Below are 55,005 nucleotides of genomic sequence, written 5' to 3'. Positions count from 1 at the left end.
GGCGCATCGGCTCCGGGCGGCGCTGCGCGCGCTGATCGAGCGGCCGCGCGAGCGCGGAGCGGCGGCAGAGGACGCGCTCGACGTGCTCAACCGGGCCCTGCGCCTCGACGCGGGGACCACGGAGGTCGTGCGGGCGCGCGCCGGGTTCGCGCGCCGGGGCCATGCGCGGATCGACGCGCCGGCGCAGCTCCTCGGCCCCATCGCCGAGGCGGCTGCGGGGCTCCTTTGCGATGTGGATCCGGAGCTCGTGAAGCGCTGCGGGAACCCGGATTGCGTCCTCTATTTTCACGACACGTCGAGGAACCACGCCCGGCGCTGGTGCAGCATGGAGCTGTGCGGCAACCGGATGAAGGTGGCCGCTCACTACCACCGCCATCGGGGCGGTTAGCGCGGCGGAGCGCCCACGAAGCGCGGCGTGCCAACGACCCGATCTGCCGACGAGCGTCCGTGTTGCCCGAATGCGCGATCAGCTGAGCTGGTGGGCAGGGGAACCCTCCGTTGCGGATCGCGCCGGCGCGGCCTGCGAGCGCCGCGCGCGCGCGGCGGCGCGTACGGTGAGCGCGGCCGCGACCAGCAGCGCTCCGGCGGCGGCCGCCCAGCCGTACGGATAGCCGGCCAACGCCGCCACCCGGGCCACCGCGACGCTGCCGACCAGACAGCCGAGCTGGAGCGCGAGCGATCCGACGGAGATCAGCGTGGCGCGCCGGGCCGCGTCGACCCGCTCGTGCAGCGCCTCGGTGGTCAGCGGGCCGGGCACCCCACCGCTCACATAGGACAGCACGTATCCGGCGGCGGCCAGCGCGAGCCCGCCCGGGCCGGCGGCGGCCAGCCCGATCAGCGCGACCCCCAGCCCGAAGAGGGCGGTGCCGGCGGCGGCCGTGGACAGCGGCGACGCCAGCCCAACCCGGGTGCCGGCCCGGCAGAGCGCGGGGGCGGCCGCCGAGCCCGCGGCGCTGCCCAACCATGCGGCGGTGGCGAGCACTCCGAACGCCAGGCCGGCCCGGTCGGCGCCGCCCAGCATCTCTGCCAGCTGCAGCGGGGTGAGCAGCTCCAGCGCGGCGACGGCGAAGCCGACCGCGGCCATGCGCAGCATCAGCAGCCGGACCACCGGGTCGCTGGACGAGAGCCGCACCCCGGAAGCGATCTGGGCCGGCACGTCGCGCAGCATCGCCGCGGCGCCGGTGGCCCGCGGCCGCCGGATGTCCCCCGGCTCGACCACGAGCGCCGCGTGCGCGATCAGGCTGGCGGCGGCCACCGCGGCGGCGGCCAGCGCCGGCACCGAGAACGGCGACAGCACCCCGCCCGAACGCAGGCCGTCGGCGAGGCCCGGCAGCCAGCCGCCGAGGGTCGCGGCCAGGCCGAGGCCGAGGGCCTCCACGGCCCAGCCGCGCGAGATGCCGGTGCGCAGCACGGTGTCGGGGGCGGCGGCGCGCGCGGTGTCGACGTACCAGGCCTCCAGCGGGCCGGAGCCGAGCGCGCGGGCGGCGGCCGACACAAGCGCGACGGCGGCGAACTGCCACCAGGTCCGGGCGAAGGCCAACCCGGTCAGGCCGACCACGGACAGCGCGCCGGACAGCAGCAGGGTGCCGCGGCGGCCGAGCTGATCGGCCAGGCCGCCGGTGGGCAGCTCCAGCGCGATGACGGCGCCCGAGTAGAGCGCGACGAGCAGACCCGCCGCGGGCAGGTCGAGGCCGCGGTCGGTGTACAGCAGCACCATCACCGGAAAGACCAGGCCGGTGGCGAACCAGCGCAGCCCGCTCAGCGCGAGGTAGCGCCGTTCGGCCTGGCGTGCGCTGAGCGGCCTCACAGGGGCACCTCCGCGAACGCGAGGAGCTGCTGGTAGACCCGCACGTGGCCGACCGGCTCGTCGCCGGCGTCGGGCGGCGACGACCGGTAGCGGGCGAAGACCTCGCCCAGCTCCTCGGTCAGCCGGGTGAGCTGGGACGGGGTGAGCCGCAGCAGGTCGTCGAAGACGCCGCCGGCGTCGGCCCACCGGGCGTCGAGGGCGTCGCGCTCGGCCGACCAGCGCTGGAACGCGTCGACGGCGGAGGCGAGCTGGCGGCGCTCCAGCGCGTCGCTGATCTGGCGGCCCTCGGGATCGCCGGCGAGCTCGGCCCGGCTCCAGCTGGTGAAGCGGTGGGTCGCGCGCCAGCGCTTGTCGCGCCGGTTCGGCTGCTGGGAGACCTCCTCCACGAAGCCGTACCGGGCGAGCTGGCGCAGGTGGTAGCTGGTCGAGCCGCTCGACTCGTCGAGGCGCCGGCCGAGCTCGGAGGCGGTGGCCGGGCCCTCGTAGCGCAGCAGCGCGAGCAGCTTCGAGCGGATCGGGTGGGCGACCGCCTTGAGCGTCTCGACGTCGGGCACGGTGCGCTGGGCCATCCCTCGATGGTACGATTGCAAAGAAAACTTTGCAAATATTTGTTTGCAATCCGGCTCCTTCCGTCCTCCTCGGTCGTCCGAGAGACGCGGTACCCGCATCACCTGCGGGCCACGGTGACCTCGGCGCTGTGATCGCTGACCAGGCTCTCGCGCGCGACGCGGAGGCGGTACCTCACGTGGACGCCCTGCGCGACCTGCCCCACGGCGTGCTGGTAACTGGCGCGCGCGCCGCACGGCGGCCGCGATACAGAGCCTGTTTCGAAACGCTCTTGTGAACGGCGCTCGAATGCGTGGAGTCGCCTTGGCGGCGGAGCGAGCTTGACCCTCGCGCCGGCGTCCGGCAGAGTGACCATGTGCGCTTCTTCCGTTTCTCCTGAGCGACACGCCGTGTGAGCTGCTCCTCGCCCCCCTGGCGAGCGAGGCCTCGCGCGGCGTGCGTGTGCGTGCTGAACGGGCGCCGGTGCGCGGCGAGCGGCCCAATGCAGGGCCCTCGGCGTTCGGCGCCTCCCCATCCGCACGGCGTGGCCGAGGTCTCGGTCCACGCAAGGAGAACGGCTCGTGTCGAACACCACCTGCTTCCATCGCCATGCCCGGCGCGAGGTCGATCGCGCCGTCAGTGACGCCTTTTCGGACCTCGCGGGCGACCTCGCGGCGCGCTCCGCCTTCGCCTCTTTGCTCGGTCACGCCCGCGAGCGCTCGACGCTGCTGTGCGCCGGCCGCGACCACGCGTCGCGCGCCGCGGCCGTCCGGGCGCTCAGGAACCTCGCGCGCCACAACGCGGCGCACGTCGCCTCGGCGGCCACCTGGGCGGGCGGCGATGCCGGCGTGAACGATCTGATTCACTCGCTCGCGCAGCACGTCGTCGGCCGCTACGTCGTCCCGTGCGGCTTCGTCTCCGTGTGGCTCGCCGACGACCCGGAGCCGCAGCGCTGGTTCATCGAGCACGCGAACGGCCGCCCGTTCCGCGAGATCTCCGGGCTGCCGGTGCGGATGACCCGCCGCATGGAGCACATCCTTTTGACCTCGCCGCCGCACCTCCCGCTCCAGGCGGCGATGCGGCGCGCGGAGATCCTCGGCCTCGACGGCCCGCCGGAGCTCGTCGACACCATTCTGACGACGGACCTCGCCGCCGATCTCGGCCACGGGGACCTGTGGCGCCAGGCCTTGCGCTTCTTTGCTCGCTACTGGGACGCCCTCGGCCCGATCCGCGTCACGACCATCATCGACTTCCTCTATGCGCGGTGCGTCCGCCCGACCGAGATCGCGACCGACGCGGGGGTCTTGATCAAGGGGCCCCCGGATCCCGATTTCTCGCTGGCCGGGCGGACGCCTCAGTCGCTCCTGCGCATCGTCGACGCCTGGCACGCCGAGCTCGCGGTTCGCCGCGGCACCGGCCGGACCTGGCCGACGTCCAAGCTACAAGGCTTCCGCTACGTCGAGCCGCCGAGGCCGGAGGCCGCGGAGGGGCCGATCGAGTGGTGGATCGCGGAGCTCTTGAGCAGCGGGGAGCTCGTTGCCGAGGGGCGCGCGCTCAGGCACTGCGTCGCGAGCTACGAGGATCGCTGCGTGCGGGGCGTGTCGAGCATCTGGACCTTGCGCCGCCAGGCCGGGGAGGGGGCACCGGTGCGGCGCTTCACGATCGAGGTCGATCCGCGCGCGCGGGCCATCGTTCAGATTCGAGGGTTCGCGAACCGCCGCGCCGACGGGCATCCACGGCGGATCATCGGCATGTGGGCGGAGCGCGAGCGCCTCACCGTGGCCAGCCACGCCTGAGGCGCGCGGCGGGGGGGGGCTCGCCGCGCGTCGGTCGTTGCGGACCCCGGCGCCGCCGCCGCTCGCGCTCCCGCGGCTGTTCTCGCGAGGGTTGCCGAAGGACCACCCGCGGCTTCCAATTTGTCCAATACGGCGGCGCGCGCGGACGACAGGATCGGCCCATGAAGATCATCCGCAAGATCATCCTCATCCTGGTCATTTTCTCCCTCGGAGGCTGCATGTCCCAAACCACGGAACCGACCCCGGACACGGGAGTCCCCAATGCCACCTTGGCGGTCGTCCGTTACCAAGTCACGGATGTCGATCGCGCCGTTCTCTTCTACACCGAGCGGCTCGGCTTCGCGCTCGACATGCAGTCCGGCACGGAGTTCGCGGCGGTTTCGCGCGGCGACCTGCGCTTGCTCCTGAGCGGACCCGGCAGCTCCGGCGCGCGCCCGATGCCCGACGGCCGCGCTCAGGCCGCCGGCGGTTGGAACCGCGTCGTCCTCTACGTCGACGACTTCGCCGCGCTCATCGATCGGCTCCGTGCGGCCGAGACACCCTTCCGAAACGACATCGAACGCGGCGTGGGGGGCGCGCAGATCCAGATCGAAGATCCGGACGGCAACCCGGTCGAGCTCCACGAGGCATCGGCGGGTTAGCAGCGCCGACCCTTTGCGGTCATCGGGTCAGGACGCCTCGGGGGCGCGCGCGTTGCCGGTCCCTTCCGCGCGCCCCATCCGGCGCGGCCGACGCGGCGATGGCGATGTGGTGCAGCTTGACGTGCTCGCGGGAGGACCGGGCGATGAGCGCGGTCGGCGAATTGCCGGAGAGGGCCACGAACTCGCGGATCAGGTGCGACTGATCGCAGAACCCTGACTCGGCGGCGAGCCGGGCCCAGTCCGGCTCGCGCTCCCTCTCGGCGCGCGAGAGCGCCCGTCGAAAGCGTGTGATCCGAGCGAAGGCCTTCGGGGCGAGGCCGGTCTCGGCGGTGAACACGTCGATGAGCCGCCGGTGGCTGATGCCGAGCGTGGCCGCGACGTCGGCGACGCGCCTTTCGCCTCCCTCGAGCGCCGCGATCGCATGCGGCACCAGGGGATGACCGGGGCGCGCATTCGAAAGGCGGTCGAGCAGCGCGCGCTCGAGCAGCGCGAAGCGAGCGCGCGGCTCCGGCGCCGCGCACAGGCGCTCGCGGAGCTCCGCCGCCCGTCGCCCCCAGAGCTCCGCGAGGTCGGCGTGCGTGTCGGTCAGCGCGCCGGGCGGCGCGCCGAGGAACGGCCACGCGCCGCCGGGGCGGAACTGGACCCCGACCATCGACGCGTGCTCGCGTGTGTCGACGCCGAAGGAGGACTGGTACGCGCCCGACACGGCGGCACCGGAGTGGCGGCGAAGGGTGGGGCCGTCGTAGATGCGAAGCTCGTCCTCGTCGAGGTTGACGACCAGCTGGAGGGTACCGGAGGGCAGGATGCGCTCGGCCGCGTGGGGCGGCGCAGCCGAAAGGTACCAGAGCTCGGCGACGTGCGCCGAGAGCGGCGGACCCGGCACGTGGCGGACATACAACACGAGGACATGATGACCGACGATCACGCCGCCGGCCATATCGCTGCGCGGCGATCGCCTGCGTCGGTCTGTCGCTCGGCGCCGGCGACGCGTCGGGGCGCCCCTCGGCGGCCGGGGGCCGTGAGGGCACGCTTCAGGATTGTCGGCTCGCCGGTCGTGCTCTACGGCAGGGGGGCGAGCTTGACGAGATCACGAGGACCGTCTACGCGCTTCGATAGGTTCTCGACGAAGGGCGGAACGAAATGATGAAACACCTGCGCAAGATGCTCGAGTCCGAGGCGCCTGCGGCGACGCTCCTCGTGCGCCTCTCGGTCGGGGCCGTCTTCTTGTCCGAAGGGCTCCAGAAGTTCATGTATCCAGCGGAGCTCGGCGCCGGACGGTTCGTCAAGATCGGCATTCCCTGGCCGGAGGTCATGGGACCTTTCGTGGGGGTGGTCGAGATCGTCTGCGGGGCGCTCGTGCTCGCGGGGCTCCTGACCCGGTTCGCCGCCGCTCTGCTCGTCATCGACATGGTCGTGGCGCTGGTCTCGACAAAGCTCCCGATCCTGCTCGGCCGAGACATCCTCGGCTTCCACGTGCGCAAGCTGCCGCAATACGGCTTCTGGAGCATGGCCCACGAGGCGAGGACGGACTGGGCGATGCTGCTCGGCGCGCTGTTTCTCGTCATCGTCGGCGCGGGGCGCTGGTCCGTCGACGCGCGCTTGGCACGGCGCCGGAGCGCGCTGTGAACGAGAGTCCCTCGACGCACACGACGAGGACCCGAAGCCGTTCCTCTGAACCGAGACGGCGGACGAAATCCTCGCGAGCATCGGTCGGTTCGCGCAGCGGACGCCCGATATCCACGGCGAGAGGGCTTCATTCGCGCTCTTCAGGAACGGGACATTAGGTTGCCTCGTCTCCGAAGAGCGCGTCCATCTCCAGCTCCACCTCCCCGAACGGCTCTGCCCTGACGCGCTCTCCGCGCTCGGCGGCGAGGACCAGCAGATAGCCCTCGGACGTCCACCGGTGGACGGTCAGCGTCTGGTCCTCGGGATCCACGATCCAGTAGTGCGGCACCCCGCACCGCTGATAGACGCGCATCTTCTTCACGCGATGGTTGCGCGCGGTGGAGGGCGACAGCACCTCGCACACCCAGTCGGGCCGCACGGAGCTCGGCGTCGTTCTGGGCAGCTCTGGCAATCTGTCCCGCCGCCATCCGACCACGTCGGGGTGATAGACCTGATTGCAGGCCGGCCGCGGCAGGCGCCTGGCGGAGGACCGGCGAGGCCCCTGCGCGCGGGTGGCGCTGGCCGCAGCGGGCGGGCTGCCACAACTTCGCCACAACCTCTCCGCGTTCGTTCCTCGTCGCGGGCGCGGGCGCGCCTCGAGCGCGGGGTACTCCCATCGAGGCTGCGGCGGCCCAGCGCGCCGCGCAGCGCTCATCACCACGGAGGTCCTGTGCAGGCGCAAGCTCCCTGTCTCGTCGTTTCCCCCTCGCCAGAGCCCGGCTCGGAAGCCGGCGCTCTCGCGCCCGCGTCGCCGCGAAGCGACGCGCCGCCGCCGCCCGCGGCCGCCGCCGCGCCGGGCCCAGCCGCCGAGCCCGCGGCGCGCGCCGGACACCCCGGCTGGACGGCCTCTCTCCTCGCCGAGCGGCAGGCCGCGGATCCCCGCCAGGACCTCGCCAGGTTCGGCGTCGGCGTCGGCCTCGCCGCGCTGTACGGGCTCGCGCTCGGCGCCCGGCAGGGCGGCCTGTCGCTCGTCCAGCACGCCGCCGGCGTGCCGGCGGCCATGGTCGCCGTCGCCTGCCTCGGCGTCCCCGCGCTGACGATCGTCCTGACCCTCTTCGACGCGCCGCTCGACCCCGCGCGCGCCCTGTCGGCCACGGCGCGCGCCGCCGCGGCGACCGGCCTCGTGCTCGGCGGCCTCGCGCCCGCCGCCGCGCTCTTCGTCGTCACGAGCGGGGCGCCCGAGACGGCGGCCATCATGGGGCTGATCGGCCTCGCGGTAGGCGGCGTCATCGGCGTGCGCATCCTGCTGCACGATCTCGGCGCCGTGCTCCGGCCCGATCGGGGCCCCCTCACCTGGTCCGGCACCACCGCGGCGCTCCTCGGGTTCGCCGGGTTCGCCGTCGCGCTCGCCCTGCGCGTCTGGTGGGGGACGCTCCCGATCCTGAGAGGAGGTGCCCTGTGAGCGCCGCCGTCGTGAGCCGCCTGCTCCGGGCGCCCGCCGAGGTCGCCGCGAGCTGCCGTGAAGACAGGGACATCCGCGCCATCGCGCTCGCGTCGCTCGGCGCCATCGCCCTCGGCTCCGCCGTGTTCGGCGGCGTGATCGGGAGCTTCCGCGGCAAGGAGCAGATCCTCTACGCGGCCGTCAAGGTGCCGCTCGCGATGCTGATCACGCTCGCGCTCTGCGCCCCGGCGTTCCACGCGCTCGCGGCGGTCCTCGGCCGCCCCTGGCCGATGCGGTCGATCATCGCCCTCGTCCTCGCGTCGGCGGGCCGCTCCTCGCTCGTGCTGCTCGCGTTCGCGCCCGTGCTCTGGCTGCTCATCGACCTGGGGCTCGGCTACCACGCCTCCTCCGTCGCTGCCTGGCTCGCCTACGCCGGCGCGGGCCTCGCCGCGCTCGGCGTGCTCGTGCGCGGCATCGGCGCGGGCCAGGGCCGCGCCCTCACCGCGGTCGCCTTCATGGCCGTGTTCTTCGCGGTCGGCGGTCAGGCCGCGTGGATGCTCCGGCCGTACCTCGGCCGGCCGAGCCAGAAGGAAATCCCGTTCGTGCGCGCCCGCGAGGGGAGCTTCTCCGACGCGCTCGTCAGGAGCTGCCGCTCCGCGCTCGGGATCTACGACGAGGATCCGCGCTCGCTCGAGCGGCGCCACAAGCCCCGTAGCAGCCCGGATCCGCGCGGCGTGAGCCCGGCCGACGTCTCGACGCCGGTCGGCGTGGGCCCGGTCGACGTCGCGCCGCCGGCCGGCATGGCCCCGCGCGTCGCTCCGCCGCCGCAGGGCGCGTACCCGGACGGCGTCGATCCGGACGCCGCGCGCGTCGGCCCGACGGAGGCGGCGCGATGAGCCTCCGCGATCTCTCGATCCTGTACCTGCTCGCGGGCCTCGCGTGCGCCGTCGCGGTGTACCGCGCCTCGCGCGATCGCGGCGACGCGCGCCGCCGCGCCGCCCTCTCCGCGGCGCTCTGCGTGCCGCTCTGGCCCATCTGGGCCCCCGTCGCGCTCACCGCGGGCCGCGGGGCGGCCAGCGACCGGCCGGACGGCGGCGCCGGCACCGCCGCCGCCCGCGTCCAGGGCGCGCTGCGCGAGGGGGTCAGCGCCTGCGCCGGCACGTCGTTCGAGGCGCTCCTGTCGCGCGAGGCCGCCGTGCGCATCGAGGCCGAGGTGGCGCGCGCCGCCGCCCGCCACGCCGAGCTCGACGCGCTGCTCCGCCAGGGCGGCTTCGACGAGGCCGCCGCCGCCGCGCGCGTCGCCGAGATCGAGCGCGACGGCGCGGGGGGGCGCGCGCTGGCGACGGCGCACCTCCACCTCGAGAACATCCGGCGCCTCCGGGCGATGCGCGACCACGACGCCCGCGCCCTCGAGGAGCTCGCGGATCTCGTCCAGGCGCTGCGCACGCAGCTCGTCCTGGCGCGCTTCGCCGGATCCTCGGTCGAGGGCGTCGGTGGTATCGTGTCCGAGGTCTGGGCGCGCGTGGAGGGCCTCGGCGCGGCGATCGACGCGCACGGCGGCGCCGGATCAGAGGGACCGATCGCGACGTGAGCAAGCACATCCTGGTCGTCGACGATGAGGCGCGCATCCGCGAGGTCCTGCTCTACGCCCTGCAGAAGGAGGGCTACACCGTCACGGCGGTCGCCGACGGGCGCGCCGCGATCGAGGCGGCCGGGGCGGGGGACGTGGACCTCGTGGTGCTCGACGTGATGCTCCCCGAGCTCGACGGCCTGGAGGTGTGCCGGCGGCTGCGCGCCGCGAGCAGGACGCCGATCCTCTTCCTGTCGGCGCGCGGCGACGAGGTCGACCGGATCGTCGGCCTCGAGCTCGGCGGCGACGATTACCTCACCAAGCCGTTCTCGCCGCGCGAGCTCGTGGCGCGGGTGCGCGCGCTGCTCCGGCGGGCCGAGGCGCCGCCCCCCGCGCCGGCCGAGGCGCGCGCCGCGGTCCTCCGCCACGGCCCGATCGAGGTCGACATAGGCCGCCACGAGGCCCGCTACCTCGGGCAGCCCGTGTCGCTCACCGCGACCGAGCTCGGCGTGCTCGGCGCGCTGCTCGAGCGGCCGGGCGTCGTGCTCTCGCGCGGCCAGCTCATGCAGCGCGCCTACCGCTACGACAACCTCATCACGGAGCGCACCATCGACACCCACGTTCGCCGGATTCGCGCGAAGTTTCGCGTAGTTGGCGGCGATCCGATCGCGACCGTCCACGGCGTCGGCTACAAGGTGCAGGGCGCGTAGCCGGGCCGCGATGCCAGGCCGACCGATGCGCGCGATGATCGAGCGCCTGCGCCGGGAGCTCGGCCGGATCCGCGTCCGGCTGCTCGTCGTCAACCTGGTGGTGCTGCTCGTGCCGGCGGCGGGGCTCGAGTTCGCGCGGATCTACGAGCGGCAGCTGCTCGGCTCGCTGGAGCGCGACATGGCGAACCAGGCGGCCCTCGTGGCGGCGATGCTCGTGTCGGATCTCGACCGGGGGCTCGAGCTCGACGCGCCGGAGCACGGCGACGTGCTGACCCGGGCCGCGCGGCGCACGCGCACGCGCGTGCGGATCCTCGACGGGGCGGGCGCGGTGGTCGTCGACTCGCACGAGAACGGCCCGCCCGAGGGGCCGGAGCCGGCGGTGCCCGCGCTGCTCCCGGCGCGCGCCCGGGGCGGTTCGGGCGTCGGCCTCGGCGATCTTGCCGACGGGGTGCGGCCTTTCGGCAAGGACGCGCGCGAGCGCTGGCCCGAGGTCGCGGATCGCCCGGAGGTGCGCGACGCGCTCTCGGGGCGCCGCGGCGCGAGGACGCGCGTCCGGGAGCGGCAGCCTGCGGTCTTCCTGTTCCTGGCCGAGCCGATCCGCTGGGGCGGCGAGGTGCTGGGCGCCGTCTACGTGGTGCGCTCGACGCAGCCGGTGCTCGTGGAGCTGCACCGGATCCGGTCGGGCCTGATCCAGGTCCTCCTGAGCGCGAGCCTGTTCACGGGCCTCGTCACGCTGGCGCTCGCGTGGTCGATCTCGAGGCCGCTCGGCAAGCTCTCGCGCGCGGCCAAGCGCATCGCGGCCGGCGAGCGCGACATCGAGGTGCCGGTCTCGGGGAGCGGCGAGATCCGCGAGCTCGGCGCGTCGTTCGCGGCGATGAACGAGCGGCTGGGGGCGCGCCTGCGGTACACCTCGGATTTCGCGGCCGACGTGGCGCACGAGTTCAAGTCGCCGCTCACGTCGATCCGGGGGGCGGCCGAGCTGCTCGACGAGGGGGCGGCGGACGATCCCGAGGCGCGGCGGCGCTTCTTGCGGAACATCGAGCTCGACGTGGCGCGGCTCGATCGGCTCGTGTCGCGGCTGCTGGAGCTGAGCCGGATCGAGGCCTCGAGCGAGGCGATGACGGTGCTCGACCTGGAGGCGCTCGTGGCGCGGGTGGTGGAGCGGTGCAGGGCGCGCGAGAGGCCGGTGGTGCTGCGGTACGAGATGTCGAGGCGGCTGCTGCGGGCGCGGCAGACGGACCTGGAGACGGCGCTGCTGAACCTCTTGGACAACGCGGTGAGGTTCTCGCCGCCGGGGGAGGCGGTGGTGGTGACCGTGGAGGGCGAGGAGGGCGGAAGGACCGCGAGGATCTCGGTGCGCGACCGGGGGCCGGGGGTGCCGGCGCAGCATCGGGCGCGGATCTTCGACCGGTTCTTCACGACCGACGAGAGCCGGAACGGGACGGGGCTCGGGCTCGCCATCGTGAAGAGCGTGGTCGAGGCGCACGGCGGGGCGGTGAGCGTGGAGAGCGCGCCGGGGGAGGGGGCGACGTTCGTGGTGGAGCTGCCGGTGAGGCAGTAGGGCGGGGAGGGGAGGGCTGCTCGAGCGGCGCGATGTGCCGGTCAGGGCGCTCGGCGTTTTTCGTCGAGGGTCGCCTGGAGCAGAAAGAGCATCGCCCGATCCTTGGGCCTGGTCAGCTTCGCCTTGACCTCGATGAGCCGTTCCAGCGACAGAACGCGGACGAGCACGCCGGCTACCTCGAGCACCGTCGAGTCAGGCAAGAGATCGTCATAGGACGTCGATTCCTCGATCGTGGCCAGCACGTCGAGCAGACCGTGCTTCGTCTGGAGCAGCTTGTGCCCAGTCGATCGCAGGTGCGACTCGTTAGGAACGAGCCGTCGTGGGTCCGTGCGAAATACGGCTTCCAGCTCTGTCAGGGCAGCCATGAGCCGGGCGATGTTCTGCTCGGAGCGTGAGTACACGATATCGATGTCGAGCGTGTTCACAGGCGCGCCCTGCAACGCTGCAGCCATGCCTCCCACAACGATGAACTCGACGTGATGGTGTACCAGCGCGTGCAAGATATCAGCGAGCGCCATCGGAGGGCCCGCGCACGCTCATGATCAAATCGATCGAGCTCTGCAGCTGCGCCAGCCGATCCGTGGGAGATAGGCTGAGCATCCAGCGGACGAGGGAGCGGTCTACTCCGTTCTCATCGTAGGGGCTGTCGTCCCGCTCCCCAACGGGAGGCTCCAGAGGTTCGGCCATGCTCCGAGTCTAGCACAGGGGGGTCGGCAAGCCGCGGGCACGCTGTTTCGGGTCGACCCCCCGTCTTCAGCTGACCGGGATCGTCGAGGCCGGCCTGCGGAGCATTCTTCCTTTCGGAACGCCGTGGCGGTTCGGACGAGCTCGACCGGGCGGCGAAGGTGGCGACCCCGCCGTCCGGCAGGGGCCGGCTCGGGGCCGCGGGGGCATGCTCCGCGCCGCCGCACGTCGAGGACGCCCTTAAGGGCCCGATCTGGGCACATGCACAGCTCATGGGCGCGTGGCAAGCGGTTTCCGCCCATCGGCATGGGTCCGCCTGCCCGGTGGCCTCGACCTCGCACCTCGCGCGGACGCCGGGGATCGAGCGTCCCTCATTTGTGCGACCATGCTGCGACACTATCGCACCCGCATTTCTGCGCAATTCGGCAGGGCAGGCGGAACCATGCAGTGCATTGCGGAAGAAGGCTCGAGATCCCCCTGAATCCGTCTGGTCGAGCTCGTTTTTTTCGTGCCATCATCGCCCAGTGAACGTGGGGACGTCCAGCACACCGACCGACCCGGGGCATCACCTCTTGCTCGAGCTCGGGCGCGGGGGAACTGCGCAGGTCTTCCTCGCCGTGCAGAGCGGCGCGGAGGGGGTGGACAAGCTCGTCGTCCTGAAGTTTCTCAGGCCCGACCTCCTCGACAACCTCGAGATGCGGGAGATGTTCATCAACGAGGCGCGGTTCTCCGCGCGCTTGAACCACGCGAACATCGTCCAGACGAGCGCGATCGTCCAGACGACGCGGGGGGCCGCCATCGTCATGGAGTACCTCGAGGGCCAGTCGCTCTCGATCGTCCGGTCGCGGGCGCGCACGAAGCTCCCGCTGGAGATGCACCTCCGGATCATCATCGACGCGCTCCGCGGCCTTCATTATGCCCACGAGCTCACCGGCTTCGACGGCGAGCCGCTCGACGTGGTGCACCGCGACGTCTCGCCGCACAACGTCTTCGTGACCTACGATGGCCAGGTCAAGCTCATCGATTTCGGCATCGCCAAGCTCACGGGCGGGAGCGTCGAGACGGCGACGGGGGTGATCAAGGGCAAGATCGGGTACATGCCGGCCGAGCAGATCGAGGGCGGCCAGCTCGATCGGCGCGCGGATCTGTACGCGGTGGGGGTCATGCTCTGGGAGGCCGCGACGGGCGAGCGGATGTGGAAGGGGATGACCGACATCGCGATCATGCATCGCGTGCTGAACGGGGAGCTCCCGAGGCCGCGCGACGTCAAGCCCGACGTGCCCGAGGAGCTCGAGCGCATCATCCTCAAGGCCCTCTCGCTCGCGCCGGAGCAGCGCTATGCCACCGCGGCGGAGCTCGAGGCCGATCTCGAGGCGTTCGTCGCGGGCTCGACGCCCGTGACGAACCGCGACGTCGGCAGGTTCGTCTCGCGCGAGTTCGAGGACGTGCGCGCGGAGACGAAGCGCATCATCGGCCGTGAGATGATGCGCCGGGGCGCGACGGCGCGGGCGTCCATGCCGGTCGACACCCTGTCGCCGCCGCCGCTGGATCAGTCGCTCGCGCGCGCCGGCTACGGCACGATGACGGGCTCGGACTCGAAGCTCACGGACGAGCAGGAGCCGGCGCAGCGCCCGTGGCTGAAGCGGGCGTCCCGCTCGCTCCTCGCCACGGCCGTGCTGGGGATCGGCTGCGGCATCGTCCTGGCGGCCGCGACCATCCGGTCCCCGCGCTCCTCGCCTGCGTCCCTGGACGCCGCATCGTTGTCGGGGTCGCCGCAGCCGTCGCTCGCGCCGCTCGCGCCGCTCGCGCCCGCCGTCGTCCCGGCGTCCGGCGCGCCGTCGGGCTCCGGCTTCGCCGCGGCGGCCGCCGCGCCCGCTGCTGCGAGGTCGGGCGAGCCGTCGGCGAGGTCGGCGGAGCCAACCATCGAGCCGGCCGAGCTGCCCGAGGCGCTGGCCGAGTCGTCCGCAAAGCCGGCCGAGCGGTCCGCGAAGCAGCCCAGGTGGTCCGCGAAGCAGCCCAGGCCGTCGGCGAAGCAGCCCGAGCCGTCGGCAAAGGAGCCGGCAGAGCGCGGAGGCGACGCCGCGGCGCCGGCGGACAAGCCCACGCCCGCTGCGCCGGCCAGCCCGCCCAGCGCGAATTGCGACCCGCCATACACCATCGACCCCGAGGGGATCAAACGATTCAAGGTCGAGTGCATGTGAGATCGCGTGTCGACACCACGTCGGGTACGGGAGCGCTCTCCGCGCTGGCCCTGGCCGTGATGGGCGGGTGCGGGACCTGCGGCGACACCGGAGCCCAGGGCGGCGCCGGCGGTCCGGCGACGGCGAGCGTGGCGTCCGGCTCCGCGGCGGGCACCGGAGGCGCGGAAACGGGCGTAGGCACCGGAGGGGCGGGCACCGGCGGAACGAGCACCGGCGCAGGCACCGGAGGGGCGGGCGCCGGCGGAGCGGGCTCCGGGGGAGCGGACGCTGGCGGAGCGGGCGCCGGGGAAACAGGCAATGGCGGAGGCTCCGGGGCACTGAGCGCGGGAGTGGGCTCCGGGGGAGCGAGCACGGGAGTGGGCTCCGGGGGAGCGGGGGGTGGCGGCCCCGTGGAGCCGGTGCGTCCGGTCGCGCTCGACCTCAGCGGAGACGTCCAGGGAGTGCACGACCCGTCGATCATCCGGGCGGGCGATCTCTATTACATCTTCTCCACGGGCCCCGGGATCGCGATCCGGACCTCATCCGACCTCGTGCGCTGGGACTCCGCCGGCTCCGTGTTCAGCGACAACCCCGACTGGGTCGCGAGCGCGGTGGGCGACGTCGACGCGCTCTGGGCCCCGGACATCTCCTACTGGGGCGGGCTCTATCATCTGTATTACGCGGCGTCGTTCTTCGGGACGAACCGCTCCTGCATCGGCCACGCGACCAGGGGCTCGCTGAGCGCCCCGGAGACCCGCTGGCTGGATCACGGCGCCGTCATCTGCAGCGAGGGCACCAATTACAACGCCATCGACCCGAGCGTCGTGCTCGACGAGCGTGGCACGCCCTGGCTCGTGTTCGGGAGCTTCTGGTCGGGGCTCAAGCTCATGCAGCTCGACCTCGCCGGCGCTCCCGTCGACGGGACGCTCACGTCCATCGCCGCGCGGCCGAGCACCGCGATCGAGGCGCCGTTCGTCGTGCGGCGAGGCGATCATTATTACCTGTTCGCCTCGTTCGACACCTGCTGCGTCGGCTCGAGCAGCACGTACAAGATCATGGTCGGTCGGTCCCGGGCGCTCGCCGGTCCTTACGTGGACCGGCTCGGGAACCGCATGCTCGACGGCGGCGGCTCGCGCGTGCTGACCAGCAGCTCGAGGTGGCGAGGGCCTGGCAGCAACGGCTTGCTCCAGGCCGGTGAGTCCTGGTATCATGTCTACCATTCGTACGACGCCGATGCGGACGGCATGTTCGCCCTTCGCGTCGCCGAGCTGAGCTGGAGCGCCGATGGCTGGCCGGAGTCCGGCGGGCCGTGAGCCGGCGTGCAGGGGTGTCCGCTACGTCGGCTCGACGCGGGGAGCCGGGCCCTTTCTTCTCTGTTCCCGTGGGGTCGTGGTCCTCGGGCCACGGCAGCGGCATCGCAGGCGTCCGCGGGGCGTCCATCGTGGTTGGGAGGTGACATGAACATGGCAGCTCGTGGAAGGGTGCTGGCCGGCCCTGCGGCGCTTCGTCCGGCGGCACGTGCGCTCCTGGCGCTCGCTCCCTTGTGCCTCGGGGCTTGCTCGCTCGAGGACCTGTCCTATCTCCAGGACGGCGCGACGGGCGCAGGCGGCGGCTCGGCGACGCAGAGCTCCAGCCAGAGCAGCGGCGGCTCTGGAGGCCGCGACGGCACCGGGGCCACCGGTGGTGGTGGCGGCGGCGGCGACGGCGGCGCCGGGGGTGTCGGGGGCGACGGCGGCGCCGCTGGCGTCGGGGGCGCGGGCGGCGACGGGGGCGCGGGGGGCCGCGGCGGTGCCGGAGGCGGCGGGGGCGGCGGGGGCGGTCCCCTCATCGACCTCGAGACGGGGCTGTTCTTGCACTACACGTTCGACGCGATCGAGGAAGGCATCGCGGTGGACGCCACCGGCGGCATGCGCGACGGGACGCTCCTCGGGGGGACGTCGGTGGAGGGGCGCATCGGCAAGGCGCTGTCCCTCTCGGGGGACGAGGAGTACGTGGAGCTCCCGCCCGGCGTCTTGCAGACGCTCAACGAGCTCACGGTGTCGTTCTGGATCTCCCTCGGCGAGCAGCAGTGGTGGCAGCGGATCTTCGACTTCGGATCCGGAGAGGTGGCGTGGCTCTACGTGTGCCCGAAGGCGGCGAATCCGACCGGCGTCCGCCTCTCGGTGAACTCCCCTGCGGGCGTCGAGGAATACACCATGAATGGAAGCTTGCCGCTCCAGGAGTGGACGCACCTCGCGGTGACGCTGAGCTACAACCCGAGCCGCTCGTCGATGTACATCAACGGGGCCGCGGTGGCGAGCAGCGATATGATCGCCACCCGGCCCTCGGATCTGGGGAACACGACGCAGAACTTCATCGGCCGCTCTCAGTTCGCGGTCGATCCCTACCTCGTCGGGATCGTGGACGATTTCAGGATCTACGATCGTGCGCTCTCGGCGGCCGAGGTGGCGGCCCTCGCGGCGCAATGAGGGGGGTGATCCGGCCGCGGTCGGCCCGCGCGGCGGGCGGTCGGAAGTTTGCTCGACAGGCAGTCAGGTGCGAGTCTGTTGGACACGAGGAGCTCGGCGCGATGGCTGGAGAGACAGGGATGCTGCGAAGGGGGAAGCCTCTCGGAACGGGGCGTGGCGGGTGGGCGGCGCTCGCGCTGGCGGCGACCGCGCTCTGGCCGCTCTCGGCCTCGGCGGACGAGCCTGCGGCGCCGGCGGGCGGGCCTGCGGCGCCGGAGGCGGGAGCGGCCTCCGGGGTCACGCAATGTGTCGCCGCGCACGCCGAGGTGCAGCGGCTCCGGAAGGAGCACCAGCTGCTCGAGGCGGGCCGCGCGCTGAAGGGCTGCGCCCGGTCGGACTGCCCGGCTCCGGTCCTCCGCGATTGCGGGGCGTGGGTCGATGAGCTCGAGCGGGCGACGCCGTCGATCGTGTTCAACGTGACGAGCGGCGGCGAGCAGGTCACCGGATCGAGGATCCTTGTCGACGGCCAGCCGGTCGAGCTGTCGTCGAGCGGCGCGCCGCTCAAGCTCGATCCGGGGAAGCACACCTACCGTGTCGAGCACGCCGGGCACAAGCCGGTGTCCAAGGAGCTCATCCTCTTCGAGGGGCAGCGCTTCCGGCAGCTGAACGTCGCGCTCGAGCCCCTCGTGGAGGCGGAGGCCCGGGTCCCGCCGGCGCAGGCCAGCGTCACGGAGACCTACCGTCCGGTGCCGGCGCTCACCTACGTGCTGGCGGGCCTGGGGGTCGCGGGCGGGGCGAGCTTTGCGGTGTGGGGGCTCATGGGCCGGTCCGAGCGGGACCAGCTGGAGAAGACCTGCAGTCCGAAGTGCGCCGACAGCGATCTGGACGCCGTGCGCACGCGGTACCTGATCGCCGACATCTCTCTCGGTGTAGGCGCGGCGGCGCTCGCGGGCGCGGCGCTGACGTACCTGCTGCGCCCCACGAAGGAGAGGCCGATCGCCGTGTCGGTGGAGCCGAGCCGGACCGGCGTGGTTGGTACGGTGTTGCTCCGCGGTATGTGAGATGATTTCATCTCTCGACAGGATGCTTGAATCTTGACGACGGCCGTCATCGCCGTCGGGATGTGCAGAACCCCAACAACCCCGTCGAGCACGGCCGGAGCGTTCCCGGATGCTCGAGGTATTTGCCTTCTTGGAGGATGCGATGAGAGAGGCTTCGATCTTGTCGGGTGGTCTCAGGGCTGCGTTGCTCACGGCCGCGATGCTGGGAACAGCGGCCAGCGGATGCGGCTCGAGCGGCGATGACGACGCGGGGGGCGGCGGCAGCGCGACGATGTCGACGTCGACGTCGACGTCGACGTCGACGTCGGGTGGAGGCTCGGCGACGAGCGGCTCCGGGGGCGACGGTGGGGGCGCGACGGGCACGGGCGGCGCGGGCGGCGACGGCGGCAGCGGCGCCGCGGGCGGCGCGGGCGGCGGCGGTGAAGGCGGCGGCGGCGGAGCGACCGGAAGCGGCGGTGCGGGCGGCGATGGCGGCAGCGGCGGAGCGACCGGCAGCGGCGGCGCGGGTGGCGACGGCGGCAGCGGCGGAGCGACCGGCAGCGGTGGAGCGACCGGCAGCGGCGGCGCGGGCGGCGATGGCGGCAGCGGTGGAGCGACCGGCAGCGGCGGAGCGACCGGCACCGGCGGAGCTGGCGGCACCGGCGGAGCTGGCGGCGACGGCGGTGCCGGCGGCGACGGCGGCGCGGGAGGCAGCGGCGGCGCCGGGCCGGAGCCGAGGCTCGTCGTGCACTACACGTTCGACGAGGAGACCGGCCTCGTGGCCCACGACGCGTCGGGCAATGGGAACGACGCCACGCTCGTCGGGAGCGCTGGATGGCTCGCGGAGGGGCGAATCGGCGGCGCGCTCAACCTGCAGGGCGCCGACCCTTACGTCGATCTCCCCGACGGGCTCACGGACGAGCTCGACGATCTCACCATCGCGACCTGGGTCCAGCTGAAGAAGATCGATATGTGGTCTCGCATCTTCGATTTCGGCGGCAACGGGTTCATGTTCCTCACCCCGCTCGACGACACCGGGGCCCTGCGTCTCTCGGTCTACACGCAGGTCGACATGGTGGGCAACGAGGCGATCGTGAGGGTCGCGAACCCGCTGACCGTCGATGTCTGGAAGCACGTGGCGGTCACGATCTCGAGCGGCACGTACCAGCTGTGGGTCGACGGCGCCTCCGTCGCATCGACCACGCCGGCGCCTCCGCACGACGTGACGCCGTCGCGGCTGGCGCCCACGGCGAGCAACTACATCGGCAAGTCGCAGTTCCCGGACGCCTTGCTCAAGGCGTACATCGACGACTTCCGGATCTACGACGGCGCGCTCTCGGCCGAGCAGATCGCGGCCCTCGCCGCGCCGTAGGAGAGGGGGGCGCGCGCAGGCCGACCCGCCCGCCGCCCCGGCCGCCCTGTCATCCCCAGGTCCTGGGAGTTTACTGGCGAAATGAATCGCCAAGGCACCAAAGGCGCCAAGATTGGGTTCTCTTCTTTGCGCTCTCGGCGCCTTGGCGGTTCGAAGCTCTGCGCCTTTCAGGCGGTCTCAGCCCGTTCGTCGCCCTATGCGCTCAGGTCGCCAGCACTTCCCGGATCTGCGCCTCGAACTCCGTCCAGTGGAACCGCACCGACTGGATGAGGTGTGCGCGGTAGGGCTCGAGGTCCTTCCAGTATTCCCCTGTCGCGGTCTCGTAGCGGTACGCGGGCCACCAAGGGCTGGAGGCGAGCTTGTGCTTCTTGAGGAGGCTGGCCTCTCCGAAGGCCGCACGAAGCTTCCGCGACAGCTCCTTGCCGCCGGCGATGTCGACATCCACCCATACGCCTGTGAACGCGCAAGCCGGCGCGGTCGTGAAGTTCAGACGTCTCGACTTGTTCCATTCCAGGCCGACCCCGACCCTGGGGGCGACCTCGACCCCGCGGACGAGCTCGCCTCCGCTCGACGGGAACCATCCTGGCAAGACCAGCAGGATCTTCGGCCAGTCTTCGTCCTCCTCCAGGAATGTGAAGACCTCGACGTCTGGAGAGAGCTCGGAGGCAAGCTCGGCGATCCCGTCTGCGCACGAGCTCAGAAACGCGTGCGTGAGGTTGGCGACGGACTCGCCGAGGGCGGCCCACTCCTCGATGAGCGCCTGATTCCGGAGGTAGAACACGGCGCGCGGATCGTCGATGCGGTTCATCGGAACTCCCTCTCCAGGGTGGCGAGATAGTTGGAGGCGGCCTCGCGCCCATGCGCCGTCGCGCCCTTGCCCGGCGCCGAGGCGAGCGCGTCGCGGAGCATCCCCGCGAGTTCGGCGTAGCTCATCGGCGTGAACGCCTCCCGCGCGGCGCCCGTGACCGTCACGGGCGCTCGTCCGGAGGGCGACAGGAAGACGAACAGCGCGCCTGGCTCTCGACAGAAACTGTCGTAGAGGCGATCGCATCGCTGGGGCTGTTCACGGGCATCGACCTTGTTCTCGATCACGAGGCAGAGCCCAGGCCCAGCGACGACGACATCGGCGCAGGCGTTGCCCAGGCTCACCTCGAGCGCGGGCCGGGCGCGGTTCAGCTCGGCCCTCGGCGGCTCGGCCGTGCAGCGGCGGAGCAACGCCTCGAGGAAGCCGGCGCCGAGGCCATGTCGACCCTGGGGATCGAGCAGCCATGCCAGCAGCGCGGAGTGATACCGCTCCTGCCGGCTCTGCCCGAGGATGCTCAGGAGATCGTCCGGTCCGCCGACCCAGTGGCCACCCCTCAGGAGCGCCTCCTGCTCGGCGCGGAGCTCGGCGAGCTTTGCCTCCCACGCGGCGACCTGCGCCACCCGGTTCTCCTGCTCCCTTGCCACGATGGCGCGCCATTCCGCGGCGAGGCCGGCGAGCCGGGGCTCGTCTGCTTCAGGCGCTGACGCGATGATTGTCATCTACCTCGCTCCTCCTCGCTGTGCCCTCCACGGGCCGCTGGACGGCCTCATGGTCGGGTGGCCATGGTCGGCGGCGGCCGGTCGGCCTCCGGTGAGGGCAGGTTACGCCCGCACCGAATCAACAATCAACACCGAGCCTTCTCGTAATTCTGCACAGTTGCTGGAATTGTGGGGAGGGTGTCAGTACCTGGCGGCAGCCGGCCTACCTCGACGGCTGTCGCTTCGCTCGCGGGCTGTGCGGTGGCTTCCCGCGCGTCACCTCGGGCAGCGTGGCGCGGCGCAGCAGGACGCAGGGATCGACACCGAGCGCCTGCCGGACCTCGACGGCCGCCTCGCGGGCCGCGTCACCTCGGTCTTCCGGGCTGGCTCGTCCCGCTGGACCGCCCAGCTCTCCGGATCGCCTCCGTTCCGCCGTCAGCTCGCGCGCCGGACGGCGGGGGCGTCGCCGGACGAGGTCGCCGCCGTGTTGTCCCCGCCCACGTCGTCGCGGGGCTGGTCCGGCGCTGGCGTGTCCACGGACGCCCGCGGGGGAGGCTCGGCCAGCGACGTGTCCGCCGGCCGCTCCACGTGGGAGCTGCCCGCGAAGCGGTGGCGCCCCCAGAGGTCCTTCAGATCGGCCGGGAGCTGGCTCTCGATGTCCGTGACCTCCTTCATGGGGATCTCGCGCTCCACGGCGGCGAAGACCGCATGGGACACCGCGCTCGCCTGGTCGGTATCGATGTGCAGGTGCTCCGCGAGCGTCTCGAGGAACTCGCGACGACCGAAGACCTCCGGATCCTCGTCGCGGTGCGTGGCGCACGGCTGGACGATCGCCTGGATCGTCGAGGGCAGGGCCGAGGCGAGGTCCCGCGCCTCTCCACCGCTCAGCCGGCGCGACAGCGTGCACAGCGCCGCGCCGACGGCCTCGGGCGCCCCCAGGTGCGGCGGCAGCGCGCCGCTCTGCTCGACCTGCCGGAAGATCTGCTCGGATGCATCATCGATCGACCGAGCGGCCGCGGTCGTCGTCTTCGCCTTGCTGCCCATTCGAATGCTCCTCTCGTGCGGGAATCGTGCGGGATGGCGCGGGAATCCTGCGAGAATGGTGCGGGAATCGTGCGAGACCGCGCGCACCGCCATGGCAGGAGGCAAGCGCGGTGCCGCCCCCCGGCGCTCAGCGAGACTCCGAATTTGCCTGATCTTCTACTGCGGCCGAGCCCATCGCTCACGCCGCCCACTCCAGCGCGAGCAGCTCGGCCTGCTTCAACACCGTCTCGATCGCCTGCTCCGTCGTGTCGCTCCGTCGTGTCGGGCGGGGAGCCGTGCTTCTTCAGCTTGCGCCGCCGGATCCGTGCGTCGAGCAGGCGCGATCACCATCCCCAGAGCGTCGCCCCCGACGAAAGCAATCTTTCGACGGGCCCTCCCCAGGCCGGACAGCGCGCCTCCAGCGCCCCTCCTGGCCAGATCGGTGCCAACCCGGCTATCTCCTCAACATCCCTCATCCTTCTCGCCAATCTCTTTCCCCGCGCGTTCCCCGCGCGCCTCGACGTACGGCAGGAATTCGACACCCGAGCTTCTTCTATAACTCATCTTCTCATCCACTTCGCTCTGGACACCTCTCTTCGCGTCATGAATAAACGACGCCGGCCCGTCCGGCATAGCGGCGCAATCCCGCGCTCCTGCACGGACGAGGGTGATCTCATGAGCAAATACACCGCTTCTGAAGTTGTCCAGGTCCCCCGGTTCACCGCGGTCGGGGCCATGGCGCTCGGCGAGCAGCTCGTCACGGTGGCGAAGCCCGTGAAGAGGCAGCTCGCGAAGGGCATCGCGCGGGCGCTCGTCGCGCTCTCGTCGAGCCACGCCGAGCTCGCGTCGGCGTTGCGCGATCAGGTGTCGCTCTCCGAGGGAGGGGAGGCGAGCGAGGATACGGTCCAGCGCGACCGTGTCCTCGACGGGTGCTGGAGCGGTCTCCACGACTTCCTGACCGCGTTCACCAAGCTGCCGCCGGGCGCGCCCGAGGCCGCGGAGGCGAGCTCGCTCAAGGCGGCGATCTTCGTCGGAGGCCTCAAGTTCCTTCAGCTCACGTACGTCCTGGAATGGTCCGAGAGCGAGCTCCGGCTGCAGCGGATCCGCAAGAACGGCCTCGACGCCCGCATCGAGGCGCTCGGCGGCAAGCGCTTCCTCGCCGCCCTCGAGGCCGCGCACGCCGCGTACGGCAAGGCGCTCGGCGTCACGGCGCCCGCGGCCGCGTCCGCGGCGGCGCCGCCGAGCGTGCGCGAGGCGCTCGACGCCTTCACCGAGGCGCTGCGCGCGTACGTGATCAAGGTGATGGGCGCGGTGGAGCCCGACGAGCCGGAGACGCAGGAGCTCGCCGACAAGCTGCTCGCGCCGCTCGTGGGCTGGAGCGTCGGGCCGAGCGGCCGGGGCGCGCGGAAGAACGGCAAGCCCGACGACGAGGCGGCAGCGCCGCCTCCGGCCGACGCGCCGATCGCCGAGCCGGCGCCCGCCGACCTCTGAGGCGCGCTCCCGCCGCGCGCGCCCGCTGGCGGCGCTCCGACCTCCCGCCGATCCGTCCTCCACCCGTCACCGCCCGCCCGGCACCGCCCCCCCCGCCCGGAGAGCATGCCTCCGGCATCCGCCGATGGCGGCCTCCGGCGCCGCGCGGCGAGCATCCGGGCGCCCGGTCCCGTTCTCCTCTGCCCGTCGCGAGCGCGCAGCGCCTCGTGACGGGGCGAGCCGCGCTCGTGGCGGAGCGAGCTCCCCACGCCCCGTACGATCTGTGCCAAGCCGCCTTGGCATGTGCCAGGTGAGGGGGGTCCGGCACCGGCACAAACGCAATGCATTGCGACACACCGGGGTCCGGACCCCTCGAGATCGCTCCGCGGAGCGTCTTTCTGGGCAGGATTGTGCCAGAAAACGCGTTTCAAACCGAAATTCTGTGCCAAAATCCCCGCAAAACCGCGCGATCTTGTGCCAGAAGGGGGGTCCGGACCCCTCCGAAGCGCAAAGCGGAGCGTTCGAACGGGGTCGGAAGCCCTCCGAAGCGCAAAGCAGAGCGCACCGGCGGGGTCGGAACCGCTCCGGAGCGCACCACAGAGGGTAGTGCTCAATGTTGGGTGGTGGGGTTGCGCGGGGCGCGCCCTTCGTTCTTGGCGATGGTCGCGATGGCCTCGGCCAACGGGACGAGCTCGACGACTTCACCCTGCCCTGAGCCCACGCGCGCTGGTTCATGCGGCCCTGGCATGCCGCTGGCAAAAAAGTCCCGCGCGCGACGGAATGCGTCGCGTGGAGGTGGTACGTGCACACCGGGATCACCCCAGCCGTGGCCGCGCTCATGGGAGCGCCGGCCTGCGGAGCAGCGGACGAACCGAGCGCGGCGGGAGAGGAGGGCGGAGCGGAGGAGGCCGGCCTCTCGACGCGCGACTTCGCGCTGAGCCTCGACCCGGAGGAGCCCGCGATCCCGCAGATCGTGGCGGCCGGGCGGCACGAGCTCGCCGCGGCGTGCGCCGACTGTCCCGAAGCGGCGATCCGCATCTTCGACCCGCTCGACCCGGGAGCCTGCGCGGACGTGCCCTGCGCCTCGGTGCTCGATGACGCCGCGGCGCAGGATGAGAGCGCCATGCCCGTCTCCGATGGCGACGAGCCGACCGGAGACGTCCAGCAGGCCATCGGCCCGATCAGCCTCCTGATGTGCGGCCTTTACGCTGGCGGCTCTCTCTTGACGTTGCGCTACGCGGTGTGTCCGCGGGCCAGGACCGCGAGGGCGCGTCAGCAGTGCGACGACACCGGGCTCTGGGGCGGAGTCGCCATGGGCCTCCTGTGCGCCGTCCCGTTCTAGCGGAGCGGTCATGATTGTCCCCCAGCCACTCAGGACGATCGGCATCGTGGTCTGTGGCGTCGCGCTCGGAGCCCCGGCCGTTATTTGCCACGATGCACATTCTCCCTCGCTAGGGAGGATCGTAGACGTCGTGCGGACGCTCTTCCCGCTCTGGATCTACCTGATCGTGCAACTCAGCATGGATGAAGGTCGGGTCCGCGAGCGGCGCGCCCGTGGGGTGCCCGACCCCGACTAGGCACCCGGCCCGCTGACGACGCGGCGAGCTCGCCGGCCCACGAGCCGCCGGACGGCGCTCGCGCGGGGGAGCGCACGCACACCCCAGACGCTCTGATGGAGAAAGATCACCTGGGAGCGTTTGGTCCTACCGGTGACGAGCCTCCGCCGGCGTGTGCCGCTCGGAAGCTTGCGCGCTGGCGCCCAGGGCTCGCGATGACGGAGCGGCTGTGCCTTCGGGGCCTCGCTGGCCGGCTCGGTCAGCTGCGCCTCCGCGAGCTCGTCCACGGTCCACACGTGGTCGGTGATGCCGGCCTGCATCGCCGGGGTCACGCGGAGCGCATTGACCACCCAGCACAGCCGTTTGCATGAAGTCGACGCTCGGGCCGAGCTGCGCGCCCACGGTAGAGATGTGCGGCGCGAACCATCACTCGTGATCTGCGGCATCACGAGCGGCCTGGCGCGGACATCGGCCATGAAGGCGTCTGTCGTCTCCTGGCCGCGACGCCCGACGCGCCACGCGATCACCCGTCTAGACAACGTGTCGAACGGAACGGCGGAGCGCGAGAGCCGGCGTCCGCTGCGCTCGGCGAGACGGTCGCGTCTGTCCGCGGACGGCCGCGGCTGCGCCCAGGGGCCCCTCCGCGGCGAGCTCACCGCCAGTAAGCGCGCGCGCTCGGCCCGCATCGGCGAACGGCCGATCATGTCCGCGGGAACCCGACGGCGCAAGATGGCGCCCGTCGGGCGGTTCCGTGACATCGTCGCCGCTACACTGCCTGCCCTGGACGTTTTGACCCAGGTCAACCGTGGCGTTTCCCTCATATTTCTGTTTGACGATGAATCCCATGGTCAGAAGAATGGTTCGCCTTCTCGCGCGCTCGGCTCCAATTTGTCAAGCTTCCGTCTTGCACATCGCGGCTTCTCGCAAGATAGTGAAATCCAACCTGCGCATGCCACAGGGGATCTACTGAATCAAATTCAAGGATGAAATGACGATAAGGATGCCCGAGGCCATTGGCGGTGCCAGGGTTACGAAGCCATGAGGCATTCGAACGAAGAATTGATCGAGGTGGTGTATCGCTACTATCCGCGTGGGGTCTCGCGTGAGGACCCGCGCTACAAGCGAACAGAGGAATATGGCCGGCTGGTGGACGCCCGTCGTCGAGCCGGAGCCGATCGTGGCCGTTGGCAAGGCATGTTGCGTCGGATCGATAGTAAGTTTTTGGGCCGTGTCTCAACTGACCGTTCTGTTCATCTTCCTACGGGGAACTACGATGCCTGCTACTCCGGTTACCTCTCTATCGGAGCAAGTTTTCCGGGTGAGCATGATCGTGTGATAGGGTTCATGGTGAGTCTTTTGGTTTCCTGTTACATTGTTTACGGTTTGCGCATTGTTGATGATTTCGAAGAAATTGAGAGGAGAAGGATGCTGAACGCGACGCCGTCTTGCTACGTAAGCATCTTCGTTCATGACACGCATTACGTCCTGCCTGCCTGGGTGGGCAAGCTGGTCAGGTTGGTCAAGCCCAAACTTCTTGAGCCACCGCTGCCGCTGGAAGCAACACGTCGGATTCTCAGTTTCGATCTGCCGCCCGATGAGCAGCCGTACGCGACTTGGATCGCACGAGACATCGAGCTAACCTGGGGATACGAACGTATGCCGCCACTCGTCGGAGAGCTCATCGTACCTGACGTGGCAACCGACAGCCGCTCCTTGGGAGAGGCCACGCTTTACGATTGTCTTTTTTCGGACAACTGGTAGGGGCACCGTCGAAGCGGTCGGCGTGGCGCTCTCAACTCAGGCAGAACCAGCCACCACCAGAGCAGAAGCGCACCAGCAACGTCGGAACCCCTCCGGAGCGCACCGCGGAGGGTAATGCTCAACCTGGCCCTGAGTGCTCAACTTTGCCTGCTCGATGCGCTGCCGGCGCGGCCAGGGCGATGCCGATTCTGGTGTGCACAGTCCACCTCCACGAGACACGGTACGTCGCGCGCGGAGCTTGGTTGCGAGCGGCATGCCAGGGCCGCAGAGACAAGCGCTCGACGAGGGTCGACCCGCCTCTCGGCCGTACTGCAGAACGCCGTCCGGGCCTCGGGAATGTCTCCCGGCGGCCGGCCCCCTCTGTACCAGGCTCCCTGAGCCCCCGAGCGCTCCCTGGCCTGGTAGCACCAAGCGTACCCGCGGTGCCTCCTGCATTCACCAGAGGTTTCCATCGGCAACCGGTCCCGTTCTCCTCTGCCCGTCGAGAGCGCGCAGCGCCTCGTGACGGGGCGAGCCGCGCTCGTGGCGGAGCGAGCTCCCCGCGCCCCGCACGATCTGTGCCAAGCCGCCTTGGCATGTGCCAGGTTGGGGGGGGGCCGGCTCCGGCACAAACGCAATGCATTGCGACACACCGGGGTCCGGACCCCTCCGAAGCGCAATGCAGAGCGCACCGGCGGGGTCGGGCCAGATTGCGCACGGCCTTCGCCTTGCGCCTCCGCCCCGGATCGGCGGCCGCGGCCCGGAACGCGAGGATCGCGCGGTAGTTTCGCCTGGCAGCATGCGCCATAGTGCGACACGTGTCCCTCGACGCTCACTCCCTTGCCGGCGATCCGCTCACCGACATCCTGCGGCTCACCCAGGCCACGTCGGTCATGGCCGGAGGCATCGCCGCCGGTGGCCGCTGGGCCGTCCACTTCCCGCCGCCCGGCGAGATGAAGATCTCGATCGTCGCCAAGGGCGGCTGCTGGTTTCGCCTGGACGGCCACAAGAAGGCGATCCGTTGTGAGCCGGGGGACGCGGTCCTCCTGCCCGGGAGAAAGGGGTTCCTCGTCGGCAGCGACCTCTCGGCCCCACCCCTGGATGTGAGTTGCCTGCTGGCCCAGAAGCGCCACCTCTTCTCGACCATCGGTGACGGCTCCGAGGTGCTGCTCCTCGCCGGCGGCGTGACCCTCGATCCGCGCCACGCCGACCTCGTGCAGGGCGCGCTTCCCCCTTTTCTGCACGTGCGCGCGACCGCGCCCCAGGCAGCCCCCATCCGCTGGCTCATCGAGCAGCTGCTGGCGGAGCAGACCGCGCGCGGCGCGCCGGGCGCCTTCCTCTCGGCATCGATGCTGGCGCAGCTGCTGTTCGTCCAGATCCTGCGCGCCCACCTGGCCACGGCGCCACGCCTGCCCGCGGGCTGGCTGCGGGCCATCCGCGACGAGCGGCTGGCGGCGGCGCTGCGCCTCCTCCACGGCGAGCCGGCGCGCGACTGGAAGCTCGAGGAGCTGGCCCGCGCCGCGGCCATGTCGCGCACCACCTTCGCCGTGCGCTTCAAGGAGGCCGCAGGGATGGCGCCGCTCCAGTACCTCACGGCGTGGCGCATCCGGCTGGCGGAGCGGCGGCTGCGGGACGAGGCAGCGCCGATCTCGCAGATCGCCGCCGCGCTCGGCTACTCGTCGGAGAGCGCCTTCAGCCAGGCCTTCAAGCGCGTCACCGGCAAGCGGCCGCGGGACTACCGCAACGAAGCGCGCGGCTGACGCTCGTCCGATCGTTTCGTACGCTCGCGACAGTCATCGGCACGCTTGCGCATGGTGCGTTCGACAGGCCATCGCTATCGATGAGGACATGCGAACCGTGCTCGTCCTCGGCGGCACCGGGCTCACCGGCCGCCGCCTCGTCGAAGTTCTGCTCCAGGAAGGGTTCCTGGTCCGCTGCGCCGTGCGCAACCTCGACGCCGCCCGCGCGAGACTACCCGCCGCCGCCGAGCTCGTGCGCGGCGACATCGCCGACCGCGCCTCCATCGAGGGAGCGGTCCGCGGCTGCGAGGCCGTGTTCAACTGCGCGCACACGCTCTCGCCGCAGAAGGGCGCCGCGCCCGGCGAGACCTTCGTGGACACCGAGCTGCGCGGCCTGGAGAACGTGGTGGCAGCCTGCCGGATCCACGGCGTGCGGCGCGTGCTCTACGTGACCTTCCTGGGCATCACGCCCGACACGCGCTCGATCTGGGCACGCGGTCGCTGGAAGGCCGAGCAGATGCTGCTCGGCAGCGGGCTCGACGTGACCATCCTCCGGCCGGGGCAGATCGTCGGACGCGGCGGCTTCGGCTTCGACACCACGCTGGCCAACGCGCGGCGGCGCGTGGCGCTGATCCTCGGCAGCGGCCGGAGCCGCATGCAGAACATCGCGCTCGACGATCTCGTCCATTACCTCGTGCGCAGCCTCGACGAGCCGCGCACCTTCGGCCGGGCCTTCGACGTGGGCGGCGACGAGGCGTTCACCACCGACGAGATGGTCGACGTGGCGGCCCGCGTGCTCGGCCGGCGCCCGCCGTGGAAGCTGCACCTCCTGCCCTGGCTGCTGGCGCCGTTCGCCGGGCTCTTCGAGCGCCTGGCTGGCCTGCCCCGCGGCGCCTTCGCCGACCTGCTGCTGGGCCTGGACGCCGACCTCGTCGGCGATGTGGGGCCGATCCGCGCCATCATCCCGCTCACGCCCATGCCCTACGCGCAGGCCGTCGAACGAGCGCTCGCCCAGGCTCCCTGAGCTCCCGAGCGCCCTCCCTGGCGTGCTGGAACGTCGATCACGTTCGGCAAAAATCGATTCATGCGAAGAGGACCACAAGGGCGCAAGGGACGCGAGGGGAAGAGAGGAATACAATTCCATCTCTGTTCCTTGCGCCGCTTGCGCCCTTGCGGTCTCTCCTCTTGCTGCATGCCGCGCTCTTCCAGCTTGCTCCTCGGCGGAACCGGCGGGTGGTCCTCCCCGGGTTCCGCGCCTACGACGTCCTCCGCCGCGCGGTGGAGGAAGGCGCCACGTACGGCTGGCGACGGACGCACAAGCACACCGACACGCCTGAAGAGAACGCGATCGTCGACCAGATCATCCAGGGCGTCCTCGACGAGGTCTGCGAGCACTTCGACTTCGACGACGAGGACTGCCCGGCCTGATCGGGTCATCCCTCTTTGCGGCGGTAATGCAGCGCGACCTGGCCGGACTTCAGGCGGCTCGTCGAGACGAGCTCGAGGCGCCGCGAGGGCTCCAGGCCCTGAAACAAGGTTGGCCCGTGGCCGGCGAGGACGGGGTGGACGACGAGACGGTACTCATCGATCAGCCCCAGCCGCTCGAGCGCCGCCGAGAGCGTGGGACTGCCCACCAGCACGCCTTGCGGGGTCTTCTCCTTCAGCTGCGTCACGGCCTCACGCAAATCCCCCTCGACGCGGAAGGTGTTGTTCCACGGGAAGTCGCGGCGCGAGGCCGAGACCACATACTTCGGCTTGGCCTCCAGCTTGCGCGCCCACTCCCGCATCGCGCGTGGCGCGTTCTCGTCGCGCGCCACCGCCGGCCAGGCGCTCTCCATGAGCTCGTACGTGACGCGCCCCCACAGCATCGCCCCGGCTGCGTCCATCAGCTGCGTGAAGTAGTCGTGCAGCTCGTCGTCCGCGATCCCCTCGCGATGGTCGTAGCACCCGTCCAGCGTCACGTTGAGTCCGAAGGTCAAGAGGCCCATGGCGCCGATGTACCACGGCGGAGCAGGCGGCGGGAGACTTCCGGTCGCTGGCGAGTGATGCCCGGCCACGAGCGTCGATCGCGTCCATCCGGGTACGCCACGAAGTAGCACTCGACGAACGCTCAGCGAGGCGCCGCGGCGTTTGGCGCTAGCGCTGGCGAGCCTCCGCCGGCGGCCCGGCCCGCCTCTTCCCCGGAGCTCTCCTCTCCGCCGGCGCGAGCCGACCGGCGCCGGCGAGCCGGACGATGCTCCGGAAGCGCGGGCACTCCATGTGGCTCGGCGCGGAGCACGCCGCCGCGTGGCGCAGGCCGTCGCGCATGGCGACCAGCCGCTGGATCGTCCGGTCCAGCTCCTCGGCCTTCGCCGTCAGCCGCTCGCGCTGGATGCGCAGCCCGCCGTCGGGCGCGAACATCTCGGCGATCTCGTCCAGCGAGAACCCCGCCACCTGGCCGAGCGCGATCAGCGCCAGGCGCTCCAGCACCCCGGGGGCGAAGAGGCGCCGCAAGCCCCGCCGCCCGGTGGAGGCGATGAGCCCCCTCTCTTCATAGTACCGCAGGGTCGATGCGGGCACGCCGGAGCGCCGGGCCACCTCGGCGATGTCGATGTCTTTCACCCTTGACCTCAAGTCGACTTGAGGTCGCAGACTACGGGGCGTGATTGCTCATCGCAAGCCAAAGGAGACTCCGATGTCCGAAGCCGATCCGTCGAATCGCGACCAGGCCGCCCTGTGGAACGACGCCGGCGGGCCCATCTGGGTGGAGATGCAGGAAGTGCTCGACGCCATGCTGGCGCCGCTCGGGGCGCCGCTCCTCGAAGGAGCCTTCCCCGGCGAGGGCGGGCGCGTGCTCGACGTCGGCTGCGGCGCGGGCGCCACGGCCCTCGCGATGGCGCGGCGCCTCGGGCCGAAGGGCCTCTGTCTCGGCGTCGATATCTCCGGGCCGCTCGTGGCGGCCGCCAGGGCGCGCGCCGCCGCCGAGGGCCTGGCGTCCGCCGCCTTCGTCCAGGCCGACGCGCAGACCCATCGCTTCGAGCCCGACCGTTTCGACGCGGTGATCTCGCGCTTCGGCGTGATGTTCTTCGCCGATCCCGCGGCGGCGTTCGAAAACCTCCGTCGCGCCGCGCGGCGCGACGCCAGGCTCTCGTTCGTGGCCTGGCGCAGCCCCGCCGAGAACCCGTTCATGACCGAGGCCGCCCGCGCCGCCGCGCCGCTCTTGCCAGACCTGCCCGCCCCGCGCCCCGACGCGCCCGGCCCGTTCGCCTTCGCGGACAGAGATCGCGTGCAGCGGATCCTCGACGCGAGCGGCTGGACCGACGTCGCCATTCGCCCGATCGACGTTCCAACCGGCGTCGCGGAGAAAGACCTGCTCACCTACGGCATCAAGCTCGGACCGGTGGGCCTCGCGCTGCGGGACGCGGACGCGCCGACGCGCGCCCGGACGGCCGAGGTGGTTCGCGCTGCCTTCGAGCCGTACGTCCGCGATGGCGCGGCCCGCTTCACCGCCGCCTGCTGGCTCGTGAGCGCGCGCGCCTGATCGGCTCAGCCGGTGATCCCGCGCCGCCGCCTTCTCCTCCCGCCTCAGAAGAGCTCGCGCTCGACGCCCGCCTCCGCGAGGAGGTACTATGGTGGGATGATGTCCACGCTTCGCTCCGCCGTACCCTCCTGTACCGCGCTTATCGCACTCTCCATCCCAATTTTTCTCTGTCACTGCACAGAGCCAAGCTCGGGTGGAGACGATGCCAGCAGCGCCGGTCAGGGGGGATCCGCCTCGGGGGGAGGCGGCAGCAGCGCGACGTCCGGGAGCTCGAGCGGGGGAGGCGCGTCCGTCGCGACGAGCGCGTCCTCGTCCTCTTCCACGTCGGTGGGCGTGGGCGGCGCCGGAACGGGGGGAGCCGGCGGCATGCCGGCGTTCGAGCCGAGCTTCATCCTGGGCGCCGATATCTCCAGCGTCCAAGAGGCGGTCGACAATGGCGCGAGGTACACGGACACGGACGGCAACGAAAAAGGGATGCTCGAGCTGCTGAAGAATCACGGATTCAATTACATCCGGCTCCGGACGTTCGTGGACCCGAGCACCACCTACGGCTATGCGTTCGGGACCGGCGGCTCGTGCGCGAAGAAAGAGAGCTATTGCGACGAGGGCCACACGGTCGAGTTCGGCAAGCAGATCAAGGCAGCGGGCATGGGGTTCCTGCTCGACTTCCATTACAGCGACACCTGGGCCGATCCCGGCAAACAGATCATCCCCGAGGCCTGGCGGGACGCCCGGTCGATCGACGAGATGGCGGGCCTCTTGAAGGACTACACGAAGGAGGTCGTCGCGGCGCTCGTCGGCGCGGGCGCGCGCCCGGACATGGTGCAGATCGGCAACGAGATCACGCCGGGGATGCTCATCCACGTGCCGTCCGCCAACACGGACTGCTGGGGCAACGAGTCGGTCGTCAATCCGAGCGGCCTCACCGGGCGAGCGTCGAACCAGAACTGGGACAACCTGGCCGCCCTGCTCAAGGCAGGTATCGCCGGCGTCAAGGAGGTCGACGACACCATCAAGATCATGCTGCACGTCGAGAACACCGAGGACGTCGACGGCGTCACGTGGTGGGTCAACAGCGCCAAGACGCGAGGCGTCGCATTCGATGTCCTCGGGCTCTCCTGCTATACGGCATTTCAGGGGCAGCCCGAGGTGTGGCAAAACACCTTCAATACCCTGGCCAGGACATTTCCGGATCTGTCGTTCGCGATCGCGGAATACAACCCCGAACGCACGAAGGCCAATCAGATCATGCGCGACCTGCCGGACGGCAGGGGGCTCGGGACGTTCTTCTGGGAGCCGACGCAGAGCGGCTCATGGGGCTCGTCCCTCTTCACGTCGCAGCAGGGCGGCGCGACCAGGGCCAATAGCGACGCTTTCGCGGAGTTCGACGCGATCAAGGCGAGCTTCGGCCTGTAGTGTGCGGGCTCGGCGGGCGCGCGCGCCCGCTCAGCGCCCTGTCAGCGGCGGCGCCCGGAGCGGGACGCTGGCGCCCTCGAAGGCGCGCGCGGCGCGCAGCACCAGCGCCTCCTCGAAGTGGCGCCCGACGATCTGGAGCCCGAGCGGCAGGCCGGCGCTCGTCAGGCCCATGGGCACGCTGATCGCCGGCTGGCGCGTCAGGCTGAAGGGGCCGGCGAACGACGCGGGGGGCGGGCCGCCGCCCTCGATGAGGGGAGCCGCCCCGGCCGAGGTGGGCGTCACGAGCAGGTCGAAGCGGCGGTGGAGCGCGGCCATGACCAGGGCCAGCTCCGCGCGGCGCCGCTCGGCCTCGAGGTACGCCACCGCGCCGAGCGCCTCTCCCTCGGCGGCCGCGCTCCGCACCGCGGGATCGAGCAGCGCGCGCTCCTCCGGCCCGAGCTCCCGCACGGTGTGCGCGGCGCGGGCGGCGAACAGCGTCCGCAGCACGCCCGCCGCGTCGGCGAGCGGGGGATCCACCTCCTCCACCTCGGCGCCGAGCTCCCGCAGGGTCGCCGCCGCCGCGGCGAAGCGGGCCCGCGTCTCGCCGGCCGGCTCGATGGCGCCGAGCGTGGCGCTCACGCCGATGCGCACGCCCCGCAGCGCGCCCGCGGAGGGCGCGCCGTCGAGCGCGTCCGCCACGTCCCCGGGCGCCGGCGGGGCCCGGAACGGGTCGCGGTCGTCGGGACCGGAGAGGACCGCGAGGAGCAGCGCCGCGTCGCCGACCGTGCGCGCGATCGGCCCCACGTGCGGGGGCACGCCGACCACGCTCGCCGGGTGGGCCGGCACGCGGCCGAAGGTCGGCTTGAGCCCCACCACCCCGGAGTACGCGCTGGGGACGCGGATCGAGCCGCCGCCGTCGGTCCCCACCGCGATCGGGCCGAACCCCGCCGCCACCGCGGTGACGGCCCCGGCGCTGCTGCCGCCCGGCGTGCGCCGGGGGGCCCAGGCGTTGCGGGTGATCCCGGTCAGCGGGCTGTCGCCGGCGCCCTTCAGGCCGAACTCCGAGGTCGTCGTCTTCCCGAAGAGCACCGCCCCGTGCTCGCGCAGGCGCGCGACCGCGGGCGCGTCTTCGGTCCAGGGGCCGCTCGCGTCCACGGTGCGCGAGCCGCGCCGGGTCGGCCAGCCGGCCGTGAGCAAGAGGTCCTTCACCGAGACGGGCACCCCGTCGAGCCGCCCCGCCGGCGCGCCGCGGACCCACCGCGCCTCCGACGCGCGCGCGGCGTCGAGGGCGCGCTCCTCGTCGAGCAGCACGAACGCGTTGAGCGGCGCGCCGTGGCGCTCCACATGAGCGAGGACGGCCCGCAGCACCTCGACCGGCGAGGCGCTCCGGGCGCGGTAGAGGGCGAGGAGCTCGAGGGCGGTCGCTTGCACCAGCGAGGAGGTCATGATGTTTCCACGATAGCGGACATGTCGTCCGCTGGGATAGAAGGCGCAGGTCATGGTGACCGAGGGATCCGAGCCGGTGTGCACCGGGGTGGCCGTCGCCGAGATGCCCGCCGCGCAGCGCCTCGAGCGCGACGCCGAAGGCAGCCTCGACGCCGCGCTCGCCCTGGCGACCACGCTGCACGCGCCGGGGGAGCGCGAGCGCTACCGACGCCTGCTGGAGCGCGCGATCGAGCAGGCGGAGCGCGCGCTGGCCGCCGCCGAGCAGGAGCGCGCCGCGCCCGAGGGGCAGGAGCTCGCCGCTGGAGGAGAGCGGACCCTCGCGACGGGGATGGGCGCCCGGTCGACGCTGGCGAGGGCCCACGCGGCGCGCGCCGAGGACGCGCTCCACGGCGCGGGCCAGCTCTCGCTCAGCGCGCAGCGCGCGCCGACGCGCGAAGCGTGCGACGACGGCTGGCGGCGCGTGGAGGCGATCGTGACCGGCGCAGAGGCGGCGGCCCGCGCGGCCGCGGCCTGCGCCGCGGAGCTCGAGGCCGGCGCGCCTCGCTCGAAAGCCGCCCGCGCGGCGCGCGCGGCAGCGCACAAGGCCGAGGTCGCCGCCCGCGCGGCGCGCAGGATTGTCGAGGAGCGAAACCACGCGTACACGTTCCACACGGACAACGGCTTCTCGTTCGGCGAGGGGTGGCACGTCGCCGCGGCCGCCGTCCTCGCGGGCGCGGCCGTTCAAATCGAGCCAGGCAAGGCCGGAACACCGCAAGCCGAGGCGTTCCTTCGCGATGCGGGCCTGAGCGATCGCCTGCAGGCGTACCGCTCGCGCCCGCGCGCGATGAAGCAGACGACGGAGATCGTCGCGCGCGCCTTCGAGGCCGATCCGTCCTCCGCCCAGCGGAGGCTCCGCGCGGCGTTCCTCGGGGGCGCGCCGATCCCGGAGGCGGTGGCCGGCTGGGTCGATCGCGGGCTCGCGGGGGCGCGGGCCGGAGGGCCAACCCGGAAGAAGGTGCTGCTCTGGATCCGCGAGTGTGTCCACCACCCGCACAGAAACACGACGCTCGCCGAGCTCCTGGAGCTGACGGACCTGGTTCGACGCGCGGGGCTCGTGCCCGTGTTGACCGGCGACGCCCTTCGCGACGGACGCGTCCCCGAGGGCGCGGTCGACATGACCCTCTTCTGGAAGGACCCCACCTTTCGGCAGCTCGACATGCGTCGGGCGCAGCTGCAATTCTTCGAGCACCTGAAGCGAGCGCACGGCCTCGCCGGCCAGGTCGGCGTCACGACCGCAGGCATGGATGGCCCCGCGCTGATGGGGATCCCCACGATGTACCTCACCGATACGCCGAACGTGCGCATGCGGGCGTGGGCCGGCGCGGTGCCTGGATACCAGGAGGTCGTGCGCGAGAGCGGTTATCTCGAGCGCGTCCGCCGTGGGTTGTCCGAATGGGCCGCGGCTCCGTAGGCGGCCCTGACCGCGGGCCCTGAGGTGGTGCGGCCTACCGCGGCGAAGCCGCTCGCGTCTGGCTTTGCTGTCATCGTGTCGGGGAGAGCACCGCTATCGCTCGCGCGGGTTGACACGCTCGGACCACCTGCGCCTTGATGCGCGCCCTCCGCAGGGCCGCCTCGAGGCGCTCTCGGGAGCGGCGCGGCGGAGCGCAGCAGTGAGCTTCTCAGGGGAATCGTGGAGATCGGATCGATGAGCCGTGTTCTTCGGCGGACCGCTTTGTTCGCCTGCGCTGGGGTCGTTCTGCTCGCCGGCTGCGGCAGCTCCTCGCCCGCGCCGTTGCAGCCAGAGGCCAGCTCGAACGGTGAGGGCGGTGGGACCGGTGGAATCGAGAGCGGTGACGCAGGGACCCCCGGCGCCGGAGGCGCGGGCGGCGGGGCGAGCGTCGATTGCGACGCGCTCTCGGCCGAGCTCCAGGCCGCGCTCGACGCGGCCGTGGAGGACCAGGGGCTCCCCGGCGCGGCCGCCGCCGTGAGCCTCGGGGCGTGCAGCTGGCGCGGCGCCTCCGGGGTGGCCGACGCAGAGGCGAAGGTCCCCCTGCGGCCCGATGATCTCTTCCGGGTAGGAAGCATCACCAAGACCTTCATGGCCACGCTGGCGCTGATGCTGCGCGCCGAAGGCCGCCTGTCGCTCGACGATGCCGTCTCCGAGCACGTGGAGGGCGTCCCCGGCGGCGACAAGATCTCCGTCCGGCAGATCCTGAACCACACGAGCGGGCTCTATGACTTCACGCAGAGCGACGCGTTCTGGTCCGCGGCCCTCTCCGAGCCGGAGCGCGCGTGGGCGCCCCGGGAGCTCGTCGAGATCGCCGCGTCGCAGCCGCCGTATTTCGAGCCTGGGGAGGGCTTCGCGTACTCCAACACGAACTACATCATCGCCGGTCTGATCCTCGAAGCCGCGTCGGGAGAGCCCGTCGGCGAGCTGCTCCGCGCCCGGATCCTGGAGCCGGCTGGGCTCGCGCACACCTACCTCGACGGCGCCGAGGCGGCCGTGCCGGGCCTCGTGCACGGCTACGGGGTCGACCGGGGGAAGCTCGTCGACACCACCTCGGCGGCGGATCCGTCGGCGGCCGGCACGGCGGGCGCCCTGGTCTCGACGACCGATGACCTCACGCGCTTCTACCGCAAGGTGCTCGGCGGCGAGCTGCTCGGCCCCGCCGAGCTCGCGGAGATGACCACGTGGGTGGACGCGAGGCTGGGCGAGGTCACCGGATACGGGCTCGGGGTGTCCCGCCGTGAATCCCGGCTTGGCGCGCAGGTCGGGCATGACGGCGGTATCTGGGGCTTCACGTCCTCGTCCTATTACGCGATCGACAGCGACGCTTCTATCACCGTGCTCGTCAACCTCGAGGTCGGCGACGCGGGCAGGATCGTCGATGATCTGTCGGATGTCCTGATCATCCCCTGAGCCGAGCGGGGCGCGGTCGCCGCGAGCCCGACACCCGCGATCGTGCACGCCGGAGCCGCGAGCGCCGGGCGCTGACCGCCGCTTGCACACTCGAGCCTCCGCCGGCCGGGGCGCCCCGCGCGGAGCCGGCGTCGTCGAGCGTCGACGCCGCGGCGAGGAGCGCCGACGCTACGCCGCGAACGGGCCTCACGCTTGCATCATCATGGACGCAGCCTGGATGGGGGGATGCCCATCAAGCCGCTCATTGCAAAGGAGTCCATGATGAAGCTGGTGAAAGCGCTCGGTGCGCTTGCCCTGTCCGGCGTCGCCCTCGGCACGACGCATCTCGCAGCAGCGGAGACCACGACACCGATCCAGGATCTCGTGATCGTCGAGGAGACGGCGAGCCCGGATCTCGGCGACTCCCGGCTCGTGGCTCCGTATAGTGCTTACCGGCCGTACGGCCTTTATGGCTACCGGCCGTACAGCGCTTACGGCTACCGGCCGTACGGACTTTACGGCTACCGGCCGTACGGCGGTTACGGGTACCGGCCGTATGGCGCTTACGGCTACCGGCCGTACGGCGGCTACGGCTACCGGCCGTATGGCGCTTACGGCTACCGGCCGTATGGCGGCTACGGCTACCGGCCGTACGGCTACCGGCCGGGTTTCCGGCCGTACGGGTGGCATCGGCCGTGGCGCTCGCTCTCCTCGGGGGTCGATGCGGCTCCGGGAGGGGACATTCCCACGCCCGGGGTGAGCCTCCCCGACGATCGCTGATGGCGCGCGGCTCGCAGGGCCTCCTGGCGCGTGAGATCGGGAGGGACCCTCATGGGTGGAAGAGCACGGAGTCGCGGGCGCACCGCCCTGATCGTGGCCGCCGCCGCAGCGCACCTCGGCTGCGTCGTCCTCGGGGCGCTCCACGTCGATCCGCGGAGGGCGGGGCGGCTCGGCGGGGTGATCGCCTATCATGGCGCGCTCTCCGGCGCCGACAGCGGCTACAACTTCTTCGCTCCCGCGGTCAGCGCGCTGCCCTGGGCCAGGTTCCTGGTCACGGACGCGAGCGGCGCGGCCCACGCCGACGTGCTGGAATCCGGCGCCAACCACGAGGCGGATCTCCGCGTCAGGAGCATCCTCTCGCTGTTCTTGCAGGCGGAGGACGAGGCGCTGCGGCGGTCGCTCGTCGCCTCGTGGGCGGGCAAGATGTTCGCGAGGCACCCGGGGGCCGAGAGCGTGGTCGTCCGGCTGGAGATCTGCGATCTGCCCTCGATGCAGGAGTACCGCGAGGGCCGCCGGCCAGCGTGGGACCTCCTCTATCAGGCGAAGCTCGTCCAGCAGTCCAGAGGTCCGGCCGCCCGGCAGAGAAACGGCGGTGAGCCGTGATCGGGCCGATCTGGATCTCCTGCAGCGCGGGGCTCTCCCGCGTCGCCTCGCGCGTCGAGCGCTTCGCGCTCGCCCCTGCGTCCGCGGAGCCCCTCGCGGCGCTCCGCATCGGCCTCGCGACCGTGCTCCTCGCCCAGGCGGCGCTCGTCGCCCCCGCGCTCTTCGAGCTCTACGGTCCAGCGGGCATCCTCCAGGGCCCGCTGCGGGAGGCCTTCGCCCAGATCGAGCTGCCGGGGATCGGCTGGCTGGCCGGGCGGCTCGGCCCGCTCGGGATCGGCGAGACATCGCTCCTCGGAGGCGTCGGAGCCGTTTACGTACTCTCCCTCGCCTCGCTGCTCTGCGGGTTCCGGACGAGGACCTCCGCCCTGCTCGCGTGGATCACCCACAGGATGCTGATGGTGACGGCGGACGCCACCGTTTATGGAGCGGATCTCTTCGCCAACATCTTTCTCTTCTATCTCGTCTGGGTCCCGTCGGGCGCCGCGCTGTCCGTCGATCGATGGCTGCGCGGGCCGAGCCGCGCGGCCGCCGAGCCGACGCCGGCCGCGCGGCTCGGGCTGCGCGTCGTCCAGCTGCACCTCTGCATCGCGTACCTGGCCAGCGGGCTAGAAAAGGCGTCGGGCCCGTCGTGGTGGAACGGCGAGGCGATCTGGCGCTCGGTCATGCTCCCGGAGTACCGCCAGCTCGATTTCTCCTGGTTGGCCTGGCACCCGTGGATGGCGCAGGCCGCGGGGTGGGCGGTGCTCGGCGTGGAGATCGGCTACGCATTCCTCATCTGGCCGCGGCTCACCCGGCGCGCCGTCATCGTGGCCACGGCCCTGCTGCACCTCGGGATCGCGGCGTTCATGGGGCTCGGCGTGTTCGGCGCCATCATGCCTGTATTCACCCTCGCCGCCTTCGGCGTGCCGGCGGACCCCCGCGCCCCGTCGCCGTCGCGCGCGGCGCCGCTGCCGGACCTGCCGCGCGCGGCGGGCGGGTGAGCCCGCTGGCCGCGCCCCGTCACCGTCGCGCGCGGCCAGCGGCGTGCGGTGTGCTTCTCCCTCCCGCTACGGCGACAGGGTGAGCGAGCCCTCGTCGAGCGCGATCTCGTAGTAGCCGTGATCGTTCCACTGGAGCGTGCGGCCGCCCTGCTTGAGCGTTCCGCCGCTCACCTTGACGCGCAGGTACTTGCCCGGCGGGAAGTGGGCCGGCAGCGTCCACCGCCACGTCCTGTCGCTGCCCGACGTCGTGGGCGTGACCGAGGACAGCGTCTTCTGGCCGCGCCAGTAGGCGCCGATGTTGACGACGCTGTCGATCCACACGTCGCCGAGCGCCTTGGTGTGCTGGACGTGATCGAGGAAGGCCCGGAGCTGGACGGGCTGATAGGCGCCGTCGCTGCCGCCGGTGAAGCCGTGCACGAGGACGGTGCGCCACTTGTTGGCGGACCGCGCGCTCGTGACCTGATCGTCGAACATCGCCGTGGAGGCTCCGGTCGGGGGGATGTAGCAGGGCAGGTTGAACGGATCGGTCGAGTCGTTCGGGCCGATCAGGGCGTTGGCCACGCCGCGATTGATGAGGAAGCGCGTCCGAGCGATGTTCCCGTACACCGACGAGCCGTTCGGGGCCGCCATCGTCCACACCTTGACGCCGAACTTGCTCTCGATGAACTGCGTGGCCGCGTCCGTGTCGGCGCCGCTGTCGTTGCTCGAGTGGCTCTTCGTGTGGTTGCCGAGCTCGTGCCCGTCCGCCACCGCCCGCTGCCACACCGGGTTGTTCGATTCGCTCTTGCCGGTCTGGAGATAGAAGGTGAACGGCACGTCGAGCGCGTTCAGCTGGTCGTAGTTCTGGATCTGGCTCGAGTTCGAGTCGTCGAAGGTGTACGAGACGGCGCCCTGGAAGCCCGCCCAGTTGAGCACGACGAGGTTCCCGGGCGAGCCGGACGGCCTGGGCACGCCGCCGCCAGGCGGGACCGGGAGCCCCGAGCTCCCGCCCGGGGTACCGCCGCCGCCGCCGCCAGCCCCGCCGCCGCCCCCCGCGCCGCCGGAGCCCCCCGCGCCGCCCGCGCCGCCGCCGCCCCCTGCGCCGCCCGCGCCGGAGCTGGCCGAGGAGCTGCTGCTCGAAGCGCTGCTGCTACTGCTGCTGCTGCTGGAGCTCGCCGAGGTCGAGCCGCCGTTCCCGCTGGCGGTGACGGACACGAGCGACGGCGTGCCGGTGCCGTTCGCGCAGAAGCCCCAGTTCGTCGTCGCTCCCGGGGCCAGCGTGCCGTTGTAGCTCTCGTTCGTGGCGACGAGCTGCCCGCCCGACGGCGTCGTGCGCGCGCCCCACGCGTTGGTCACCGTGGAGCCGTTGAGCGCGATGGTCATGCCCCAGGCGGTGGTGGTCGTTCGGTTGGTCGTCGTGTTCGTCACGTTCGTCAAGGTCACGTTCGCGCAGTACCCCGTCGACCACTGCGACTGGAGCGCGATGTTCGCCTCTATCGAGGAGTCCGCGCTGCGGAGTTCGCCCTCCAGCGATTCCATCTCGTCGCCCTCGCCGTAGGGGTCCCCGCCACAAGCGAAAAGGAAGCAGGCGATCGAGACCGAACCGTAGCCCAGCAAGCTGGTAAGACGCATAAATTTCTCCTTGGAGCGGCCAGGTGAGCCGCAAGGTAATCGGCAAAGATGCTCAAGTAAGAATCTTACGTCAGTGTTTTACGCGCGGAGCGGGTAGCCCCGCGCATCGGGGAGTATGCCCGGAAAACGGGCCTTTGATCACGAGCTGCGATGGCTGGAGATATCCATGTATCCAGGACGCGCACCGAGGCTGCGATGGTCGCTGGGTGTGGCGAAGTGTCCCAGGCAGCGGCGATCCCCTGGAGCTCGTCTCGTCAGGGCACCGGTATCCCGAGCATCGCGCTGTGTCAGCGTACCCTCTGGGCGCCATACGGCGTCCCATCCTTGCGGACGTAGCCGTCGGGCAGGGCGCGCAGGTCGATATCGGGGTACTCGGCCACATCGCCGGGGATGCTCGAGCCGATCTCCAGCAGCACGGCCTCGCGATCCGAGCGGTTCTGGAGGTGGTGTCCGTCGGGATCGCCCGCGCGGAACCCGGCGCAGTCGCCCGCGCGCAGCACCTCTTCGCCCCCGTCCGTGACCAGCACCACCTCGCCTTCCAGCACCATGACGAACTCGTCTTCTGAATGGTGCCAGTGACGCTGGCTCGACCACTGGCCGGGCGGCAGGCGAAGCAGGTTGACGCCGAACTGCGTCAGCCCCGCCGCCTTGCCGAGCCGCCACCGCGCCCGCTCGCGGCACGGGGCGTCGTACGGCGTCGGATACGCGGTGCCAAGGCGCGTCGGGGCCTGAGAGATGTCGATCTTCTTCATCGGGAGTAGCCTCCTTGTGGACCGGATTGGCGCGAAGCTTACCGAGGAAGAGCGATCGTCGCTACCGCCGAGGCGCTCCTCGGAGCTTCGCCGCCACGAGCTGAGCGAGCTCGACCATCCGGTTGGAGAAGCCCCACTCCACCTGGTGTATCTTCTGGATGCGCCGGGCCGGGCCGCGTCGGCGGAGCTAGGTCGCCGCGACGAGCAGCTCTTCGCCGTTCACGGGGCGGAGGCCGTCGGCCCTCCCGGCGAAGTAGCGCTGGGCGAGGCTGGCCGCCGATACGTGCTGCGCGTCCTTGAAGCCGGCGTCGCGCGCGAGCGCCAGGATCTCGGGCGGCGTGAAGAAGCTGAGGAAGGGCGTGCCGGCCGCTCGCGCTCCCTTGTGCGCCCACTCGGTGGCGGGGCGCACCTCGGGCTCGACGAGCTCGAGGGGCAGCATGAACGTCAGGGCCAGCGTGGAGCCCGGGGCGAGCGCCGCGACCTGGCGCAGCGAGGCGAGGTTCGCGTCCCTGGTGAGGTACATGCTGACGCCGGCGGACGCCACGATCGCCGGCTGGGACGCGTCGAAGCCGGCGCTCGCCAGCTGCTCCCAGAGGGGGGAGCCCGCCTCGAAGTCGACCGGCACGAGCCGCAGCCAGTCCGGGACGCCGAAGCCGAGCTCGATGAGGCGCTGCCGCTTCCAGGCCTGAGGGCCAGGCCGGTCGACCTCGAAGACCCGGAGGCGAGAGGCGATCTCCGGCCTGCGCTGGGCGAACGTGTCCAGACCGGCGCCGAGGAGGACGTACTGGCGGACGCCGCGGCCAGCCTGCTCCACGACGAGGTCCTCGATGAAGCGAGCGCGGGCCACGATGGAGGCCCGGAAGCGGCTCGTGGCTCCTGGGTTCATGTCCGGACGCTGGCGCCAGCCGTCGTCCGGGGCCGCCAGCTTCAGGCCAACGTCGTCTTCGAGGACGTGCGGCGGCGCGTCGTTCTGGACGTGGATGGCTCGCCACAGGGCCACACGCACCGCCGTGGCATCTGCTCCCGTCATCGGCTTGTCAGGCATGATGTTCCTCTCGTCTACTCCGCCGCCTCGAGCGGCGCTTGCACGCTGATCGGACGACCGTCGGGATCGGCGAGCAGCATCTCGAGCACGGGCCAATGCTGCGGTTCGAACGGGCGAAGGACGGCGCCGGCGCTCGGCGGCGAGAACCGCGCGGGGTCGACGACGGCGACCACCGGCAGGACCTGCAGCGCGCGGTCGCTCGGCCGCTCCGCGACGAAGATGTAGGGGCCGCCGCGGGGGTGGCGCAGGCGGCCCGAGTGGTGATCGGTCTCGAAATCGAGCTCGTAGCCGAGGCCCCGCCAGAACGCGACCGTCTTGCCCCAGTTGTGGGTCTCGATGAGCAGGCCCTCGATGCCCTCAGTCTCCATGCTTCCTCCGCTTGCGTCGCTGCTCGTCGAGGTAGGCGCGCAGCGCGGCGGCCACGATCGCCGAGAGCGACTGCTCGGTGTCGACCGCGTGATGCTTGACCTCGCGAATCAGCTCGGTCGGCAGATACACGTTGAACTGCTTCACGTCGTCCGCCATGTACAACGCATGGTAGAATGCTAGCATGCTAACGTCAAGGCGATCCGAGGGCGCCTGGGCAGGCTCGACCGCCTCCGCGGCGATGCGCAGCAGCTGTCCGAGGATGAGCCGCTCGTGATTCCGAGGCTGAGGCTCGACCTGGAGGAGCGCTTCCGGGAGCTCGAGGGGCGGCCCCTGATCGGCGAGCAGCTGAGCGGGGTGTGCTTCGACGAGGCGAAGCAGCGGGTGCAGTTCCACCTGAACGAGGGCGGCGCCGGGGCGACGGCGGGGCGCCGCCGGGGTTCGGGGCGCCGCCGGGGTTCGGGGCGCCGCCGGCCGGGTGGGGGCCGCCCTACGGCGCAACGTGAGCGCCTCGTGGTGTCGCCCGCCGTCAGGCTGTTTACAAGGGATCGTCGCTCGTCGTCGAGAGGTCGAGCAGGGCGAGCCAGCGACGTCGCGGAGGGACCGGGGTCAATCGATCTCGAACCTGACGGCCTTCAGCGCGCCGCCCGCGCTCTTGGCCCGCGCGACCGCGCGGATGCGCGTCTTGCCCGAGCTGCCGATCGCCAGGTTGCCGGGATCGATGTAGTCGAATTGGAAGTTCACGTTGTCGACCGCGTAAGTCGGCGTGCAGGCGGCGTCGTAGGTGATGTCGCCTCCGCCGAGCCGCTCGTAAGCGACCTGGGGTTCGTTGTACCAGTAGTAGTCGACGTGCACCTGATCGCCGGCCTCGCACACGGTGGGTCGGATCGAGTGCGTGTGCCCGCTCGCCGTCTTCACGAGGTCGACCTCGGCGACGAAGCGCGGGCAGACGCTGCCGCCGGCGTACGACGCGTCCACGCTGTCCGCGAGGAACGTCGTCGGGTTGGCGGGGTCGCCGGGCGACTCGGACAGGACGTCGGGCGCGTCGAGCAGGCAGTCGTACACGGACTTGACGGCGCGCGCCACGGCGTCCCGGCGGGCCGGGACGCCGCCGATCTCGCTGAAGCGCTGCTCGATCTGCACCCCACGGGAACGGCGCGCCATCTTGTTGACGAAATTGTCCAGGCCGGCCCCTGCGTCGCACCCCCGCGACCACGTGACGGTCAGGCCCGACGCGACGCTGGCGAGCTCGTCGCGCACGATCTCCGCCATCCCCTGGCGAAAGGCGGCCTCCATGCGGCCGCCGACCCGGACGTGCGTGTTGACGCAGCTCGAGTCCGAGCTGGCGTGGAACGACACGGAATAGGGGAGCGGGTCGGTGATGAACGTGTTCATCCCGGGGAAGCTGAGCGGGCTGATCTGGGTCGAGGTGATATGATAGCTCTGCGTCGCCCCTGACTGCGAGTTCCCGTTGATCGCGACCGCCCACACGCCGTTCCGGGTCGTGTCGGACTCATGGATGAGCTTCACCTGGTCGAACGCACCCCGCTCCGTGGGGTGGGCGACCGTGTACACGACGCCCGCGCTCGGGCTCCGGTAGGTGTATTCCATGACTCCGTGGTTGGTCCACGAGGTCGTCTGCGCGTCGGCCATGCTGGTGGCGGGCGCGGCGAGCGCGGGCGCGGCCCCCGGCGCGTACTCGTTCGACACCTCGATCTCCGGCAACGTCGTGTACGGCGGCGTCGGGTCGTCGTACAGCGCCCAGTAGACCCGATTGCCGTACGCGACCTCGTTCATCTCGAACACGGTAGGATCGCTGCTCGTCGTCGACTCGACCGTGCAGATGCCCATCAGGAGGCCGCGGCGCTTGATGGTGATCTGCGTGTTCGGAGCGAAGATGGGCACCTTGGGCGTCGCGCTCGGATCGACCGGCGGAACGCGGCACCTCTCCGACGGCGTCCCGCTGGAGAAGCTCACCGACCGGAATGTCTGGCCGGTCAGGGTCAGGCCGGAGATGGCCTCCTGGACGGGCTCGGCGTCCCCCGCGTCGACGGCCGAATAACAGCCAGACAGCAGCGCGAAGGCAGCGGACATCATGACAAGGACCGGCGCGCCTCGCGGCGAGCTACCTTCATGTGAATTCGTCATGGCACCTCCAAGAAGGGTGGAATGCTCAGCGTTGATTCAAGGAAATAGCGGGGGTGATCTGGTCAGGAGCTCGGGTGTGTACCGAGCCTGCGCGCAGTCAGGCAAGGCGTATGCCGCCTCGTGCGCGTGCTCCGCGACATGGACGAGCGCCGCGCCTTCGCGTCGCGGCGGCGCCGTCAGGCCGAAGAATGCGGCTGATCGCGCGTGCCTGGCCGGGGTGCTGGGCGGGGCGGCTGGGAGAGCGGCCACGAGTCGTCACGATCGAGGGCGTGACATGTCACGCTCGCACCGTGACATGTCACGCTCGCTGGCACGCTCTCCCGCCGAGATCCTGCCGAGTCGCAGGTCGCTCCACAGAAAACTTGACAAACTGAACCGGTTCGGTTCTCTTACGCGCCTACCGCACACCACAGCCCGCGTCCTGGGCCGCGGCCCTGGATAACCTTGCCTGACGCCAGCTTGGATCGCCTTCGCAGCATCGCAGGCCCACCTTGATCGCGAGGATCGGTGAGCCACCCTCCCGGACGCGGGGACCGCGCGGCCCAGCTCGTGCGGCGACAAGGAGCCACTCATGCGAAAACCTTTGTTCTTGGGCCTCAGCTCATCAGGTATCCTCGCGCTTCTCCTGATGGGGATCGGGTGCGACTCATCGAGCGGGTCCTCCTCCGGCGCTGGGGGCGACGGCGGCTCCGGCGGCCAGAGCGCGACGAGCAGCGGGAGCGGCGCCGGCGGCGCCAGCGCCTCGACCGGCTCCGGCGGCGCGGCGGACGGCGGGGGCGGCGCGGGCACCGGGGGCGACGCGGCGGGCGCCGGCGGCTCGGGCGGCAGCGTGACGCCGGCGCCGGCCTGGGACTGGACCGGCATCGTCGGCACGGGACAGAGCCTGTCGGTCGGCGCCGAGGCGAACCCGCCCATCGGGACGCAGCAGCGCTTCGACAACCTCAAGCTGTCCCTCGGGAACGCGAGCGTGCCCCCGTTCGACCCGGAGAGCAGCGCCCTCTCCCTGGTGCCGCTCGTCGAGCCCATCCGCCCCTTCGCGACGACGTACCCGAGCGCCTACCCGAAGAACCTCTACGGCGAGACGCCGCACACGGCGATGGCCGATCAGATCTCGTCGCTGGCGAAGGCCGCGATGGTCGGCGACCACGTCACGGTGCACACCGTCGTCGGCGAGAGCGGGCAGCCGATGAGCGTCCTCCGGAAGGGCGCCACCGAGGTGGTCAGCGGCGACACGACCATGGGCCGCGCGTACGCGGCGACGCTGTTCGAGGCCGAGGCGATCGCGAAGCTCGCCAGCAAGGCCGGCAAGACGTTCGGCGTGGGCGCCATCATCATCACGCACGGCGAGGCCGACGCCGGCAGCTCGACCTACGAGGGCGATCTGGTCAAGCTGTGGTCCGACTACAACCAGGATATCCCGCCGCTCACCGGGCAGACGCGGAGCATCCCGATGCTGGTGTCCCAGCAGCACTCGGTGCCCCTCGAGGCGGGCTCGCGGTCGACGTCGACCCTGGCGCAGTGGCACGTGGGCGTGAGCCACCCGGGCGACGTCCTCTGCTCGGGGCCGAAGTACCAGTATCCGTACGCGAACGATCATATCCACCTCAACGCGAACGGGTACCAGCAGCTCGGCGAGAAATACGGCCAGGTCTACTTCGAGAAGGTCGTCCTCGGGAAGGACTGGCAGCCGCTCCAGCCGACGCGGGTCGAGCGCAGCGGCAACGTCGTCACCGTGCACTTCCACGTCCCGGTGCCGCCGCTCGCGTGGGACACCGCGCTGCCGTCTCCCCACCAGACGGCGCTCACCGAGTGGGCGCAAGGCCGCGGCTTCGAGCTCTGGAGCGGCAACACCCGGATCGAGATCACCGGCGTCGAGATCGACGGCGACTCGGTCGAGATCACGGCGCGGAACCTCCCCGCCTCCGGCGTGATGGTCGGCTACGCGGCGACGACCGACGGCAGCGCGATGCCGGGCGGCACGACGCGCTGGGGTCAGCTGCGCGACTCGGATCCGTTCGTCGGCTCGGTCACGGGCAAGGCCCAGCCCAACTACGGCGTGGCGTTCGAGATGAGCGTCCCCTGAAGGTCGAGATCGGCGTCCCCTGAAGAAGCGCGCCGCCGCGCCACGGCGAGCCGTTCAGAAGCCGATCCTGTCCACGGCGGCCCGCGCGCTCGTCGTCGCGGCGGGCCCCGGGTTCGGCGGAGCGGCTCGCCTGGCCGTCACGGGCGCAGGCAGGGCAGGGGACGGCGCGAGGGAGGCGGCCGGGCGCGGGGGCGGCGTCGAGGGCGGAGCGCTGGTCGGTGCTGGCTGAGGCTCCTCTGCGGGTCGTACGAGCGGCGGCTCGGGCGGCGCGACCTGGGCGGGCCGCGGCGGCTCGGATGGCGCGGCCCGGTGCCCGGGCGCCTCGAGCGCGGCCGAGCGTTCGGCGGCGGGCGATCCCTGCGCCTGGAGGTCACCCTGCCTGAAGAAGACGGTGAGCCCGAGCGCCGCAGCCCCCGCGAGCGCGGCGCCCACCGCGAGCCGGAACCCGGCGCGGGCTCGTCCAGCGCGCGGGCGCGGCAGGACGAGCCCGCGGAACGTCCGCGCCTGGCCACCGCTGTGCGGCGGCCCCGCGCTGTCGGGGACCTGCGTGTGCGCCGCCCGCTCGGCCGGCGGGAACGGCGGCGGCCACTGCAGCGGCGTGGCGAGCGCGCCGGCCGCGAGCGTCGGAGCGAGCGCGAGGCTGAAGAGCGACTGATCGAGCGCGCCGGCCATCTCCCTGGCCGACCCGAACCGCGCCGCCGGATCGCGCTGCAGCGCCTTCGTGACCCAGGCGTCGAAGGCGTGCGGGACGTCCCGTCTCATGACGCTGGGGAGGGGGAACACGCCGGCGTGGATGGCCACGGAGAGCGCGCCCAGGGTCTCTCCTGCGAACGGCACCCGGCCGGTGATGGCATAGTACCCGACGACGCCGAGCGCCCACAGATCCGCGCGGGAGTCGACGTGCTTGGCGCTGAGGAGCTGCTCCGGGCTCATGTAAAGCGGCGTCCCGAACGAGCTCCCCGTCGACGTCATGCCCTGATCGCAGCTCACCGGCTGCTTGGCCACGCCGAAGTCCAGCACCTTGACGAAGAGCTCGCCCTCGTCCTCGAGGGCCGTGAGGAAGATGTTCTCCGGCTTGATGTCGCGGTGGACGATGCCGAGCTGGTGCGCGCGCCCCAGCGCCCTGGCGACGTGCCTCACGACGCACGCGAGCTCATGGAGCGACATCGGGCCGAGGCGATGAATACGGCTCTTCAGATCTTCGCCATCGAGCAGCTCCATGACGATGTACGGCACCCCCGCCTCCGTCACGCCCTGATCGAACACCTGTGCGACATGGGGGCTCTTGAGCTGCGCCACCGTCATCGCCTCGCGCCGGAAGCGCTCGGCGAACCCGGCGCTATGCGCGATCTCCGGGGCCATGAACTTCACGGCGACCTGCGACCCGAGGGAGAGGTGGTCGGCGACCCAGACGCTCCCCATCCCTCCTTGTCCGAGCGGCCTCACGAGCCGAAGCTTGGGCGTAACCAGATGTCCGGAGTTCACGAGCCACCCCTCTGCGGGTCACGCGCCGCGTTTGATGATGGTGAACGAGCTCAGGTTAGGACGGCAAGACCGATAGTCAAGCTGTTCGGTCTATCGGCGCGCGCGAGCCGCGTTCGCGTGCGCGCGAGCTGCTTTTTGCTTGAACGTTCGTGTCGCAAGGCCGCCGTGGTCGCCGTCGTGAACAGCAATGTCGTGGACTCGAGGGCCATCGTGCTCTCGGCGAGCGAGCTCCTGATCGAGGTCGAGTGAGCCCGGAAGTGGCCGCGCGGCGGCGTCGCGGGCCCGGCCGGCGCCGCCGCGCCAGCACGCCGACGCGGCCCAGGACAGATCTCCGGCGCGCGCAGCCAGCGCTCTCGCCGACCGCGCGGGCCGGCGGTCATGCGCCCTTGACAAGACAGACCTGTCTGTATTAATCAGGGGCGTGAGCGACGCCCGGAGCCACATCCTCGAGGTCGCGGAGCGCCTCTTCTACGCGGAGGGGTATCGCGCCGTCGGCGTCGATCGCTTGATCGCCGAGGCGGGCGTCGCCAAGGCCACCTTTTATCGCCACTTCCGGACCAAGGACGAGCTGCTCGTGGCGGTGCTCGACGCCCGCGACGCGCGCTTTCGCGCGTGGCTGGCCGGGCGCGTCGAGGCCCTCGCGAGCGACCCGCGGGACCGGCCGCTCGCGGTCTTCGACGCGCTCTCCGAGCGGTTCGCCGCGAACGACTTCCGCGGGTGCGCGTTCCTCAACACGATGGTCGAGGTCGCGAGCCGGAGCCACCCCGCCCACGAGGCGTCGCAGCGCCACAAGCAGCGGCTCATCGACTATCTCGAGGGGCTCCTGGGCGAGGCCGGCGTGCCGGACGCCGCCGCGCTGGCGCCGCAGCTCCTGCTTCTGATCGACGGCGCGACGGTGACCGCCGTCCGCGAGGGGGGACCGGGCGCGGCCGCGCGCGCGCGTTCCCTCGCCGAGGTGCTCCTCGCCACCGCGCGGCCAGGGAGGCGACGACGATGAACCAGATCCAGTGTGTCCCGAGCATGCCGGTGGGGCGTGCCGAGCAGCCCTCGAGCCCTCACCGCGCCGGCGCGGTGCCCCGCCCCGGCCAGCGGTCGGCGCGCCTCCCGCGGACGCCGCCGGCGCGCGCGGCGGCCCTCGCCGCGCCGCTGCTCGCGCTCTCGCTGGCCGCATGCGCGCCGGCGAACCGCGCCGACGCCAGCGCCCCGCCGGCCGCTGCGTCGGCCGGCGTCGAGCCGTCGGCCGGCGCGGCGGCCGACGCCGAGGCATCGAGCGGGCGCCTCCAGTGGCGCGGCGGTCCGACGGCGATCCTCGAGCGCGACGGGCTCCGGCTCCTCACCGATCCCGTCCTCGGGCCGCGCGGGCCTGCCGTGTTCGTCCTCCCGAAGCACCCGTCGACCGGCGTCGAGAACGCGCCGGTCGCCCGCTACACGGATCCTCCTGCGGAGCCGCTCGGGCGACTCGACGTCATCCTCCTCAGCCACAACCACGCCGATCACTTCGATGCGGTCGCGAGAGAGATCCTCCCGAAGGACGTCACCTTCGTCGTCCCGCCCGACGCGGCCGACGCCGCGCGCGCCGCGGGGTTCACCAGGCTGACGCCGCTCGACTGGGACGGCGAGACGGTCATTCCGACCCGCGCCGGCCGCCTCCGGATCCTCGCCGTCCCGGCGAACCACTCCCACGATGCGGCGCTCGACGCGACGCTCGGAAAGGGCAACGGGTATGTGCTGCGCTGGGAGGGCGCGACGCCTTATTCGATCTACTGGACCGGCGATTCGGTCTTCACCGATCCCATGCGCGCGGTGGCGGCCCGCTTTGCGCCCATCGACCTGTGGCTGCCGCACCTCGGCGCGGTGGGGGTCGACGGCGCGCGCGGCCTCCGCACGATGGACGCCGAGGAGGCCGTCGCCGCCGCGGCGCTCCTCCGCCCCCGCCACGTGATCCCGATCCACCACACCACCTTTGGCCATTACCGCGAGCCGGTCACGGCGTTCGTTCAGCGCGCCGCGACGAAGCGCCTGCCCGCGCACATCCACGTTCCGACGGACGGCGCGTGGATGCCCCTCCCGCGCTGAGCCAGCTTCGGCGCGCCGCCCCCGGCGCCCGCCGGGGGCCCGAAGGCCGCGAAGCCCGCAAGCCGCCGGCCCCCGGCTGAGCTCGCGCAGCCTCTTGTACTGACCCACATCTACTGGCCCACATCCTCGAAGACGCGCCACGTCGAGGCTAGGAGGCGCTCCGCTTCCCTCGCGCGCCAGAGCTCGCCTCGTGCCGGGCGGTGGCCTCCGTCTCGAGGCGATGCAGGTGCTGCTCCTCGGCGCGGAGATCCGCGCGCATCGCGGCGACGTTCCTCGGGAGCCGGTCGAGCGGGGCCGGGACCTGATCGTCGGGGCCGAGCCGGCGCAGCCGCTCCTCGGTCTCGTCGAGGTAGGCGCCGGCTCGCCGGTGCGCCGCGCGCGCGGCGGCGAGGAACTGAAAGCGCCACGAGGACGAGGACGCGGCGCGCTGGGCGCTGCCGAGCCACGCCTTCATCGCCGTGAGCTGGGCCGCGCCCCCGCGGATCGCCGCGAAGATCGCGTCGAGGTAGTCGGCGCCCGGCGGATCGGAGCTCACGGCCCCGCGCCCCGGGCGCGACGGCCCGCCAGCGCCGCGCCGTCCGGGCCGGCCACCTCCGGAGGAGCGGGCTCGCTGCGGCCGCGAGGCCGGCGGCCCGCGCCGCGGTCGTGTCGCCGAGGTGCTTCCGGGAGGGTCATCGTGCCATCGAGCGCGCGGGCGTCTCCAAGCGCAGAGCAACTCTAACGAGTTCTCCTCGACGGCGCGAGCGTCAAGCCCCGCCGCGGCTCCTCCAGGGCGCCCGCACCGGGGCCTGCGGCGACGATTCCCCGGGGCGGCGAGCCCGAGCGGCGGCCGCGCGTGTGGGCGGGAGGAGGGGAGCGGGAGAGCCCCCCGAGCGCGAAAAGGGGTTGCCCGGGACGGGCGATTCGACGAAGGTTCGCGCAGGTGCACCGTGAGCCAGGATCCTGCCGCGTCGCGTCCGCCGTTGCCGCCCTTCACCGCCGAGACCGCCGCCCGGAAAGCGCGGCTGGCCGAGGACGCCTGGAACAGCCGGGAGCCCGCGCGCGTGGCGCTGGCGTACACCGTCGATAGCCGCTGGCGGAATCGGGCCGAGTTCTTCCAGGGCAGGGAGGCGATCGAGGCGTTCCTGCACCGCAAGTGGCAGCGGGAGCTGGACTACCGCCTGATCAAGGAGGTCTGGGCGTTCACGGGCGACCGGATCGCGGTGCGCTTCGCCTACGAATGGCACGACGACAGCGGGAACTGGTACCGGTCCCATGGCAACGAGCAATGGGAGTTCGACGCGCACGGGTTGATGCGGCGGCGCGAGGCGAGCATCAATGACGCGCGCATCGCTGCGGAAGATCGGAAGTTCCACTGGCCGCTCGGCCGCCGTCCGGACGATCATCCGGGGCTGACCGAGCTCGGGTTGTAGGGAGGCCGCGGATGTCCACCTCTCCGGGCAAGCCCGAGATCGCCACCGCGTACGATCGCTGGTCCGCGACGTACGATGACGACCCCAACCGGACCCGCGAGCTCTCGGCCGCGGTCCTCCGGGCGCGGGGCCTGACGATCGCCGGCCGCGACGTGATCGAGATCGGCTGCGGCACGGGGCTCAACACGCAGTGGCTCGCCGAGCGCGCGGGGAGCGTCCTCGCGCTGGATTTCTCCGAAGGCATGCTGCGGCAGGCGAGGGCGCGCGTGGGCTCCCCCCGCGTCCGGTTCGTGCAGCACGACATCCGCTCTCCCTGGCCGGCCGCTCTCGGCTCGTTCGACGTGGTGATTGCCATGCTCGTGCTGGAGCACATCGAGCATGTCGACGCGATCTTCGCCGAGGCCGCGCGCGCCCTGCGCGCAGGCGGCGAGCTCTTCCTGTGCGAGCTGCACCCCATGCGGCAGATGCGCGGAGGTCAGGCCAACTTCGTCAACCGGGAGACGGGCGAGCCCGAGCGCGTGCCTGCGTTCCTGCACGATGTCTCCGAGTACGTGAATGCCGCTCTGTCGTCCGGGTACGAGCTCGTCCACCTGGGCGAGTGGCGCGACGCAGAGGCCGCCAGGAACGACCCGCCTCGGCTCCTGTCCGTGCACCTCCGGCTCCGAGCAACTTCTCCGTCCTGAGCGAACTCAACCCCTCGGGCCCGCGCTCACTGCATTGCGATCTCGCGCTGGCGTGCGCGATGAGCGATCACCTGATGAAGGTCGAGACGCTGCCGCAGCGGGGGTGGACGAATTTCGAGACGGCCATGGACGTCGTCGAGGGCGAGCTCGGGGACGGTCCGTACCTGTTCGGCGACTGGTTCACCGCGGCGGACGTGATGATCGGCTCGATGTTCATCTGGAAGCGCCTGTGGGGCGCGCCGCCGGGGCGGCCCAAGCTGGAGGCCTACGTGGACCGCTTGATGGCGCGTCCCCACATGAAGATCTTCAAGTAGCCGCGACACAGCGGTGTGGCACCTGCGGATGACCGACGTGACGTGCCCCGTCCACAGGGGGACGCGCGCGCGTGCTTGAACGCTGTGCCGGCGGTGCTCACGCGCGCGCGAGCACACGAGCTCCTGGCGCTCGGGGGGGGCCAGGGCGAGGACTCACCCCAGTCTCCCTGAGTCCCTACGATGGTCCCCCTTGCATGCTGTCTGCGGCCTTCCGTCGCCGCGCCCTTCCTCGTTCGCCCGAGTGCAGTGAGCTCGGTTACCTGCGCCCCTTCGCGATGCTCAGCGCGATACGATGTCAAGGGCGAATAGCCACGCCCGCGTCAGGGGACAGAAGGTGCCTCCCGCGGTCCGCCATCCTCCTGAGAATTACATCGTATCAGCAATTTGACACTGATGCTGCCCTGATGGGCGGGCTGCAACCTCCGAACAATCGGGTGCGATGGCGACGGCGAATGCACAGCGCGCCTGGCCGGTGTATACCTCCCGCGACATGGTGCATTTGGACGAGAAAGTTGAGCCACTCTTCGAGCAGATCGTTCGCCGCAACCCCGGCGAATCGGAGTTCCACCAGGCCGTCCGTGAGGTCCTGGAGTCCCTCGGCCCGGTGCTCTCGAAGCACCCCGAGCTGACGCGGCAGAAGATCATCGAGCGCATCTGTGAGCCCGAGCGCCAGGTGATCTTCCGCGTACCGTGGGTCGACGACCGCGGCGAGGTGCAGCTGAACCGCGGCTTCCGTGTGCAGGTGAACAGCGCGCTCGGCCCCTACAAGGGCGGCATCCGCTTCCACCCGACGGTCTACCTCGGGACCATCAAGTTCCTCGGCTTCGAGCAGGTCTTCAAGAACGCGCTCACCGGGATGCCGATCGGCGGCGCCAAGGGCGGCGCGGACTTCGACCCCAAGGGGAAGTCCGAAGGCGAGATCATGCGCTTCTGCCAGAGCTTCATGACCGAGCTCCACCGCCACCTCGGCGAGTACACCGACGTGCCGGCGGGCGAC

Annotated in this window: 55 protein-coding genes (2 of these 55 only partly in view); 35 read left to right on the top strand and 20 right to left on the bottom strand. The window is 71.6% G+C overall.

The genetic code is table 11. The features are described 5' to 3' along the window. Nucleotides 1–388, top strand: the 3' portion of a protein-coding gene (locus NQZ70_RS30695; RefSeq protein ID WP_129577393.1) for an ABATE domain-containing protein. The gene continues 221 nt to the left of window position 1, outside the view; only the last 388 of its 609 coding nucleotides appear in the window; the start codon falls outside the window, past its left edge; its stop codon occupies nucleotides 386–388. Between the two features lie 78 nt (nucleotides 389–466). On the opposite strand, the gene NQZ70_RS30690 is transcribed toward NQZ70_RS30695, so the two are convergent. Next, complete coding sequence (locus NQZ70_RS30690) at nucleotides 467–1,807, bottom strand: MFS transporter (protein ID WP_129577392.1); 1,341 nt, start codon at nucleotides 1,805–1,807, stop codon at nucleotides 467–469. Beyond that, nucleotides 1,804–2,376 (bottom strand): helix-turn-helix transcriptional regulator, encoded by a 573-nt coding sequence (locus NQZ70_RS30685; protein WP_165374252.1) that lies wholly within the window; start codon nucleotides 2,374–2,376, stop codon nucleotides 1,804–1,806. Before NQZ70_RS30685 ends, NQZ70_RS30690 begins: the two co-directional genes overlap by 4 nt. Nucleotides 2,377–2,934: 558 nt before the next feature. Here NQZ70_RS30685 and NQZ70_RS30680 point away from each other — a divergent pair. Further along, nucleotides 2,935–4,149 (top strand): PcfJ domain-containing protein, encoded by a 1,215-nt coding sequence (locus NQZ70_RS30680; protein ID WP_129577390.1) that lies wholly within the window; start codon nucleotides 2,935–2,937, stop codon nucleotides 4,147–4,149. Nucleotides 4,150–4,310: 161 nt separating this feature from the next. Further along, a complete protein-coding gene (locus NQZ70_RS30675) occupies nucleotides 4,311–4,790 on the top strand; it encodes a VOC family protein (RefSeq protein WP_237244194.1) in 480 nt (159 codons plus the stop codon). A 19-nt stretch (nucleotides 4,791–4,809) separates the two neighbouring features. Here the strand turns inward: NQZ70_RS30675 and NQZ70_RS30670 are convergent, their stop codons facing one another. Beyond that, nucleotides 4,810–5,715 carry an AraC family transcriptional regulator gene (locus NQZ70_RS30670; protein WP_237244193.1) on the bottom strand — a complete coding sequence of 302 codons (906 nt, stop codon included), beginning with the start codon at nucleotides 5,713–5,715 and terminating at the stop codon, nucleotides 4,810–4,812. Between the two features lie 218 nt (nucleotides 5,716–5,933). Between NQZ70_RS30670 and NQZ70_RS30665 the strand changes: the two genes are divergently transcribed. Further along, on the top strand, nucleotides 5,934–6,416 hold the full coding sequence (locus NQZ70_RS30665; RefSeq protein ID WP_129581671.1) for a DoxX family protein: 483 nt from the start codon (nucleotides 5,934–5,936) through the stop codon (nucleotides 6,414–6,416). 154 nt (nucleotides 6,417–6,570) lie between these two features. Here NQZ70_RS30665 and NQZ70_RS53160 read toward each other — a convergent pair whose 3' ends face one another. Further along, complete coding sequence (locus tag NQZ70_RS53160) at nucleotides 6,571–7,110, bottom strand: Uma2 family endonuclease (RefSeq protein WP_324293068.1); 540 nt, start codon at nucleotides 7,108–7,110, stop codon at nucleotides 6,571–6,573. Nucleotides 7,111–7,125: 15 nt separating this feature from the next. On the opposite strand from NQZ70_RS53160, the gene NQZ70_RS30655 reads away from it, so the two are divergent. From NQZ70_RS30655 to NQZ70_RS30635, 5 genes are read left to right on the top strand one after another with little or no spacing between them, the layout of a single operon-like run. Then, nucleotides 7,126–7,857 carry a hypothetical protein gene (locus tag NQZ70_RS30655; protein WP_129577388.1) on the top strand — a complete coding sequence of 244 codons (732 nt, stop codon included), beginning with the start codon at nucleotides 7,126–7,128 and terminating at the stop codon, nucleotides 7,855–7,857. After that, entirely contained in the window at nucleotides 7,854–8,732 is an 879-nt protein-coding gene (locus tag NQZ70_RS30650) for a hypothetical protein (RefSeq protein ID WP_237244192.1), read from the top strand. The genes NQZ70_RS30655 and NQZ70_RS30650 overlap by 4 nt, the downstream gene beginning before the upstream one ends. Further along, on the top strand, nucleotides 8,729–9,427 hold the full coding sequence (locus NQZ70_RS30645) for a hypothetical protein (protein WP_129577387.1): 699 nt from the start codon (nucleotides 8,729–8,731) through the stop codon (nucleotides 9,425–9,427). Before NQZ70_RS30650 ends, NQZ70_RS30645 begins: the two co-directional genes overlap by 4 nt. After that, complete coding sequence (locus NQZ70_RS30640) at nucleotides 9,424–10,116, top strand: response regulator transcription factor (protein ID WP_129577386.1); 693 nt, start codon at nucleotides 9,424–9,426, stop codon at nucleotides 10,114–10,116. Before NQZ70_RS30645 ends, NQZ70_RS30640 begins: the two co-directional genes overlap by 4 nt. Before the next feature lie 10 nt (nucleotides 10,117–10,126). Further along, a complete protein-coding gene (locus NQZ70_RS30635; protein ID WP_272826052.1) occupies nucleotides 10,127–11,677 on the top strand; it encodes a cell wall metabolism sensor histidine kinase WalK in 1,551 nt (516 codons plus the stop codon). Between the two features lie 41 nt (nucleotides 11,678–11,718). Here the strand turns inward: NQZ70_RS30635 and NQZ70_RS30630 are convergent, their stop codons facing one another. Further along, nucleotides 11,719–12,195 (bottom strand): nucleotidyltransferase domain-containing protein, encoded by a 477-nt coding sequence (locus NQZ70_RS30630; protein WP_129577385.1) that lies wholly within the window; start codon nucleotides 12,193–12,195, stop codon nucleotides 11,719–11,721. Nucleotides 12,196–12,885: 690 nt separating this feature from the next. Between NQZ70_RS30630 and NQZ70_RS30625 the strand changes: the two genes are divergently transcribed. The 5 genes from NQZ70_RS30625 to NQZ70_RS30605 all read left to right on the top strand — a co-directional run bounded on the left by NQZ70_RS30625 (nucleotide 12,886) and on the right by NQZ70_RS30605 (nucleotide 19,400). After that, the gene (locus NQZ70_RS30625) at nucleotides 12,886–14,562 is read left to right on the top strand and encodes a serine/threonine-protein kinase (protein WP_165374251.1); all 1,677 of its coding nucleotides are present in this window, start codon (nucleotides 12,886–12,888) and stop codon (nucleotides 14,560–14,562) included. 389 nt (nucleotides 14,563–14,951) lie between these two features. Next, nucleotides 14,952–15,854 (top strand): arabinan endo-1,5-alpha-L-arabinosidase, encoded by a 903-nt coding sequence (locus NQZ70_RS30620; protein ID WP_237244191.1) that lies wholly within the window; start codon nucleotides 14,952–14,954, stop codon nucleotides 15,852–15,854. A 150-nt stretch (nucleotides 15,855–16,004) separates the two neighbouring features. Next, a complete protein-coding gene (locus NQZ70_RS30615; protein ID WP_207217521.1) occupies nucleotides 16,005–17,009 on the top strand; it encodes a LamG domain-containing protein in 1,005 nt (334 codons plus the stop codon). A gap of 101 nt (nucleotides 17,010–17,110) precedes the next feature. Next, nucleotides 17,111–18,049: a hypothetical protein gene (locus NQZ70_RS30610; protein WP_207217520.1), complete on the top strand. Its 939-nt coding sequence runs from the start codon at nucleotides 17,111–17,113 to the stop codon at nucleotides 18,047–18,049. A 142-nt stretch (nucleotides 18,050–18,191) separates the two neighbouring features. After that, nucleotides 18,192–19,400, top strand: a complete 1,209-nt coding sequence (locus tag NQZ70_RS30605) for a LamG domain-containing protein (protein ID WP_207217519.1) — start codon at nucleotides 18,192–18,194, stop codon at nucleotides 19,398–19,400. A 202-nt stretch (nucleotides 19,401–19,602) separates the two neighbouring features. On the opposite strand, the gene NQZ70_RS30600 is transcribed toward NQZ70_RS30605, so the two are convergent. The 3 genes from NQZ70_RS30600 to NQZ70_RS30590 form a co-directional block, all read right to left on the bottom strand. Then, a complete protein-coding gene (locus NQZ70_RS30600) occupies nucleotides 19,603–20,208 on the bottom strand; it encodes a hypothetical protein (RefSeq protein ID WP_129577379.1) in 606 nt (201 codons plus the stop codon). Beyond that, the gene (locus tag NQZ70_RS30595; protein ID WP_129577378.1) at nucleotides 20,205–20,924 is read right to left on the bottom strand and encodes a PD-(D/E)XK nuclease family protein; all 720 of its coding nucleotides are present in this window, start codon (nucleotides 20,922–20,924) and stop codon (nucleotides 20,205–20,207) included. The genes NQZ70_RS30600 and NQZ70_RS30595 overlap by 4 nt, the downstream gene beginning before the upstream one ends. A 414-nt stretch (nucleotides 20,925–21,338) precedes the next feature. Next, nucleotides 21,339–21,947 (bottom strand): DUF2267 domain-containing protein, encoded by a 609-nt coding sequence (locus NQZ70_RS30590; protein ID WP_165374249.1) that lies wholly within the window; start codon nucleotides 21,945–21,947, stop codon nucleotides 21,339–21,341. Between the two features lie 654 nt (nucleotides 21,948–22,601). Between NQZ70_RS30590 and NQZ70_RS30585 the strand changes: the two genes are divergently transcribed. The 7 genes from NQZ70_RS30585 to NQZ70_RS30555 all read left to right on the top strand — a co-directional run bounded on the left by NQZ70_RS30585 (nucleotide 22,602) and on the right by NQZ70_RS30555 (nucleotide 29,859). Continuing rightward, a complete protein-coding gene (locus NQZ70_RS30585; RefSeq protein ID WP_237244190.1) occupies nucleotides 22,602–23,417 on the top strand; it encodes a hypothetical protein in 816 nt (271 codons plus the stop codon). Between the two features lie 781 nt (nucleotides 23,418–24,198). Beyond that, nucleotides 24,199–24,738, top strand: a complete 540-nt coding sequence (locus NQZ70_RS30580; protein ID WP_129577376.1) for a hypothetical protein — start codon at nucleotides 24,199–24,201, stop codon at nucleotides 24,736–24,738. Between the two features lie 520 nt (nucleotides 24,739–25,258). Next, nucleotides 25,259–25,939: a hypothetical protein gene (locus tag NQZ70_RS30575; RefSeq protein ID WP_129577375.1), complete on the top strand. Its 681-nt coding sequence runs from the start codon at nucleotides 25,259–25,261 to the stop codon at nucleotides 25,937–25,939. Nucleotides 25,940–25,990: 51 nt separating this feature from the next. Then, entirely contained in the window at nucleotides 25,991–26,713 is a 723-nt protein-coding gene (locus tag NQZ70_RS30570; protein ID WP_129577374.1) for a hypothetical protein, read from the top strand. A gap of 797 nt (nucleotides 26,714–27,510) precedes the next feature. Continuing rightward, nucleotides 27,511–28,452: an AraC family transcriptional regulator gene (locus NQZ70_RS30565; RefSeq protein WP_237244189.1), complete on the top strand. Its 942-nt coding sequence runs from the start codon at nucleotides 27,511–27,513 to the stop codon at nucleotides 28,450–28,452. Nucleotides 28,453–28,540: 88 nt separating this feature from the next. Then, nucleotides 28,541–29,455, top strand: coding sequence for an SDR family oxidoreductase (locus NQZ70_RS30560; protein ID WP_129577373.1), 915 nt, complete (start codon nucleotides 28,541–28,543; stop codon nucleotides 29,453–29,455). A gap of 209 nt (nucleotides 29,456–29,664) precedes the next feature. After that, entirely contained in the window at nucleotides 29,665–29,859 is a 195-nt protein-coding gene (locus NQZ70_RS30555; protein ID WP_129577372.1) for a hypothetical protein, read from the top strand. A 5-nt stretch (nucleotides 29,860–29,864) separates the two neighbouring features. On the opposite strand, the gene NQZ70_RS30550 is transcribed toward NQZ70_RS30555, so the two are convergent. Together NQZ70_RS30550 and NQZ70_RS30545 are read right to left on the bottom strand one after the other, a co-directional pair. Then, nucleotides 29,865–30,419, bottom strand: coding sequence for a dihydrofolate reductase family protein (locus NQZ70_RS30550; RefSeq protein WP_129577371.1), 555 nt, complete (start codon nucleotides 30,417–30,419; stop codon nucleotides 29,865–29,867). Between the two features lie 148 nt (nucleotides 30,420–30,567). Further along, the gene (locus NQZ70_RS30545; RefSeq protein ID WP_129577370.1) at nucleotides 30,568–31,032 is read right to left on the bottom strand and encodes a helix-turn-helix domain-containing protein; all 465 of its coding nucleotides are present in this window, start codon (nucleotides 31,030–31,032) and stop codon (nucleotides 30,568–30,570) included. Between the two features lie 73 nt (nucleotides 31,033–31,105). Here NQZ70_RS30545 and NQZ70_RS30540 point away from each other — a divergent pair, with 73 nt between their 5' ends. Beyond that, nucleotides 31,106–31,951: a class I SAM-dependent methyltransferase gene (locus tag NQZ70_RS30540; RefSeq protein WP_129577369.1), complete on the top strand. Its 846-nt coding sequence runs from the start codon at nucleotides 31,106–31,108 to the stop codon at nucleotides 31,949–31,951. A 218-nt stretch (nucleotides 31,952–32,169) separates the two neighbouring features. Here NQZ70_RS30540 and NQZ70_RS30535 read toward each other — a convergent pair whose 3' ends face one another. Next, nucleotides 32,170–32,343, bottom strand: a complete 174-nt coding sequence (locus tag NQZ70_RS30535) for a hypothetical protein (protein WP_165374248.1) — start codon at nucleotides 32,341–32,343, stop codon at nucleotides 32,170–32,172. On the opposite strand from NQZ70_RS30535, the gene NQZ70_RS30530 reads away from it, so the two are divergent. Further along, nucleotides 32,318–33,367: a glycosyl hydrolase 53 family protein gene (locus tag NQZ70_RS30530; protein WP_165374247.1), complete on the top strand. Its 1,050-nt coding sequence runs from the start codon at nucleotides 32,318–32,320 to the stop codon at nucleotides 33,365–33,367. The genes NQZ70_RS30535 and NQZ70_RS30530 overlap by 26 nt on opposite strands. A 30-nt stretch (nucleotides 33,368–33,397) precedes the next feature. On the opposite strand, the gene NQZ70_RS30525 is transcribed toward NQZ70_RS30530, so the two are convergent. After that, complete coding sequence (locus NQZ70_RS30525) at nucleotides 33,398–34,792, bottom strand: amidase (protein WP_129577367.1); 1,395 nt, start codon at nucleotides 34,790–34,792, stop codon at nucleotides 33,398–33,400. Between the two features lie 52 nt (nucleotides 34,793–34,844). Here NQZ70_RS30525 and NQZ70_RS30520 point away from each other — a divergent pair, with 52 nt between their 5' ends. The 5 genes from NQZ70_RS30520 to NQZ70_RS30500 all read left to right on the top strand — a co-directional run bounded on the left by NQZ70_RS30520 (nucleotide 34,845) and on the right by NQZ70_RS30500 (nucleotide 40,033). After that, nucleotides 34,845–36,242: a hypothetical protein gene (locus NQZ70_RS30520; protein ID WP_129577366.1), complete on the top strand. Its 1,398-nt coding sequence runs from the start codon at nucleotides 34,845–34,847 to the stop codon at nucleotides 36,240–36,242. A gap of 234 nt (nucleotides 36,243–36,476) precedes the next feature. Continuing rightward, a complete protein-coding gene (locus NQZ70_RS30515) occupies nucleotides 36,477–37,691 on the top strand; it encodes a serine hydrolase (protein WP_237244188.1) in 1,215 nt (404 codons plus the stop codon). Between the two features lie 225 nt (nucleotides 37,692–37,916). After that, nucleotides 37,917–38,450, top strand: a complete 534-nt coding sequence (locus NQZ70_RS30510; RefSeq protein WP_272826047.1) for a hypothetical protein — start codon at nucleotides 37,917–37,919, stop codon at nucleotides 38,448–38,450. Between the two features lie 51 nt (nucleotides 38,451–38,501). Beyond that, a complete protein-coding gene (locus NQZ70_RS30505; protein WP_237244187.1) occupies nucleotides 38,502–39,053 on the top strand; it encodes a hypothetical protein in 552 nt (183 codons plus the stop codon). Continuing rightward, entirely contained in the window at nucleotides 39,050–40,033 is a 984-nt protein-coding gene (locus NQZ70_RS30500; RefSeq protein ID WP_129577364.1) for an HTTM domain-containing protein, read from the top strand. Before NQZ70_RS30505 ends, NQZ70_RS30500 begins: the two co-directional genes overlap by 4 nt. 66 nt (nucleotides 40,034–40,099) lie before the next feature. Here NQZ70_RS30500 and NQZ70_RS30495 read toward each other — a convergent pair whose 3' ends face one another. The 6 genes from NQZ70_RS30495 to NQZ70_RS30470 all read right to left on the bottom strand — a co-directional run bounded on the left by NQZ70_RS30495 (nucleotide 40,100) and on the right by NQZ70_RS30470 (nucleotide 45,904). Then, nucleotides 40,100–41,644, bottom strand: a complete 1,545-nt coding sequence (locus tag NQZ70_RS30495; RefSeq protein ID WP_272826046.1) for a cellulose binding domain-containing protein — start codon at nucleotides 41,642–41,644, stop codon at nucleotides 40,100–40,102. Between the two features lie 287 nt (nucleotides 41,645–41,931). Beyond that, nucleotides 41,932–42,396, bottom strand: coding sequence for a cupin domain-containing protein (locus NQZ70_RS30490; RefSeq protein ID WP_129577363.1), 465 nt, complete (start codon nucleotides 42,394–42,396; stop codon nucleotides 41,932–41,934). 187 nt (nucleotides 42,397–42,583) lie between these two features. Beyond that, entirely contained in the window at nucleotides 42,584–43,441 is an 858-nt protein-coding gene (locus NQZ70_RS30485; protein ID WP_129577362.1) for a class I SAM-dependent methyltransferase, read from the bottom strand. 14 nt (nucleotides 43,442–43,455) lie between these two features. Continuing rightward, nucleotides 43,456–43,809, bottom strand: coding sequence for a VOC family protein (locus NQZ70_RS30480; protein ID WP_129577361.1), 354 nt, complete (start codon nucleotides 43,807–43,809; stop codon nucleotides 43,456–43,458). After that, nucleotides 43,799–43,966 carry a ribbon-helix-helix protein, CopG family gene (locus NQZ70_RS53500; protein ID WP_129581665.1) on the bottom strand — a complete coding sequence of 56 codons (168 nt, stop codon included), beginning with the start codon at nucleotides 43,964–43,966 and terminating at the stop codon, nucleotides 43,799–43,801. The genes NQZ70_RS30480 and NQZ70_RS53500 overlap by 11 nt, the downstream gene beginning before the upstream one ends. 450 nt (nucleotides 43,967–44,416) lie before the next feature. Continuing rightward, nucleotides 44,417–45,904 carry a hypothetical protein gene (locus NQZ70_RS30470; protein ID WP_207217516.1) on the bottom strand — a complete coding sequence of 496 codons (1,488 nt, stop codon included), beginning with the start codon at nucleotides 45,902–45,904 and terminating at the stop codon, nucleotides 44,417–44,419. Nucleotides 45,905–46,526: 622 nt separating this feature from the next. Between NQZ70_RS30470 and NQZ70_RS30465 the strand changes: the two genes are divergently transcribed. Continuing rightward, on the top strand, nucleotides 46,527–48,038 hold the full coding sequence (locus NQZ70_RS30465) for a dockerin (protein WP_165374246.1): 1,512 nt from the start codon (nucleotides 46,527–46,529) through the stop codon (nucleotides 48,036–48,038). A gap of 54 nt (nucleotides 48,039–48,092) precedes the next feature. On the opposite strand, the gene NQZ70_RS30460 is transcribed toward NQZ70_RS30465, so the two are convergent. Continuing rightward, nucleotides 48,093–49,484: a serine/threonine-protein kinase gene (locus NQZ70_RS30460; protein WP_257792729.1), complete on the bottom strand. Its 1,392-nt coding sequence runs from the start codon at nucleotides 49,482–49,484 to the stop codon at nucleotides 48,093–48,095. 460 nt (nucleotides 49,485–49,944) lie between these two features. On the opposite strand from NQZ70_RS30460, the gene NQZ70_RS30455 reads away from it, so the two are divergent. Next, nucleotides 49,945–50,520, top strand: a complete 576-nt coding sequence (locus tag NQZ70_RS30455) for a TetR/AcrR family transcriptional regulator (RefSeq protein WP_129577358.1) — start codon at nucleotides 49,945–49,947, stop codon at nucleotides 50,518–50,520. Further along, on the top strand, nucleotides 50,517–51,599 hold the full coding sequence (locus tag NQZ70_RS30450) for an MBL fold metallo-hydrolase (RefSeq protein WP_237244184.1): 1,083 nt from the start codon (nucleotides 50,517–50,519) through the stop codon (nucleotides 51,597–51,599). Before NQZ70_RS30455 ends, NQZ70_RS30450 begins: the two co-directional genes overlap by 4 nt. 148 nt (nucleotides 51,600–51,747) lie before the next feature. On the opposite strand, the gene NQZ70_RS30445 is transcribed toward NQZ70_RS30450, so the two are convergent. Continuing rightward, entirely contained in the window at nucleotides 51,748–52,134 is a 387-nt protein-coding gene (locus NQZ70_RS30445; RefSeq protein WP_129577357.1) for a hypothetical protein, read from the bottom strand. Nucleotides 52,135–52,528: 394 nt separating this feature from the next. Here NQZ70_RS30445 and NQZ70_RS30440 point away from each other — a divergent pair, with 394 nt between their 5' ends. The 4 genes from NQZ70_RS30440 to gdhA all read left to right on the top strand — a co-directional run. After that, nucleotides 52,529–53,011: a nuclear transport factor 2 family protein gene (locus NQZ70_RS30440; RefSeq protein WP_129577356.1), complete on the top strand. Its 483-nt coding sequence runs from the start codon at nucleotides 52,529–52,531 to the stop codon at nucleotides 53,009–53,011. Nucleotides 53,012–53,022: 11 nt separating this feature from the next. Continuing rightward, a complete protein-coding gene (locus tag NQZ70_RS30435) occupies nucleotides 53,023–53,694 on the top strand; it encodes a class I SAM-dependent methyltransferase (protein WP_129577355.1) in 672 nt (223 codons plus the stop codon). Beyond that, entirely contained in the window at nucleotides 53,610–54,008 is a 399-nt protein-coding gene (locus NQZ70_RS30430) for a glutathione S-transferase C-terminal domain-containing protein (protein WP_257792728.1), read from the top strand. The genes NQZ70_RS30435 and NQZ70_RS30430 overlap by 85 nt, the downstream gene beginning before the upstream one ends. Nucleotides 54,009–54,498: 490 nt before the next feature. Further along, nucleotides 54,499–55,005, top strand: the start of a protein-coding gene (gene gdhA, locus NQZ70_RS30425; protein WP_129577354.1) for an NADP-specific glutamate dehydrogenase. 843 nt of this gene lie beyond the right edge of the window; 507 of the gene's 1,350 nt are visible here — the first part of the coding sequence; the start codon lies at nucleotides 54,499–54,501; its stop codon lies off the right edge, out of view.

The organism is Sorangium sp. So ce836, from assembly GCF_028553905.1.
Classification (GTDB): domain Bacteria; phylum Myxococcota_A; class Polyangia; order Polyangiales; family Polyangiaceae; genus Sorangium; species Sorangium cellulosum_D.
This window is presented reverse-complemented; position numbering and strand designations above follow the sequence as displayed.

Excerpts from the sequence above, each read along its gene's own strand:
- NQZ70_RS30685 (WP_165374252.1), bottom strand. The coding sequence starts at position 2,376 with ATGGCCCAGCGCACCGTGCCCGACGTCGAGACGCTCAAGGCGGTCGCC.
- NQZ70_RS30675 (WP_237244194.1), top strand. The coding sequence starts at position 4,311 with ATGAAGATCATCCGCAAGATCATCCTCATCCTGGTCATTTTCTCCCTC.
- NQZ70_RS30665 (WP_129581671.1), top strand. The coding sequence starts at position 5,934 with ATGAAACACCTGCGCAAGATGCTCGAGTCCGAGGCGCCTGCGGCGACG.
- NQZ70_RS53160 (WP_324293068.1), bottom strand. The coding sequence starts at position 7,110 with ATGAGCGCTGCGCGGCGCGCTGGGCCGCCGCAGCCTCGATGGGAGTAC.
- NQZ70_RS30645 (WP_129577387.1), top strand. The coding sequence starts at position 8,729 with ATGAGCCTCCGCGATCTCTCGATCCTGTACCTGCTCGCGGGCCTCGCG.
- NQZ70_RS30635 (WP_272826052.1), top strand. The coding sequence starts at position 10,127 with ATGCCAGGCCGACCGATGCGCGCGATGATCGAGCGCCTGCGCCGGGAG.
- NQZ70_RS30630 (WP_129577385.1), bottom strand. The coding sequence starts at position 12,195 with ATGGCGCTCGCTGATATCTTGCACGCGCTGGTACACCATCACGTCGAG.
- NQZ70_RS30615 (WP_207217521.1), top strand. The coding sequence starts at position 16,005 with ATGGCAGCTCGTGGAAGGGTGCTGGCCGGCCCTGCGGCGCTTCGTCCG.
- NQZ70_RS30610 (WP_207217520.1), top strand. The coding sequence starts at position 17,111 with ATGGCTGGAGAGACAGGGATGCTGCGAAGGGGGAAGCCTCTCGGAACG.
- NQZ70_RS30605 (WP_207217519.1), top strand. The coding sequence starts at position 18,192 with ATGAGAGAGGCTTCGATCTTGTCGGGTGGTCTCAGGGCTGCGTTGCTC.
- NQZ70_RS30600 (WP_129577379.1), bottom strand. The coding sequence starts at position 20,208 with ATGAACCGCATCGACGATCCGCGCGCCGTGTTCTACCTCCGGAATCAG.
- NQZ70_RS30595 (WP_129577378.1), bottom strand. The coding sequence starts at position 20,924 with ATGACAATCATCGCGTCAGCGCCTGAAGCAGACGAGCCCCGGCTCGCC.
- NQZ70_RS30590 (WP_165374249.1), bottom strand. The coding sequence starts at position 21,947 with ATGGGCAGCAAGGCGAAGACGACGACCGCGGCCGCTCGGTCGATCGAT.
- NQZ70_RS30585 (WP_237244190.1), top strand. The coding sequence starts at position 22,602 with ATGAGCAAATACACCGCTTCTGAAGTTGTCCAGGTCCCCCGGTTCACC.
- NQZ70_RS30575 (WP_129577375.1), top strand. The coding sequence starts at position 25,259 with ATGCCGGCCTGCATCGCCGGGGTCACGCGGAGCGCATTGACCACCCAG.
- NQZ70_RS30570 (WP_129577374.1), top strand. The coding sequence starts at position 25,991 with ATGAGGCATTCGAACGAAGAATTGATCGAGGTGGTGTATCGCTACTAT.
- NQZ70_RS30560 (WP_129577373.1), top strand. The coding sequence starts at position 28,541 with ATGCGAACCGTGCTCGTCCTCGGCGGCACCGGGCTCACCGGCCGCCGC.
- NQZ70_RS30550 (WP_129577371.1), bottom strand. The coding sequence starts at position 30,419 with ATGGGCCTCTTGACCTTCGGACTCAACGTGACGCTGGACGGGTGCTAC.
- NQZ70_RS30540 (WP_129577369.1), top strand. The coding sequence starts at position 31,106 with ATGTCCGAAGCCGATCCGTCGAATCGCGACCAGGCCGCCCTGTGGAAC.
- NQZ70_RS30530 (WP_165374247.1), top strand. The coding sequence starts at position 32,318 with ATGCCGGCGTTCGAGCCGAGCTTCATCCTGGGCGCCGATATCTCCAGC.
- NQZ70_RS30535 (WP_165374248.1), bottom strand. The coding sequence starts at position 32,343 with ATGAAGCTCGGCTCGAACGCCGGCATGCCGCCGGCTCCCCCCGTTCCG.
- NQZ70_RS30525 (WP_129577367.1), bottom strand. The coding sequence starts at position 34,792 with ATGACCTCCTCGCTGGTGCAAGCGACCGCCCTCGAGCTCCTCGCCCTC.
- NQZ70_RS30520 (WP_129577366.1), top strand. The coding sequence starts at position 34,845 with ATGGTGACCGAGGGATCCGAGCCGGTGTGCACCGGGGTGGCCGTCGCC.
- NQZ70_RS30515 (WP_237244188.1), top strand. The coding sequence starts at position 36,477 with ATGAGCCGTGTTCTTCGGCGGACCGCTTTGTTCGCCTGCGCTGGGGTC.
- NQZ70_RS30510 (WP_272826047.1), top strand. The coding sequence starts at position 37,917 with ATGCCCATCAAGCCGCTCATTGCAAAGGAGTCCATGATGAAGCTGGTG.
- NQZ70_RS30505 (WP_237244187.1), top strand. The coding sequence starts at position 38,502 with ATGGGTGGAAGAGCACGGAGTCGCGGGCGCACCGCCCTGATCGTGGCC.
- NQZ70_RS30495 (WP_272826046.1), bottom strand. The coding sequence starts at position 41,644 with ATGCGTCTTACCAGCTTGCTGGGCTACGGTTCGGTCTCGATCGCCTGC.
- NQZ70_RS30490 (WP_129577363.1), bottom strand. The coding sequence starts at position 42,396 with ATGAAGAAGATCGACATCTCTCAGGCCCCGACGCGCCTTGGCACCGCG.
- NQZ70_RS30485 (WP_129577362.1), bottom strand. The coding sequence starts at position 43,441 with ATGCCTGACAAGCCGATGACGGGAGCAGATGCCACGGCGGTGCGTGTG.
- NQZ70_RS30480 (WP_129577361.1), bottom strand. The coding sequence starts at position 43,809 with ATGGAGACTGAGGGCATCGAGGGCCTGCTCATCGAGACCCACAACTGG.
- NQZ70_RS53500 (WP_129581665.1), bottom strand. The coding sequence starts at position 43,966 with ATGGCGGACGACGTGAAGCAGTTCAACGTGTATCTGCCGACCGAGCTG.
- NQZ70_RS30470 (WP_207217516.1), bottom strand. The coding sequence starts at position 45,904 with ATGATGTCCGCTGCCTTCGCGCTGCTGTCTGGCTGTTATTCGGCCGTC.
- NQZ70_RS30465 (WP_165374246.1), top strand. The coding sequence starts at position 46,527 with ATGCGAAAACCTTTGTTCTTGGGCCTCAGCTCATCAGGTATCCTCGCG.
- NQZ70_RS30450 (WP_237244184.1), top strand. The coding sequence starts at position 50,517 with ATGAACCAGATCCAGTGTGTCCCGAGCATGCCGGTGGGGCGTGCCGAG.
- NQZ70_RS30435 (WP_129577355.1), top strand. The coding sequence starts at position 53,023 with ATGTCCACCTCTCCGGGCAAGCCCGAGATCGCCACCGCGTACGATCGC.